General features: G+C 72.6%; 46 protein-coding genes and 1 pseudogene (1 of these 47 running past the window's edge). 23 read left to right on the forward strand and 24 right to left on the reverse strand.

What is annotated here, in order from left to right:
- A partial coding sequence (locus tag ACFXPX_RS14330; RefSeq protein ID WP_380641410.1) for a helix-turn-helix domain-containing protein occupies nt 1-225 on the reverse strand: 225 nt, incomplete at its 3' end.
- Nucleotides 226-342: 117 nt separating this feature from the next.
- On the opposite strand from ACFXPX_RS14330, the gene ACFXPX_RS14335 reads away from it, so the two are divergent.
- Nucleotides 343-1245: an IS5 family transposase gene (locus ACFXPX_RS14335; protein ID WP_380641342.1), complete on the forward strand. Its 903-nt coding sequence runs from the start codon at nt 343-345 to the stop codon at nt 1243-1245.
- Nucleotides 1246-1448: 203 nt separating this feature from the next.
- A complete protein-coding gene (locus tag ACFXPX_RS14340; RefSeq protein WP_380641344.1) occupies nt 1449-1781 on the forward strand; it encodes a hypothetical protein in 333 nt (110 codons plus the stop codon).
- A gap of 712 nt (nt 1782-2493) precedes the next feature.
- On the opposite strand, the gene ACFXPX_RS14345 is transcribed toward ACFXPX_RS14340, so the two are convergent.
- From ACFXPX_RS14345 to ACFXPX_RS14355, 3 genes are all read right to left on the reverse strand, one after another.
- Entirely contained in the window at nt 2494-3264 is a 771-nt protein-coding gene (locus ACFXPX_RS14345; RefSeq protein ID WP_380641346.1) for a transposase, read from the reverse strand.
- 40 nt (nt 3265-3304) lie between these two features.
- A complete protein-coding gene (locus ACFXPX_RS14350) occupies nt 3305-4921 on the reverse strand; it encodes an MFS transporter (RefSeq protein ID WP_380641348.1) in 1617 nt (538 codons plus the stop codon).
- An 80-nt stretch (nt 4922-5001) separates the two neighbouring features.
- Nucleotides 5002-7017 (reverse strand): MMPL family transporter, encoded by a 2016-nt coding sequence (locus ACFXPX_RS14355; protein ID WP_380586443.1) that lies wholly within the window; start codon nt 7015-7017, stop codon nt 5002-5004.
- A gap of 236 nt (nt 7018-7253) precedes the next feature.
- Between ACFXPX_RS14355 and ACFXPX_RS14360 the strand changes: the two genes are divergently transcribed.
- Together ACFXPX_RS14360 and ACFXPX_RS14365 are read left to right on the forward strand one after the other, a co-directional pair.
- Complete coding sequence (locus ACFXPX_RS14360) at nt 7254-7724, forward strand: MarR family winged helix-turn-helix transcriptional regulator (protein WP_380524981.1); 471 nt, start codon at nt 7254-7256, stop codon at nt 7722-7724.
- 765 nt (nt 7725-8489) lie between these two features.
- Nucleotides 8490-8873 carry a TetR/AcrR family transcriptional regulator gene (locus tag ACFXPX_RS14365; protein WP_380524982.1) on the forward strand — a complete coding sequence of 128 codons (384 nt, stop codon included), beginning with the start codon at nt 8490-8492 and terminating at the stop codon, nt 8871-8873.
- A gap of 145 nt (nt 8874-9018) precedes the next feature.
- On the opposite strand, the gene ACFXPX_RS14370 is transcribed toward ACFXPX_RS14365, so the two are convergent.
- From ACFXPX_RS14370 to ACFXPX_RS14380, 3 genes are all read right to left on the reverse strand, one after another.
- A complete protein-coding gene (locus ACFXPX_RS14370; protein WP_380524983.1) occupies nt 9019-9726 on the reverse strand; it encodes a phosphotransferase in 708 nt (235 codons plus the stop codon).
- On the reverse strand, nt 9723-10271 hold the full coding sequence (locus ACFXPX_RS14375; RefSeq protein ID WP_380641350.1) for an AAA family ATPase: 549 nt from the start codon (nt 10269-10271) through the stop codon (nt 9723-9725). Before ACFXPX_RS14375 ends, ACFXPX_RS14370 begins: the two co-directional genes overlap by 4 nt.
- Nucleotides 10272-10333: 62 nt before the next feature.
- Entirely contained in the window at nt 10334-10756 is a 423-nt protein-coding gene (locus ACFXPX_RS14380) for a hypothetical protein (RefSeq protein WP_380641352.1), read from the reverse strand.
- Between the two features lie 284 nt (nt 10757-11040).
- Between ACFXPX_RS14380 and ACFXPX_RS14385 the strand changes: the two genes are divergently transcribed.
- Together ACFXPX_RS14385 and ACFXPX_RS14390 are read left to right on the forward strand one after the other, a co-directional pair.
- Nucleotides 11041-12459, forward strand: coding sequence for a hypothetical protein (locus tag ACFXPX_RS14385; protein WP_380524986.1), 1419 nt, complete (start codon nt 11041-11043; stop codon nt 12457-12459).
- Nucleotides 12460-13353: 894 nt separating this feature from the next.
- Nucleotides 13354-13794 (forward strand): annotated as a pseudogene (locus ACFXPX_RS14390) (flavodoxin family protein); the annotation flags it as partial.
- A 92-nt stretch (nt 13795-13886) separates the two neighbouring features.
- Here ACFXPX_RS14390 and rbsD read toward each other — a convergent pair.
- The 5 genes from rbsD to ACFXPX_RS14415 form a co-directional block, all read right to left on the reverse strand.
- Nucleotides 13887-14276, reverse strand: a complete 390-nt coding sequence (rbsD, locus tag ACFXPX_RS14395; RefSeq protein ID WP_380524987.1) for a D-ribose pyranase — start codon at nt 14274-14276, stop codon at nt 13887-13889.
- Complete coding sequence (locus ACFXPX_RS14400) at nt 14273-15190, reverse strand: ribokinase (protein ID WP_380524988.1); 918 nt, start codon at nt 15188-15190, stop codon at nt 14273-14275. Before ACFXPX_RS14400 ends, rbsD begins: the two co-directional genes overlap by 4 nt.
- 81 nt (nt 15191-15271) lie before the next feature.
- Nucleotides 15272-17218, reverse strand: a complete 1947-nt coding sequence (locus ACFXPX_RS14405; RefSeq protein ID WP_380641354.1) for a substrate-binding domain-containing protein — start codon at nt 17216-17218, stop codon at nt 15272-15274.
- The gene (locus tag ACFXPX_RS14410) at nt 17208-18728 is read right to left on the reverse strand and encodes a sugar ABC transporter ATP-binding protein (RefSeq protein WP_380524990.1); all 1521 of its coding nucleotides are present in this window, start codon (nt 18726-18728) and stop codon (nt 17208-17210) included. The genes ACFXPX_RS14405 and ACFXPX_RS14410 overlap by 11 nt, the downstream gene beginning before the upstream one ends.
- Nucleotides 18725-19771 (reverse strand): LacI family DNA-binding transcriptional regulator, encoded by a 1047-nt coding sequence (locus ACFXPX_RS14415; RefSeq protein ID WP_380524991.1) that lies wholly within the window; start codon nt 19769-19771, stop codon nt 18725-18727. Before ACFXPX_RS14415 ends, ACFXPX_RS14410 begins: the two co-directional genes overlap by 4 nt.
- Nucleotides 19772-20118: 347 nt before the next feature.
- Here ACFXPX_RS14415 and ACFXPX_RS14420 point away from each other — a divergent pair, with 347 nt between their 5' ends.
- A complete protein-coding gene (locus tag ACFXPX_RS14420) occupies nt 20119-21180 on the forward strand; it encodes a PIG-L deacetylase family protein (protein ID WP_380641356.1) in 1062 nt (353 codons plus the stop codon).
- A gap of 328 nt (nt 21181-21508) precedes the next feature.
- Here the strand turns inward: ACFXPX_RS14420 and ACFXPX_RS14425 are convergent, their stop codons facing one another.
- The 10 genes from ACFXPX_RS14425 to ACFXPX_RS14470 all read right to left on the reverse strand — a co-directional run bounded on the left by ACFXPX_RS14425 (nt 21509) and on the right by ACFXPX_RS14470 (nt 33121).
- Complete coding sequence (locus ACFXPX_RS14425; RefSeq protein ID WP_380641358.1) at nt 21509-22723, reverse strand: saccharopine dehydrogenase family protein; 1215 nt, start codon at nt 22721-22723, stop codon at nt 21509-21511.
- 91 nt (nt 22724-22814) lie between these two features.
- Nucleotides 22815-23630 carry an amino acid ABC transporter ATP-binding protein gene (locus tag ACFXPX_RS14430; protein WP_380586482.1) on the reverse strand — a complete coding sequence of 272 codons (816 nt, stop codon included), beginning with the start codon at nt 23628-23630 and terminating at the stop codon, nt 22815-22817.
- Complete coding sequence (locus tag ACFXPX_RS14435) at nt 23623-24408, reverse strand: amino acid ABC transporter permease (RefSeq protein WP_380586485.1); 786 nt, start codon at nt 24406-24408, stop codon at nt 23623-23625. The genes ACFXPX_RS14430 and ACFXPX_RS14435 overlap by 8 nt, the downstream gene beginning before the upstream one ends.
- A 57-nt stretch (nt 24409-24465) precedes the next feature.
- Entirely contained in the window at nt 24466-25350 is an 885-nt protein-coding gene (locus ACFXPX_RS14440) for an ABC transporter substrate-binding protein (RefSeq protein WP_380641360.1), read from the reverse strand.
- A 408-nt stretch (nt 25351-25758) separates the two neighbouring features.
- Nucleotides 25759-27105 (reverse strand): MFS transporter, encoded by a 1347-nt coding sequence (locus ACFXPX_RS14445; protein ID WP_380641362.1) that lies wholly within the window; start codon nt 27103-27105, stop codon nt 25759-25761.
- Nucleotides 27098-28300, reverse strand: a complete 1203-nt coding sequence (locus ACFXPX_RS14450) for a cytochrome P450 (protein WP_380641364.1) — start codon at nt 28298-28300, stop codon at nt 27098-27100. The genes ACFXPX_RS14445 and ACFXPX_RS14450 overlap by 8 nt, the downstream gene beginning before the upstream one ends.
- A gap of 86 nt (nt 28301-28386) precedes the next feature.
- Complete coding sequence (locus ACFXPX_RS14455) at nt 28387-29076, reverse strand: DUF5825 family protein (RefSeq protein WP_380641366.1); 690 nt, start codon at nt 29074-29076, stop codon at nt 28387-28389.
- On the reverse strand, nt 29057-30991 hold the full coding sequence (locus ACFXPX_RS14460; protein ID WP_380641368.1) for a RiPP maturation radical SAM C-methyltransferase: 1935 nt from the start codon (nt 30989-30991) through the stop codon (nt 29057-29059). The genes ACFXPX_RS14455 and ACFXPX_RS14460 overlap by 20 nt, the downstream gene beginning before the upstream one ends.
- A gap of 112 nt (nt 30992-31103) precedes the next feature.
- Nucleotides 31104-31265: a hypothetical protein gene (locus ACFXPX_RS14465; protein WP_380409779.1), complete on the reverse strand. Its 162-nt coding sequence runs from the start codon at nt 31263-31265 to the stop codon at nt 31104-31106.
- Nucleotides 31262-33121 carry an alpha/beta hydrolase family protein gene (locus ACFXPX_RS14470; protein ID WP_380641370.1) on the reverse strand — a complete coding sequence of 620 codons (1860 nt, stop codon included), beginning with the start codon at nt 33119-33121 and terminating at the stop codon, nt 31262-31264. The genes ACFXPX_RS14465 and ACFXPX_RS14470 overlap by 4 nt, the downstream gene beginning before the upstream one ends.
- 301 nt (nt 33122-33422) lie before the next feature.
- Here ACFXPX_RS14470 and ACFXPX_RS14475 point away from each other — a divergent pair, with 301 nt between their 5' ends.
- Nucleotides 33423-34490 carry a polyprenyl synthetase family protein gene (locus ACFXPX_RS14475; RefSeq protein ID WP_380641412.1) on the forward strand — a complete coding sequence of 356 codons (1068 nt, stop codon included), beginning with the start codon at nt 33423-33425 and terminating at the stop codon, nt 34488-34490.
- Nucleotides 34491-34532: 42 nt separating this feature from the next.
- Here the strand turns inward: ACFXPX_RS14475 and ACFXPX_RS14480 are convergent, their stop codons facing one another.
- Complete coding sequence (locus tag ACFXPX_RS14480) at nt 34533-35453, reverse strand: LysR family transcriptional regulator (RefSeq protein ID WP_380641372.1); 921 nt, start codon at nt 35451-35453, stop codon at nt 34533-34535.
- 102 nt (nt 35454-35555) lie between these two features.
- On the opposite strand from ACFXPX_RS14480, the gene ACFXPX_RS14485 reads away from it, so the two are divergent.
- The 4 genes from ACFXPX_RS14485 (at nt 35556) to ACFXPX_RS14500 (ending at nt 39109) form a co-directional block, all read left to right on the forward strand.
- On the forward strand, nt 35556-35918 hold the full coding sequence (locus ACFXPX_RS14485; protein ID WP_380586506.1) for a DUF485 domain-containing protein: 363 nt from the start codon (nt 35556-35558) through the stop codon (nt 35916-35918).
- Nucleotides 35915-37666, forward strand: coding sequence for a cation acetate symporter (locus ACFXPX_RS14490; RefSeq protein ID WP_380641374.1), 1752 nt, complete (start codon nt 35915-35917; stop codon nt 37664-37666). Before ACFXPX_RS14485 ends, ACFXPX_RS14490 begins: the two co-directional genes overlap by 4 nt.
- Before the next feature lie 2 nt (nt 37667-37668).
- Nucleotides 37669-38256 (forward strand): cysteine dioxygenase, encoded by a 588-nt coding sequence (locus ACFXPX_RS14495; protein WP_380641376.1) that lies wholly within the window; start codon nt 37669-37671, stop codon nt 38254-38256.
- A 154-nt stretch (nt 38257-38410) separates the two neighbouring features.
- On the forward strand, nt 38411-39109 hold the full coding sequence (locus ACFXPX_RS14500) for a hypothetical protein (RefSeq protein WP_380641378.1): 699 nt from the start codon (nt 38411-38413) through the stop codon (nt 39107-39109).
- An 80-nt stretch (nt 39110-39189) separates the two neighbouring features.
- Here ACFXPX_RS14500 and ACFXPX_RS14505 read toward each other — a convergent pair whose 3' ends face one another.
- Entirely contained in the window at nt 39190-40884 is a 1695-nt protein-coding gene (locus tag ACFXPX_RS14505) for an FAD-binding oxidoreductase (RefSeq protein ID WP_380641380.1), read from the reverse strand.
- A gap of 781 nt (nt 40885-41665) precedes the next feature.
- On the opposite strand from ACFXPX_RS14505, the gene ACFXPX_RS14510 reads away from it, so the two are divergent.
- The 11 genes from ACFXPX_RS14510 to ACFXPX_RS14560 form a co-directional block, all read left to right on the forward strand.
- Complete coding sequence (locus ACFXPX_RS14510) at nt 41666-43105, forward strand: sugar transferase (RefSeq protein WP_380641382.1); 1440 nt, start codon at nt 41666-41668, stop codon at nt 43103-43105.
- Between the two features lie 79 nt (nt 43106-43184).
- Nucleotides 43185-44501 carry a nucleotide sugar dehydrogenase gene (locus ACFXPX_RS14515; RefSeq protein WP_380525013.1) on the forward strand — a complete coding sequence of 439 codons (1317 nt, stop codon included), beginning with the start codon at nt 43185-43187 and terminating at the stop codon, nt 44499-44501.
- Between the two features lie 4 nt (nt 44502-44505).
- Nucleotides 44506-45765 (forward strand): glycosyltransferase family 4 protein, encoded by a 1260-nt coding sequence (locus ACFXPX_RS14520; protein WP_380641384.1) that lies wholly within the window; start codon nt 44506-44508, stop codon nt 45763-45765.
- On the forward strand, nt 45762-47141 hold the full coding sequence (locus tag ACFXPX_RS14525; protein ID WP_380641386.1) for a Wzz/FepE/Etk N-terminal domain-containing protein: 1380 nt from the start codon (nt 45762-45764) through the stop codon (nt 47139-47141). The genes ACFXPX_RS14520 and ACFXPX_RS14525 overlap by 4 nt, the downstream gene beginning before the upstream one ends.
- A gap of 5 nt (nt 47142-47146) precedes the next feature.
- Nucleotides 47147-48682 (forward strand): Wzz/FepE/Etk N-terminal domain-containing protein, encoded by a 1536-nt coding sequence (locus ACFXPX_RS14530; protein ID WP_380532144.1) that lies wholly within the window; start codon nt 47147-47149, stop codon nt 48680-48682.
- A gap of 3 nt (nt 48683-48685) precedes the next feature.
- Complete coding sequence (gene asnB, locus ACFXPX_RS14535) at nt 48686-50605, forward strand: asparagine synthase (glutamine-hydrolyzing) (protein WP_380532147.1); 1920 nt, start codon at nt 48686-48688, stop codon at nt 50603-50605.
- A gap of 27 nt (nt 50606-50632) precedes the next feature.
- Entirely contained in the window at nt 50633-52834 is a 2202-nt protein-coding gene (locus ACFXPX_RS14540; protein ID WP_380641388.1) for a bi-domain-containing oxidoreductase, read from the forward strand.
- A 2-nt stretch (nt 52835-52836) separates the two neighbouring features.
- Nucleotides 52837-54810 carry an alginate lyase family protein gene (locus ACFXPX_RS14545; protein ID WP_380641414.1) on the forward strand — a complete coding sequence of 658 codons (1974 nt, stop codon included), beginning with the start codon at nt 52837-52839 and terminating at the stop codon, nt 54808-54810.
- Nucleotides 54811-54817: 7 nt separating this feature from the next.
- Entirely contained in the window at nt 54818-56356 is a 1539-nt protein-coding gene (locus ACFXPX_RS14550; RefSeq protein ID WP_380641390.1) for a right-handed parallel beta-helix repeat-containing protein, read from the forward strand.
- A 1-nt stretch (nt 56357) separates the two neighbouring features.
- Nucleotides 56358-57650 (forward strand): O-antigen ligase domain-containing protein, encoded by a 1293-nt coding sequence (locus ACFXPX_RS14555; RefSeq protein WP_380641392.1) that lies wholly within the window; start codon nt 56358-56360, stop codon nt 57648-57650.
- Between the two features lies 1 nt (nt 57651).
- On the forward strand, nt 57652-57671 hold the 5' portion of the coding sequence (locus ACFXPX_RS14560) for a glycosyltransferase (RefSeq protein ID WP_380641394.1). 1255 nt of this gene lie beyond the right edge of the window; the window shows 20 of its 1275 coding nt (coding positions 1-20); the start codon lies at nt 57652-57654; its stop codon lies beyond the right edge, outside the window.

Consider the following 57671-nt stretch of genomic DNA (forward strand, 5'->3'; position numbering starts at 1 on the left):
GCCCGGCCTGGGCATGTCGCCCAGGCCGGCGATCCGGTGCTCGACGAACCGGGCGCGCCACCGGCCGACCGCGTGCGGGGTCGATCCCAGCCGCTGCGCGACGTCCTTGTTCGATGCGCCGCTCGCGCACTCCAGGATGATCCGGCACCGCAAAGCCCAGGCCTGCGGTGTCGACCGGCGACGCACCCACCCCTCCAGGGCCGCCCGCTCGTCGTCCGACAACACCAAGTCGACCTTTGGTCGACCCGTCCGCGCCATAGGATAAGTCTATATTTATGAATGAAATTCCAGACTCAGGACACTAGAGCGTGTCTGGTTGATGGGCTGAGCTGTTGATCGGATGTGTCCGCTCGGTTGATGGTTAGTGATGCGGTGTGGGACCGGATCGAGCCGTTGATGCCGGCCGATCCGGTCCGTGGCCGTCGGTGGGCCGATCACCGCCGTGTCCTTGAGGCCATCGCGTGGAAGTACAGGACTGGCTCGCCTTGGAGGGACCTACCAGAGGAGCTCGGTCCGTTCCAGACCGCGCACAAGAGGCTGCTCCGTTGGGCGCTCGGCGGCACGTGGCAGCGGATCTTTCACACCGTACTGGCCGCTGCGGATGCTGAAGACGAGATCAGCTGGACCGTCTCGGTGGACTCCACCGTCTGCCGGGCCCACCAGCACGCGGCTGGTGCACGCAACGGAGATCACGGCCGTGGCGAGCCAGCCGACCACGCGCTCGGACGTTCACGCGGCGGGCTGAGCACGAAGGTCCATCTGGCCAGCGATGCCCAGGCCCGGCCGCTCGCCATGGTGGTGACGGCGGGGCAGGCCGGCGATGCCCCGGCGTTCACAGCCGTCATGGCCGCGATCCGGGTGCCGCGCCTCGGCGGGGGACGCCCTCGGACCCGGCCCGACACCGTGATCGCGGATCGCGCCTACTCGGCTCGCGCGATCCGCTCCCGCCTGCGTGAACGGCACATTCGGGCGGTTGTCCCGCAGCCGGTGGACCAGGTCCGCCACCGGCTGCGGCGCGGCTCGCAGGGAGGCCGCCCACCAGGTTTCGACCGCGAGGCCTACAGGGGACGGAACACGGTCGAGCGGTGCATCGCCCGCTTGAAGCAGTGGCGCGGCCTGGCGATGCGAAGTGACAAACTCGGCGTTGTCTACCGGGCCGCGTTCCACGTCGCCGCCGTGCTGATTGGCTCCGCAGGTGACCTGGAGCCAGCCTGGTGCTCCTCGCGGCCGGGGTTCGCCTTGTGACTTGTCCAGCGGGTGGGTCTGGGATGCCGTGGCTGAGAGCGGTTGCTGATGTCCGGTCATGCAGATGCGTTGAATCAGATATTCGAGTCATGCCGTTCATTGAGCTGAACGGGTGGCATGCCGATTGGGCGGATACGCCAGGGGAATTGTTTGTTCGCTGCCCGGGCCCGGGCAGCGAACCCCCTTCCGGACAGGACGTTCCCATGCGCCTTCGCAACGCCGGTGTCGCCGCCCTCGGCGCCCTCACCCTCCTCCTCGCCGTCCCCAGCCCGGCTAACGCCGCCGCCGGCGAATTCATCTACAAGACCGGCCTGCTGGGCGGCAAGGAAGCATCGCTGCCCGACCCTCAGAGCAGCATTTGCATCAACCTGGACGGGACCAGCGAACTTGAGCCGGGCTTCTCCCCGAGGAACTACACCGACGCCACCGCCACGGTCTTCGCGGACACCGACTGCAACGGCGACGTCTACTACGTGATGAACCCGGGCAAGAAGCTTGGCCCCCTCGTCAGGATCCGCTCGGTCATCTTCGCGTAGCCTGCCGCCACGCCGCCGAAAGCCACCGTGCGAAGGGCGGCCCCGGGGACCGACACGACCGGGGCCAGCCCCGGGCAGGACTATGACCGCCCGACGGGCTGCCCGCAGCGATCGGGCGCGACGCCCGCGACGGTACCTCGCCCGCAGAGATGATCAGATGTGCGAGCTTTGCGAGTTCTGCGAGCGCCGGATCGTGTCCGGACAGGTTGACCGAGCCGCGACAAAAGGGCGGGGTGGCCGGTTTCCCGGGCTGGCCCAGGGGGGCGTTCGGCCGACCGGCTCCGAGATGGATCAGTCCCGCTGGGCTTCGCGGGTGGCCGGACGGCCGGGTGGACCTGTTGCCGGTCGATCCGCGGGGGCATCTGCCCGAGACGACGTGGGGGGTACTCGGGGACCGGGCCTGTTCGCGTTGTCGCTGGTGTACTCGTTGTTGGAGCACCCTGACCGGGATCGGCCTCTGGAACTGGCGGAGCGCCTGGCCCGGTTCACGGCCGACCTGCCGGTCCGGGCGGCCATTCTCGGTTGAGTGCCTGCGAACGACCGCCTCTCAAGTGCAACCAGCCCGCGCTGATGGCAGGAGTTACCCGTAGCCTCGGCCGGAAGCCGAGGCCAGCAAGCACCCCGTGCCTTCGGAGTATCAAGGAGACACGCCCTAAAGCTTGTTGCAGAAGGTCGGGTCTGGGTAGGCCGGCGTGTGTTCTGACCTGTGGGTTCATGCGGTTCGGGCGAGGTTGTGCATGTGGGCGACGGCCTGCACGGCGTGGTGCAGGCCGTCGCCTTTCTGTCGGCAGTCCCGGAGGATCTTGTAGTTCTTCATGCGGGCGAAGGTGTGCTCGACGCGGGCGCGCACGCGCCGGTGTTCGGCGTTGTCCTCCTCCTGGGCCCGCAGGAGCGGGCGGCCGGCTCGTCGGCGGTGGGGGACGACCAGGCCGGTGTCCAGGTAGGCGCCGTCGGCGAGGACCGTGGCGCCGGCGCACGCGGCGGGCAGGTCGGACGCCCGCCAGACATGGGCGTCGGCCTTGTTGCCCGGCGCCGGACGCGCGGTCGCGACCACGAGCCGGGTGTCCGCGTCGATGACGACCTGCACGTTCGCCGAGAACCGGTAGTTGCGGCTGGACGCGCCCACGGTGCGGTCGCGGACCGGGACCAGGGTGCCGTCCACGATCCACAGCCGCTCCACGCCCGGCCGCGGGCGGTCGGCGGCCTCCAGCGCGAGCAGCGGGCCCAGGCGCCGGACGATGCGGCACACCGTCGCGGGGGAGATCCCGAACAGCGGCGCGAGCTGCCGCATGGTGAGGTTCGTCCGGTAGTACACGGCGACCAGCAGGACCCGGTCCGCCAGCGGCAGACACCACGGCCGCCCACCCCCGGGCCCGTTGCCGCCCCGCTCCCGCACCACCCGCACCAGACCCTCGAACTGCCGCACCCGCAAACCCGTCAACGTCTCCACCCACACCGGCTCAGCCCGCAGCACCCCACCCATACAGGAGAAATGCCCGGCCCAGGACCTTCTGGAACAAGCTTTAGGTCCGCAGGGTTTGTTTGAGTCGCACGGCTGCGGTCAGGCCGAGGGCGAGGGCTCCGGCCGCGGTGTAGGCGGCGGTCGAGGTGGCGGTGGTGAAGGATTCGCGTGCCCGTTGTCCGGCCTGGTGGGTGGTGGGTGTGGCGAGGAGGGAGGGGATCGAGGTTCCGGCGCTGTGCTGGACCGAGGTGGCGATGGACCGGGCCTGGGCGGGTGGCAGGCCGTCGTTGCGCAGGGTGTGGGTGAGGTCGGTGGTCAGGGTGGTGAACAGGACGGTTCCCAGGATGGCGATGCCCAGGGCGGAGCCGATCTGGCGGCTGGTGCTCTGGATGCCGGAGCCCTGGCCGGACCGGGCGACGGGCACGTCGGCGAGGACCACGCCGGTGATCTGGGCGGTGGCCCAGCCCACGCCGACGCCGTAGAGGAGGAGGAACGGTGCCACCTGCCAGCCGTTGCCGTCCGGGGAGAGGACCAGCCCGATGCCCGCGACGCCCGCCATCTCGCAGGTGATGCCCGCGAGGACGAGGTTGAGGGTGCCGATCCGGGGCGCGAGGAGGGCTCCGAGGCCGCTGGCGGCGAAGCTGCCGACCGCGAGCGGCAGCAGGGCGAGTCCGGTCTCGAAAGCCGAGTAGCCGAGCACGTTCTGGAACCACAGCGGCAGGGAGAACAGGATGCCGAACTCGCCCAGGCTGACCACGCCCGCCGCGATGTTGCCGTTGCGGAACGAGGGGATGGCGAACAGCCGCAGATCCAGCAGGGCGGTGCGGTTGCGGCGGTTGCGGTGCCGTTCGACGGCGACGAAGGCTGCGAGTGAGGCGAGGCCGAGGGCGAAGGCGACGGGAACGGGGGAGGGGCCGCTGTCCAGGCGCGTACCGAACGCGGAGAAGGGCTGCTCGAGGTGCCACCAGCCGTAGGTGCGGCCTTCGATGAGGCCGAAGACGATGCCGGTGAACCCGACGACGGACAGCACCGCTCCGGGGAGGTCGAGGCCGCGTTCGGCTCTGTCGTCGCGGCTGTCGGCGACCAGTAGCAGGACGCCTGCGGCCACCAGCGCGCCGAGCGGCAGGTTGATGCCGAATGCCCAGCGCCAGGACAGGTGGGTGGTGAGCCAGCCGCCCAGCAGCGGTCCCAGGGCGGCGGTGCCGCCGATGGTCGATCCCCAGACGGCGAACGCCTGGCCGCGTTCGCGGCCCCGGAAGGTGGCGTTGATCAGCGACAGCGAGGTGGGCAGGATCATCGCGCCGCCGAGCCCTTGGACGAGTCGGCTGCCGATCAGCACCGGCCCGCTGGGGGCGGTGGCCGCGGCGACGCTCGCCGCGACGAAGACGGCGGTGCCGGTCAGGAAGACCCGGCGTCGCCCGACCCGGTCGCCAGTACGCCCGGCCAGGAGTAGGAACGAGGCGAACACCAGGGTGTAGGTCTCCTGGACCCACTGGGCGTCGCTGGAGGTGATGTGCAGGTCATCGATGATGCTGGGGACGGCGACGTTGACGATCGTGGAGTCCACGATGATCAGCGACACGCCGAGGCTGATCGCGACCAGGCCCCACCAGCGCCGACGGCCAGCGGATGAAGCGGCGCCCGCCGGGGTGTCGGGGGCCTTGCCGGTGGTGGTCATGAACGCCTCCTGCGGTCGCGGCGGTGTGGGAGTCGGTCGGTTCTCCGGGGCGCGCCGGATGGGCGCGCCCCGGGCCGGGTTCAGGTGGAGTCGTGGTGGGCCCTCGGTCGGGGGGTTTCGGGGCGGCCGGGCCACCAGAAGTGGCGGCCGGTCAGCAGGACGAGTGCGGGGACGAGGACGGTGCGCACCAGCAGGGTGTCGAGGAGGACGCCGATGCCGACGATGACGCCGATCTGGGTGAGGGTGATCAGGGGCAGGACGCCGAGGACGGCGAACACGGCGGCGAGCAGGATGCCGGCGCTGGTGATGACGCCGCCGGTGGAGGCGAGGGCTCGCAGGACGGCGCGTCGGGTGTCGTGGCCGGCCACGGTGTCCTCGCGGGTGCGGGCGATGAGGAAGATGTTGTAGTCGACGCCGAGGGCGACCAGGAACAGGAAGGACAGCAGGGGGACGTTGGTGTCCAGGGCCGGGAAGTCGTAGACGGTGCGGAAGATCGTCCAGCTCGCGCCGAGGGCGGCGAAGTAGGAGGCGATCACGGTGGCGACCAGCAGCAGCGGGGCGATGAGCGCGCGCAGCAGGGCGATGAGCACGATCAGGACGATCGTGAGGACGAGGGGGACGACGATGCGGGTGTCGTGGGCGTTGGCTCGGGCGGTGTCGTAGGCCTGGGCCGTGGTGCCGCCGAGAAGGGCGTCGGCGCCGCTCACGGTGGCGATGTCGTGGCGTAGCCGCTCGATGGTGCGGTCGGAGGCGGCGGTGCCGGGGGCGTCGTCGAGGATGACGTCGGCGCGGGCCCATCGGTCGGTGCGGCTCGTCGGGGTGACGGAGGCGATGCCGGGCACCTGTCGTGCGGCGGCGGTGACCCGGTCGGCCGCGGTGGTGGTGGACAGGAGGGTGAGGGGGTCGGTGGCGCCGGCGGGCTGGACGGCGGCGAGGGTGCGCTGCCCGAGGACGGATTCGGGGGTCTTGCGGAAGGAATCGGCCTGGGCGAGCCCGGTGTCGATGCCGAGCGCGCCGGAGGCGAGGAGCAGCAGCACCGCCGTTCCGGCGAGCGCGACCCGGGCGGGGCGCTTGGCGACGCAGCGGCCGATGCGCGACCACAGGCCGCGGCGGTCGGCTGTCACCGGGGTGCCGACCTTGGGCACGAGGGGCCAGAAGAGTCGGCGTCCGGGCAGGACCAGGGCGGCGGGCAGGACGACCAGGCCGAAGAGCATCGCGGTGAGGATGCCGACGGCGCCGGCGAAGCCGAGGCCGCGGTTGCCGGTGAGTTCGGCGGCGAGGAGGGTCAGCAGGCTCAGGACGACGGTGGTCCCGCTGGCCAGGACGGCCGGGGCCGTGCCGCGCCAGGCGCGGGCCATGGCGGTGAACCGGTCCTCGGTGAGGTGGAGTTCGTCGCGGTAGCGGGAGACCAGCAGCAGGGCGTAGTCGGTGCCGGCACCGAAGACCAGGACGGACAGGATTCCGGCGGCGGACGCGTCGACCTGGACACCGGCGTGCGGGGCGAGGACACCGACGAGGATCGCGGCCGTGCGGTCCCCGGCGCCGACGACGAGCAGCGGGACCAGCCACAGGACGGGGCTGCGGTAGGTGACGATCAGCAGGACCGCGACGACCGAGGCGGTGGCGATCAGCAGGTTGGTGTCCGCGCCGGCGAAGACCTTTCCGATGTCCGTGCGGACCGCGGGCCCTCCGGTGACCTCGGCGCGCAGGGGTGCGGGCAGGTCCTGCGCGGCGACAGCTCGGATCCGGTCGACGGCGGCGGTGTTCTCCTGGTCGTCGGCTCCGGTGGGCAGGACGACGGCGACGGTCGCGACGGTGGCGTCGACGAACCTGGGGGCCGCGGCGGTGGGCGCCAGGCCCAGGGCACCGAGCGGCGTCGCGCGCCCACCGATGGCGGCCCGCTGGGTATCGGTGAGGGGGCTGTGGTCGGTGTTGCTGTAGACCACGATCGCCGGGGCGGCGGCACCGGACGGGAAGGTCTTGAGAATCTCGGCGACCTGGGCGGACTGGGACGAGGCGGGCAGGCCGGTCCCGGTTGCCTTCGTAGTGGTGGCGTCACCGGGCCCCAGCGCGAACGCCGCTGCCAGCCCGATCACGGTCAGGAGCAGGACCGTCCAGGCGGTGGCCCTCGGTCTCCCGAGGGGACCGCCGCCGGGGGACGAGTGGTCGGTGGACGGTGGCCCGGCGTGCCGGGTCGGGGAAGGGGACACGGAAACGCACCCTCGAAGTCGTTAAGTTACTTAGCGATTCTCACCGTGGCAGACTTCTCCTCATGGCGCAACACCAGTCATTCGGAGCCGGGCCGGATTCGGATTCCGGTCAGCGTGAAGCCGTGCGCCCGCATGGCGCACCGGTCGGCGACGACCTGTCCCGGGCGCTGCGCGACGTGCTCACGCTGACCCAGCTCGCCCGCGCGGTCCTGGCCGAGCGCCTGGGGATGCCGCTCACCAACGTCGAGGCCGTCGAGCACGTGATCATGGCCCGGGGTGCGGGTGAGCCGATCGGCCCGGTCGAGCTCTCGCGGCGCCTCGGTGTCACCAGTGCCGCCGGCACCCAGTCCGTCAACCGGCTGGTCTCCGAGGGCCACATGACCCGGGGCCCTCACCCGAGCGACGGCCGCCGCCAGGTCCTGGACGTCACCGACAGCGGCCTCACCCACGTGATGGGCGAACTCGCCCCACTGCTGGAACTGCTCTACGAGGCTTCCCGCGGCCTGGACGAGAGCGAGCGCGCGGCGGCGAAGCGCTACTTGGAGCAGGTCTCCGAGGCCTACCGCGCCTACCTGGCACAGAACGCCCGATAGACAGGTCAGGGGCCCGGTGTTGTCAGATCGCCCAGGCCTCCGGGGCCAATCGGTGATCCGCATGGTGCTTGCCGATTTGCCCGGGCCGACCGGTGCACCCTGGCCCTCCTCATCACCGCAGTCGGCCTTCGCCTCAGGTACGTTGGCGAGGGCAGGCAGGACGCCGTCGACGGAGTCCTGCTCCTGCGGTTCACCCTCGCCATCGGCCAGGCCCAGGACCGGCTCCACGCCGTCCACACCCTCACCCGGTAGAACGCCGGACGTTACCGCCGGCTCGCCGCTCGGCTGCGACTGGGTCCGCCCCCACCAGTGGGGGTGCCGCCGGCCGACGTGTCCGGCGGTATCGCAACCGCGGCATCAGCGCGGGCGGACACCCCTCGCCCGGCCGAGCAGCCGACACCCCTTCCGACGTAGTGCCTGCGTCGAGCCTGTCCGCCGTCAGCCGCCGAGCGGCCGTTGCGGCGGACAGCGGAGGACATCCCCGAAACGAACCCGACCTTCGCCACGGCATAGGCTTGCAAGTGCCTGCATGCACGTTCTAGGTCCGAGGTGGGCTGGTGGCGGCCCCCTCGTCCGGGTCGGCGCCCGAGCGCTGGCGGGCCACGGCGCGCGTGTTCCCGGGGAAACCGCGGGACGCGGGTCCTCGGCTGACGGGCAGCACGGCCGCTGGGCACCGCTGATGCCCGACGACGGGACTCGTCAGCCGTGGGGCGGGCCCACTACTGTGCCCAGGCGCCTGCCACGACAACGAAAGCGAGCTGAACTTTGGGTGCGGATCAGACCCGGAAGAAGATCCTCACCGCCTTCCTGGCGCTTGCGGGGGAGCAGGGCATGGCCGCGATCACCACAAAGGAGATCGCGACCGCGGCCGGTGTCAACGAGGTCACCCTGTTCCGGCACTTCGGCGACAAGGCCAACCTCGCCCTGGAAGCGGTCAAAGCGTTCAGCCCGGCAGCCCAGATCGACGCCTTCGAACCCAAGATCGACGCCAGCAGCCCCGAAACCACCATCGAGGGGCTACTGGCCTGTGTAGAGGCCCCCCGCGTCGAGGACGAACCGAAGGTCCACGCCGCCTTGAAGGCCGCCCGCGCGAACGCGGTCTGGCTGGAACGAGTGCTCCCGTCCCGCCGGTTCAGGGCCACCGGCTGAGCCAGTCCGCGCGCCGTCAGGAGAGCGATGCCACAGCACCGGCTGTCCAGCCGCCTCCAGTTCGATGAAGCCGCCTTCGGTGACGGCAGGGTAGGTAGGACGAGAACACAACGACAAACCTGGAGCTTCGCGGAACGAGCGAAGGCTACGTGGCGGCCATGGCGGCGCGAAGTGCCGTGTGGCCCTCGCGGGAGAAGTCGTCGTGGCCGTGGGCGGCAGCTGTGACGGCGATGGCGGCGGCGTCCCCGGTCCCGCACCACCGGATGAGGCGTTGTTCGTCCTCCGTGGGCTGTCGGCCGTACCCGTTGTAGAAGGCGACGGAGAGGTCGGACCGGGTACGCAGGGTGCGTTGGGTGATGCGGAGGAAGTCCCGGCCGGCGGCTTCGTAGCGGCTGGTCTCGAAGTCGATCACGGCGATCCGCACTCGGCCGCGTTCGTCGGTGTCGGCGAGGAGGTTGCGGGCGGTGAGGTCCAGGTGGGAGGGCTGGGACTTCTGCGGGGGCAGGGTCTCCAACCGGTCGATGGCGGCCAGGGCGAAGTCGAGTTCGGCGGTGGTGAGGGTGGCGAGGTCGAGACGGATGCCGGGCAGTGCGGTCATGAGCAGCACTCGGGCGTCCTCGTCGGCGTCGACCAGTTGGGGTGCCGCGGTGTCGAGGGCGGGAGTCCAGGTGTGCAGTGCGTGCAGCTCGCGGGTGAAGCAGTCCGGGTGGCTGTTCGCCTTGAGGACGAGGTGCTGGCCTGAGGGGCGGCGCAGGAGGCGGACGGTCGCGGTGGTGCCGGGCCAGCTGAGGTCGGCGACGACCTCGGCCGGCCCGGTGAGGCGCGCTGTCGCCTCGGAGACGGTGGTGGTCACAGGGCGCCGATGGTCTTCAACGCCTGGTCGGCGACCTGGCGGGGGGTGAGGTGGGTGGTGTCGATGACCTCGGTGTCGGCGGCGAGCCAGCCGTCGTACGCCTCGGTGTAGACCGGCTGCTTGCGGCGGCGGAAGGCGCGGACCTTCTCGCTGCGCGCCTGGTCGTCGGGGAACTCGACGCTGGCGTCGATGCGGGCGCTGACGGTGTCCGGGTCGGCGTGGAGCAGGAGGTGCTGGAGCGGGATGCCAGTGGCCCGGATGGCACCGTGGATCTCGGCGGCGTAGTCCTGGCGCAGCAGGGTCATCGGGATGATCACCGGGTGGCCGTCGTTCTCCCGGTGGCAGTGGACGGCGAACTCGGCGATGAGGGGGCGCCAGGCCGGGTTGTCCTGGAAGTCCTTGTACTTGCCGGGGAAGACCTGGCGCAGGAGGAAGCCGACCTCCTCGGCGTCGAAGAGGACGGCGCCGGGCAGTTCTTTCTGCAGGGTGGTGGCGAGGGTGGTCTTGCCGCCGCCGAAGGGGCCGTTGATCCAGATCACGGTCACTGGGGTCTCGCTTTCGTCGCTGGGTGGTGGTGTTCGGGCCAACTGCGGGAGCTGGCCGGGGGTTACGACGTGCGGGTACTGCTGTCAGGGTTGCACCCGGTGGGCAGGACGGGCACGCGCCGCTGGTGGAGGGAGAGGTGGAATCGGTCGGCGTGGACGAGCCAGAGCCGGTCGAGTTCGGGTACCAGGTCGGTGGGGACGTCGAGGTCGACGGTCAGCGGCCCTGGTGCGAGGTCGGTGGTGGTGTGGGCGTAGCTGCCGGAGCGGCTGCTGCGCGGGCGCAAGTGGACGGCGAGCAGGCCGTGTTCGGGGCCGTCGATGGTGAGGGTGAAGGTCTGGCCGGGGTGGACGGCGGTGGGGGCGTGGACGGTCGGCGGGGTCTGGTCGGCGGGGCGGTTGTGGGCGGGCCCGCAGCGCGGGCAGGTGACGGTGATGCGGTCGCAGGGGCCGAGCACGCTGGTGAGGTGTTCTGCGGTCAGCGGCATCGCGCAGTGTGGGCACGGCGAAGCCGGTGCTCGCCGACCGAGGTGTCCAACGCGAGCAGCACCCGCGCCCGCCTGATCATCGACGCGCTGCGGACCCCCGTCGTCGTCACCCGCACCAACGCCCGACGATCTTCGGCACTCAACGCAACCGGATACTTCTTCTGCGAGGACACGGCACCCCTGCCAGCCGAACGGAAGCGACATGGGAGCCAGCCCGACCCCAACTCCACCAAGAAGAACAATACTTAGTCGCGACGAGCTACTAGGAAGGAAGCGTGCTCGGCATGGCACACCAGTACCCGGCGTCGGCCGCGGCGATCGAGGCAGCCGCAGCTCACTTCAGGGCGCTTGAGGAGCTGTTCACGGCGATCGTGGATGACCAGGGTTTGGCCGTGATTCAGTGGAACGGGCTTAGGGGTTACTCGGACCTCAAGTGCGTCGATGGGCATATTTTCACGGTCATAGCCATGAACCTGCTGCTTGACGGAAGCCGCGGGTATCGCACACCCGGCCAACCGTTGTGCTCCGAATGCTGCTACGCAGATGAGATCGCCTCCCGCCGCAGCGCGCTTCTTGCGCTCGCAGAGAAGCAGCACGTGACGCTGAAACCGACCGGCGGGCAGGCCGACGAATCCCACGATGAGCTGTTCGATGCCGTATGCGAGGCCGGACATGCCTCCACCGTGCACGGACGTCATCAAAGCGTTCTTCGCGGGAGCCTCCTGTGCCGTACGTGCTGGGAGGAGGAGGATTACCGGAAGCTCTTGTCTCGTGCGGCGGATCTCTGCGCGGAGACTGAGGCTCGGATCATCCGGAGCAACTTCGGAGAGAAGGCTGACACGGTTCACGTCCAATGCCGCCGGAACCACACTGTGGTGATCTTCAGCAATTACCCCTCGTACGGCAAGACCGAGTTCCGTCCATCCTTCTGCGGGGCGTGTAACAAACTGGACCTGCTTGCCGAGTTCTCGGACAAGGCGAAGGGCTTCGGTATGACCGTGCTTGCCACCGAGTGGAAGTCGGCCAACGCCGCATACCCCGCCATGTGCTTCATGGGGCATGAGTTCGCGCTCCGGCCAACAGGGAAGCGCTGGTCTTGCCCCGAGTGCCCCCCGGGAACGTACGGCCACGCGAATCCGGCTCACGATGTCTACTACGTCGTGAGCGGTCGGGACCTGGTGACGGATGCGTACACCGTTAAGCCTGGTATCAGCTCGGGCACCGGATACAGGCGGCTGGAGCAGCACAAGGAGGATGGCCTGACTGCGCAGCACCTTCGGATGATCGGGCTCCCTGCCGGAGCCGCGAGGGAGCTGGAGCAGCACGTCTTGGCCGGGTTGGACGGGGAGGGGTGGATTTCCATCCGGGGGGTCGAGTACTTCCCGGTGGACGCCCGCGAGATGGTCATGGACCTGGCCGGTGGGTGGTTCGCCGACCAGCCGGGGCTCGGTGCGCGCGACGTGATTGTAGACGTGGACGAGATCCTCGACGCCGGCCCCGAAGCTGCCGACGTCCTCGATCTCGACGCGGGCGCTGCTGTGGTGTCTGACATCGAAGAGGTCGGCCCCAACGCTCTGGACGCAGTCACGCCCGAGCAGAGCGTACCGGTCGATGATGGCGCCGCAGCCTTGGCGAAGCGTGCCGCCTACCTGGCCAAGCTGGAGAAGTTGAACGCGCGGTTCTCGGCGCGGGGCACCGCCTGACTCCACATCACCCAGGCCCGGCTGCGAGGAGCAGCCGGGCCTTCGGCTGTCCGGTGCCGTACCGGGGCTGGACCCCGGGTCCATGGTTCGGCCCCCGCGCACTAGCGAACCCGGGTGCATAATGTGACCAGCCGCTGGCGGTGAGGCCGGGTCTCAAACGGAACCAGCCACGTCGGCGGAACGATCGCTGGCGGTAGGCCGGATCCCAACCTGACGGGAGCAGCCGAGCCGCGCGACAGGTCGCCTGGCGTAGGCCGGACCCCGTGAACACCACCGGGAGTCCGCCGTGTCCAACACCCCAACTGACCTCGCCCGAGCTGCCCGAGCAGCGCATCTAGGCGTAATACCGGTGATTTAGGTTGCTTTCCGGCGGGTCGGGCTGGTCTTGGTCGGCCCGACCAGCGTCACGGTGGGAACGTCCGGGCGAGGCGGGTTGTAGTGGTGTCCGCGTTTCAGGGCCCAGTTGGACATCTTGCGTTTGATGACGCGGGGATTGGCGCGCAACCGCCGTGGCGGCAAGAGCCGTTCAGCGATCTCGCGGAGGCTGTGTGTGACGGCGCGGGCGAGCCGGGAGGGGGGAAAGAGCAGTCTGGGTGGTGACCTGGTGGCGGACGACCCGAAGGGTGCGGACGAAGGAGATTCGGTCGGGATCGTGCCCGGCCCGCTCAAATTCTGTGGTCCCGAAACGTGTGACAGACGGGTCCGCCAGTACGTTCGGTGAATGGTGCACGTGGAGAATGCTGCGGGATCTGGGGTGTCCGCCTTCCTGTACAGCGGCACCGTTCAGGCGGTGCCGCTGTTGTGTGCGGAGTTCTCGTATCCCGTGCGCCCCTGGAAGGCCACGAAGGTCTGGCTGTCTACGCCGCAGGTCAGCTATGGTGCCAGAGTGTTCCGCCCGTCTGGCTGGGCGACAATTCGTCGGTGATGAAGAAGGTCATCGAGCGGTTGTACGCCTGCTCGTCGATCCTCAACTCCGAAGGGCAGTACGCCTACTACGGCCGGGTCGGCGGCTGTCTGATCACCGGCAACGAGGACGGTGCCAAGCACTGCGCGATGAACGTGCTCTACAGCCTCCAGCACCTCGGCTACACCGTCCCCCCGCAGGCCGATGCCGGCTGGGTCGGGGAGGCCGGCCCGGGCCCGTCCTACCTGGACCCGGGCTCCGGCGGCCCGCAGAACGACTTCACCAACCGCAACACCACCTTCATGACCTGGAGCCAGCTCCACCTGGCGAGGATGCTCAAGGACGCCGGCGGCATCCCGGCCCACGGCAACCAGCGTTCCGCGTGGGACGCCGGCTGCCGTTTCGACTTCGAGAACCCCGAGCACCGCTGACCTGTCTGAACCGAGGCACAGCGGCCGGGTCGTCTCCTGCTGATGCCGTTCGTGGCCGATCAAGCCCAGCCCACGAATCACGCACCAGCCCGTCAGAAGAACACTCCGCACCGCAGCAGCACGTTCGCGTACGGCCGGGCCTCCCCGGTGCGCACCACCAGGCGCGCCCCCGTGCTGAGCTCCTTGAGCGTTTCGTGCGGCACGTAGGCCAGTTCGGCGAAGGTGCCGGTCAGCAGTTCGTCCGCGGCGGGGTTCGCTTCCCGTACCTCCTGCGCCGTGAGCGCCCCCTCGACCACCAACTCGTCGAGGAGTCCGGCCAGTACGTCCTCGAACGACGGGATCCCCGCCCGGAACGCGAGGTCGACCACTCGGGGTCCGTCCGGAACCGGCATCCCCGCGTCGCACAGGAGTACCTGGTCACCGTGTCCCAACTCGGCGATGGCTCCTGCGAGATGGCGATTCAGAATCCCGCCCTTCTTCACAGCGCCTCGACCTCCTCGGTGGTGGGGAACGACTCCTGGGCCCCCCGCCGGGTCACGGCGACGGCGCCCACCCGAGCGGCGTACGCGGCGGCCTCCACGAGCGAGGCGCCCGCGCCCAACTTCCAGGCCAGTGCGGCCGTGAAGGAATCACCGGCACCGGTCGTGTCGACGGCGTCGACCTTCACCGGCGCGACCCGCACGGCCTCCTCCTCGGCGGACGCCACCAACGCGCCCTCCGAACCGAGTGTCACCACGACCGATGCGGGTCCGCTCGCGAGCAACTCCCGTGCCCATGCGGCGGGATCGTCGCCGACGGTCCCGCCGCCCAGGATCACCCGGGCCTCGTGCTCGTTGACGATCAGCGGGTCGCAGGCCGCCAGGACCTCGGCCGGCAGCGGCTGCGGTGGCGAAGGGTTCAACACGAACCTCGTGCCGGACGGCAGTTGGCGTACGACCTCCACGACCGACTCCAACGGGATCTCCAACTGTGCCGAGACCACCCGCGAGGCGTGGAGCAGGGGCCCGGCGGCCCGGACGTCCTCCGGCGTGAGCCGCCCGTTCGCGCCGGGCGACACCACGATGCTGTTGTCCCCCGAAGGGTCGACGGTGATCAGCGCGACGCCGGTCGGGGCCCCGCCCACCAGGACGCCCTCCGTATCGACCCCTGCGTTCTGCTGCGACTCCAGCAGCAGCCGCCCGTTGGCATCGTCCCCGACCCGCGCGAGCAGCGCCGTGCGCGCCCCGAGCCGCGCGGCGGCGACCGCCTGGTTGGCCCCCTTGCCGCCGGGATGGACGGCGAGGTCCGACCCGAGCACCGTCTCCCCGGCTGCGGGCCTGCGCTCGACACCGATCACGAGATCGACGTTGGCCGAACCGACGACCAAGACGTCGTAGTCGTAGTCGTAGTCGTACATGAAGCTCCCCAATCAAGTAATCCGGAACGGGGCAGCCGGAGCCCCGCATCCGCGGGCACCCCGGCCACCCCTTTCCCCGTCTCAGCCGCTGAACCCGGCCACGTTCTCCTTCGTGACCACCTTCACCGGCACCTTGATGGTCTGCTCGACCTTCTCACCCCTGATCGCCTTGACCGCGTTGTCCACGGCGATCTTCCCGAGCTGCGACGGCTGCTGGGCCACGGAGGCGTACAGCGTCCCCTGCTCGACCGCCTTGAGCCCGTCGGGAGTTCCGTCGAAGCCGACGACCTGCACGGATCCGCCGGCCTTGGACCCGAGCGCCTTCGCCGCGCCGAGCGCCATCTCGTCGTTCGCGGCGATGACGCCCTGGACGTCCGGGTGCGCCTGGAGCAGGTTCGACATGACGTCGAGACCCTTCGTCCGGTCGAAGTCGGCCGGCTGCTGCGCGACGACCTCGATCCCCGGGTACGCCTCCAGTCCCTTGGCGAAGCCCTCGGCCCGCTCGCGCGCGGCGGAGGTGCCGGCCAGCCCCTGGAGGACCACGATCTTCCCGCTGCCACCGAGCTTCTCGGCGAGGGCCTTCGCGGCCTGCGCACCGCCGGCGACGTTGTCGGAGGCGACCAAGGCGTTCACCTCGGCCTTGTTGACGCCCCGGTCGACGGCGATGACCGGGATCTTCGCCGCGCCGGCGGCCTGCACGGAGTTGCTCGCCGCGTCGGAGTCCACCGGATTGACGACGATCGCCCCGAGCTTCGAACTGGTGAAGTTCTGCAGCTGGTTGGCCTGCTGCGAGGCGTCGTTCTGCGCGTCGGTGACCGTCAGGTCCACGCCCAGGCTCGCAGCCTCGGCCTGCGCACCCGCCCGGATCTGCACGAAGAACGGGTTGTTGAGCGTGGAGAGCGAGAGACCGATCTTCTGGGTGCCGGACTTCGGATCGCCGTGCAGCAACGACGTCGCACCCACGATCGCCACGGCGACGACGGCCGCGAGCCCGTACGTGGCGGCCTGCTTGCCCCGTCCGCCGCCGGGTGCCCCGATCGCCGTGGGCGCGGCCCCGGCCTTGCGCCGCACGGTGTCGAGCAGCACCGCCAGGGCGATGACGACACCGATGACGACCTGCTGCCAGAACGCGGAGACGTTCAGCAGGTTCAGCCCGTTGCGCAGCACCGCGAGGATGAGCGCGCCGATCAGCGTCCCCGACGCCTTGCCGGTACCCCCGGAGAGGGAGGCGCCGCCGATGACGACGGAGGCGATGGCGTCCAGCTCGTACCCGGTGGCGGCCTGCGGCTGCGCGGAGGAGAGCCGGGAGGCCAGGACGACACCGGCGACCGCGGCGAACACACCGGACAGCGCGTAGATCGCGAGCTTCTGCCTGGACACCCGCAGACCCGAGAGCCGGGCCGCCTCCTCGTTGCCGCCGATGGCGTACATGGAGCGGCCGATGTACGTACGGCCGAGGACGAACGCCGCGATGAGTCCCATGGCCACCATGACGAGCACCGGCACCGGCAGCCACCCGCCGAGCGTGTCGCCCAGGTGGGAGACCGAGCCCGGGAACGCGATCGGCGAGCCGTCCGAGATCACCAGTGCCAGACCACGCCCCACCGACAGCATCGCGAGCGTCGCGATGAACGGCGGCAGCTTGCCGTACGAGATCAGGAAACCGTTCACCAGGCCGGCGGCCACACCCGTCGCCAGTGCCAGCAGCACCGCGAGGACCACCGGCACTCCGTGCGCCGTGGCGCTCCACCCCAGCACCGTCGCCGACAGCGCGGCCACCGAACCGACCGACAGGTCGATGCCCGCCGAGACGATCACGAAGGTGACACCGAAGGCGAGGACGGCGGTCACGGCCGCCTGGACACCGACGTTGAGCAGGTTGTCGGTGGTGAGGAAGTCGCCCGACAGCGCCGACATGGCGATGACGAGGACGATCAGCGCGGTCAGTGCGCCGTTGTCGAGCAGCAGACGGCGCAACGCCGCGGCGCCACCGGCGCCCGTACCGCTCTTGAGCGTTTCAGCGGCCACGGGGGGCCTCCAGTTCGGTAGGGGGATTGCTCACGGCCAGCGACATGACCGCGTCCTGCGTGGCCTCGTCGGCGGACAGCTCGCCCGCGATCCGGCCCTGGGCCATCACCAGCACCCGGTCGCTCATCCCGAGCACCTCGGGCAGATCGCTGGAGATCATGAGGACGGCGGCCCCGGCCGCCGTCAGTTCGTTGATGAGCTGGTAGATCTCGACCTTGGCGCCGACGTCGATGCCGCGGGTGGGCTCGTCGAGGATCAGCACCTTGGTGTCGGCCAGGAGCCACTTGCCGATGACGACCTTCTGCTGGTTGCCGCCGGACAGCGTGCGCACCTGCTGACCGAGCCCGGCCATCCGTACGCCGAGCTGCCCGGCGATCCGCGCGGCGGCGAGGTGCTGGGCCTTGAGGTCGACGATCCCGGCTCGGGCGGCGGACCTGAGGGTGACGAGTCCGAGGTTCTCCTCCACCGACTGGTCGAGCACCAGCCCCTGACCCTTGCGGTCCTCCGGTACCAGCCCGAGTCCCGCGGTCATCGCGGCGCCGATGTCGTGCCGCTTCAAGGAGGCCCCGGCGACGCGGACCGAACCGCGGTCGTACGGATCGGCTCCGAAGACCGCCCGGACCACCTCGGTACGACCCGCCCCGACCAGCCCCGCGACGCCGACGACCTCGCCGGCCCGCACCTCGAAGCTGACGTCGTGGAAGACACCGTCCCGGGACAGCCCCTCCACGGACAGCAGAGCGGTGCCCGGGACGGCGCGCTCGCGCGGGTACTGCTGCTCGATGGACCGGCCCACCATCAGCCGGACGAGTTCCTCCTCCGGTGTGGAGGCAGGCACCTGCCCGACCGACCTGCCGTCCCGGATGACCGTGACGCGGTCCCCGAGGGCGGCGATCTCCTCCAGGTGGTGGGTGATGAAGACGATCCCGACGCCGTCCTCGCGCAGCTTGCGCACGATCGCGAACAGCTTCTCGACCTCCTCGGAGGTCAGCACGGCGGTCGGCTCGTCCATGATCAGAACCCGCGCGTCCAGGCTCAGCGCCTTCGCGATCTCGACCATCTGCAGGCGCGCGATGCCGAGTTCGCGCACCCGCGCGCGGGGCGACACGCTGACGCCGACGCGCTCCAGGAGCTCCGAGGCGTCCGCCTCCATCCTCCTCCGGTCGATCATCCCGAACCGGCGCGGCTGGCGCCCGAGGAAGATGTTCTCGGCGACCGTCAGGTCGGGGACGAGGTTGAACTCCTGGTAGATGGTGGCGATCCCGAGTCGCTCGGAGTCCTGCGCACCATGGATGCGGACCTCCTCACCACCGACCAGGACGCGGCCCTCGTCGGGTGTGTGGGCACCGGACAGCGTCTTGATCAGGGTGCTCTTTCCCGCGCCGTTCTCACCGAGCAGCACATGCACCTCGCCCCGCCGCAGGTCGAAGTCGACGCGGTCCAGCGCGACCACCCCGGGGAAGGTCTTCCGAATGCCCTCGATGCGCAGCAACTCGTCCGGGTCGCTCACGACTGGCTCCTGTTCGTCACGGGGGTTTCGGTCATGGGGGTCTCGGTGACGGGGGTCTCGCCGCACGAGCGGCGAACGACGAGCCGGGCAGGGAGCGTCACGGATCGCGGCGTCCGCCCCTCGATGCGGTCCACGAGCGCGCGCACGGCGGCCCGGCCCAGCTCGCCCGTGGGTTGGGCGATCGCGGTGATCGGCGGGTCCGTGTGCACGAACCAGCGGATGTCGTCGAACGCGGCGAGCGCGATGTCGTCCGGCACGCGCAGACCACGGGCGCGTACGGCGTCCAGGGCCCCCAGCGCCATCAGGTTGTCCGCCGCGAACACGACCTGCGGGGGCTCGGCGAGGTCGAGGAACCGCTCGGTCGCCCGCCGGCCGCTGGCGGCCTGGAAGTCACCCTGGCCGATGTACTGGTCCGGCAGGTCGAGGCCGCACTCCGCCAGCGCCTCGCGGAACGCCTCCACACGCTCCTGCCCGGTCGTGGTGGCCGCCGGCCCGGCGATGATCGCCAGCCGCCGGTGCCCCAGCCGGTGCAGGTGCACGACGAGGTCCCGTACGGCACCCCGCCCGTCCGCCCGCACCACCGGCACGTCGACGCCGGGGATCCACCGGTCCACGAACACCATCGGTGTCCCGGCCCGGGCGGCGTCCAGCATGAGCGGCGACCCGCCGTCGGTGGGCGAGACCAGCAGTCCGTCGATACGGCGGTCCAGCAGCGTCCGTACGTGGTGGTCCTGCAGGTCCGGCCGCTCGTCGGCGTTCCCGATGATCACGCTGTACCCCAGTGCCCGCGCCTCCTCCTCCACGGACCGCGCGAGCTCGGTGAAGTACGGGTTCAGTACGTCGCTGATCACGAGGCCGAGGGTGCGGGTCTGGTCGGTGCGCAGCGACCGTGCCACGGCGTTGGGCCGGTACCCGAGCGACGCGACGGCGGCCAGCACCCGCGCCCGCGCGTCCTCGCTGACCGAAGGGTGCTCATTCAGGACACGCGAGACAGTGGCGACGGACACGCCTGCCTCGGCGGCGACGTCCTTGATGCTCGGCACAGCCGCTCCACCTCCTCGTGGAATCGATTACATCGATGTGTTCCCACGATTGGAATCGATTACATGCCCGCAGGGCAAGCCTTGAGCGGATGGCTGAAACCTGATCGTGATGAACGCCGCGACGGGCCCCCTGCTTCGACACCGCCACCGCTGGGCGGGGCTGGGCCCGGGAGTACGGTCCCGGGACGGGGCAGGAGCGGGAGTGCGGTCCCCGTTCCGGTGGGTGACGCCCGGTGACGGGTGCGCTCCGTAGTGTCGGGGGCGTGACCTGGTGGTTCGTCCGCCGTCACCGTCGACTCCCGTTTCCCGTGCCGTTCCCGCGGTGCCGCTGTCCAAGGAGCCTGTCCATGGCCGATCGTCACTTCCTCCACCGCTTCGACTCCTCCGCTCCCACCGGCGACGGCGGGCCGGGGTACGGGCCGGCTCGGTGGGGCCGGCAGGAGGCGGCGATGGCCGGGATCGGCCGTGCGGGCCTGTCCCGGCGGCGGGTGCTGACGGCGGGTGCGCTGGCCGGGGCGACGCTCCTGGGCACCGGCCTGTCGGGGGGCAGGGCCTCGGCCGCGTCCGCGCCGGCGATCTTCTACTCGCCGCACCAGGACGACGAGGTGCTGGGCCTGGCCGGGTCGATCCTGGAGCACAAGGCGGCCGGACGGCCCGTGTACCTGGTGCTGGTGACACTGGGTGAGAACGACGGGCTGGCGAGGCTCATGAACGAGAAGGACCAGAACGGCGACCAGCTGGACTGCGAGCTGCGCGCGATGGACCACTGCATTGCCCGCGGCCCGCACGGGCTGAACTGGCCGACCGGCGCCGCCAGTGACAGCGTGATCGTGCCGGCCCGGACCGCGGAGTTCATGGCCTCGGCCGCCGTCCTCGGCGTCGACAAGGTGATCAACCTGAAGATCTCCGACTCCGCGTGGAACGGGGACGACGCCTTCAAGAAGTTCACCAAGACGGTCAAGTCGAAGATCGCGTCCATCGCGGATCAGTACCCGGGCGCCTCGCACAAGTTCACCGCGGGCTGGCTGGAGGTCAGCGCGACCCACAAGGCGATCTCCGACGCGGCCGTGCAGCTGGCGAGGGAGGGCAAGCTCACCGATGTGCGCTTCAACTTCGTCTACGCCTACGACCACAAGCCGTCCTTGCGCGGCAACGGCGCCGCCTACGTGCTGAACATCCCCGACGCCCACATGAGGACGAAGCGCGACGCCATGGCCTGCTACAACGCCTGGAAGCCGTCCAAGAACTTCTACGCGCTCGGCTACCACAGCGCCTGGCGGAAGCTGGAGCCCGCAGCGGCCGACCCGCGCGAGTACGTCTTCGCCCTCCCCAACGGCGACTACCGGTACGGGGACATCGGCCGCAAGGAGGGCGGCTACGACGGCGAGCCGCGGTGGGAATGGTCCTGACGGACCGCCGGCCGGGCCGTCGAGCGCCGCGGCACGCCTTGACTTCGAGAATCCCGAGCACCGCTGGATCCCGCCGCAGCGCTGCCGGAGACCGTCCGTACGGTCTCCGGCAGCGCTGCGGTCGTGGACCGGTACGGCGGGTCCGCTCCGGCTACGTGGGCGAGGGTTTGAGCGCTTGGTGTCCTTGGCGCCGGGTGCCGTCGCCTACGAGGAGGCCCTGCTGCACACGGCCCACCCGGAGGAGATCCAGCGGCCGCACGCCCCGGTCGGCCGCGCCTGACCGTTCCGACCGGTGGCGCCGACCGCGTGCCGGGGCCGGTGACCGGGTTCAGCCGCCGGGGGCGGTGCGGGGCGGGGCGGGGAGGACGCGGAAGGAGAGGCCCGCCGCGGTGAGGCGGTCGATCAGGGGGCGGCCCATGGCGACCGCCGTGGTGAGTTGGCCGGCCAGCGGGGGCAGGTCGTCGTAGGCGAGGCAGAGGGCGGACTCGGCGAGCATCTTGGCCGTCTCCTGGTAGCCGGGGTCGCCGCCGGTGACCTCGGTGAGGAGGGTGCGGCCGTCCTGGGCCCGGGCGGCGAAGCGGACGGCGAACCAGGAGCGGGCCCGCTGTTCCGGGCCCGGGCCGTCGCCGGGTTTGCGCAGCCGCTCCAGGGCGTGGCGCAGCGCGGGGAGTTGGGCGGCGAGGGCGAGCGCCGCGACGGCGCCGAGGCCGGCGAGGGCGACCGGCAGCCGGCGTACCGCCGCGTAGTGGGCGTAGCCGAAGTCCGGTCCGTACGCGTCCAGTGCGGCGGCCGAGCGGGACACCACCTGGGGGTCGATCGTGGGCAGCGGCACGGCCCAGGCGCGGGCGGCCCGGGAGCGGTGCGGCAGGCCGGCGGGGGTGCGGACCAGCCGCCCCTTCGGTCGGGGCTCGACCGCGCGGCGGGCGCGGGCGGCCCGGGCCATGGCCCGCGGCCGGGAGAGGGCCGTGAGCGCGGAGGCGAAGGTGCCGCCGGAGACGGTGCCGCCGACGCGGACGAAGCCCTCGACGGAGAGCCGGGCCACCGGGCCGCCGCGGCGCACCAGTTCGTCGACGGTGAAGAGCACGCCGAGGTCGTGCGGCACCGAGTCGAAGCCGCAGGCGTGCACCAGCCGGGCGCCGCTGGCCACCGCCCGCTCGTGGTGGCGGAGGTACATCCGGTCGACGAACTCCGGCTCGCCGGTGAGGTCCACGTAGTCGGTGCCGGTGTCCGCGCAGGCCGCCACCAGCGGCTCGCCGTGCCGCAGGTAGGGGCCGACGGTGGACACCACCACCCGGGCCGAGCCGGCCACCTCGCGCAGCGCCCGGTGGTCGGCGGCGTCGGCCACCAGCAGCGGGAGGTCCGCGCAGCGCGGGTCGATCCGGGTCAACCGCGCCCGGACGGCGGCGAGCCTGCGCTCGTCCCGCCCGGCGAGGGCCCAGCGGCAGCCCTCGGGCGCGGCCCGGGCCAGGTACTCGGCGGTGAGCCCGCCGGTGAACCCGGTGGCGCCGAACAGGACGAGGTCGTACGGGCGGGGCTCGGCCATCAGCGTTCCCTACTCACGGGTAATCGACTGCGCCACGTTAGGAGCCCGGCATGGCACTGTCAACGGTCCCGCTCCGAGCACCGGGCCGGAGTCAGAGCACGTCCGCGAGGAACTGCCGCAGGCGCGGGCTGCGCGGGGCGTCGAAGACCGCCCCCGGCGGGCCGGACTCGACCACCACCCCGCCGTCCATGAAGGCGACGGTGTCGGAGACCGAGCGGGCGAAGCCCATCTCGTGGGTGACCACCACCATGGTCATGCCCGCGCGGCCGAGGTCGGCCATCAGGGACAGGACGCCCTTGACGAGTTCCGGGTCCAGGGCCGAGGTCGCCTCGTCGAAGAGCATCACCTGGGGCTCCATGGCCAGCGCGCGGGCGATCGCCACCCGCTGCTGCTGTCCGCCGGACAGCCGGGCGGGCCGGACGTCGGCCTTGTGCCGCAGGCCGACCAGGTCGAGTTGGCGCAGGGCGGTCCCGGTCGCCTCCTCGCGGGAGAGGCCCCGGAGCTTGCGGAGCGGGAGGGTGAGGTTGCGCAGCACGCTCAGGTGCGGGAAGAGGTTGAACTGCTGGAAGACCATGCCGACCTGGCGGCGCAGCAGGTCGGGGTCGCGGTGCAGGACGCTCTCGCCGTCCAGCAGGACGTCGCCGCGGTCGGGCTCCAGCAGGCGGTTGATCGTGCGCAGCAGGGTGGACTTGCCGGAACCGGAGGGACCGATCACGGAGAGGGTGTGTCCCGAGGGGACGTCGAGGTCCACGCCGCGCAGGATCGGGGTGCCGCCCAGGGACAGGTGGAGGTCCCGGGTGGCCAGGCTGACCGGGGAGAACGGCGTGCGGGTGGCGGTGCCGGTGGCCGTCGTGGTGGTGCCAGTGGCCTCGGTGTCGGCGGACTCGGTGGGGCGGTGGTCAGACACGTGCCGCTCCTTCGGGCGCGGGGGCGGGCTCGGGCGAGGGCCGGGCCTCGGAGGGGGAGGGGGCGGCCGGTGCGCCGCGCCCGTGGCGGAGCCGCCGGTCGATCACGTTGACCAGATGCGTCAGCGGCACGGTGAGCAGGAGGTAGAACAGGCCGGCGAGCACCAGCGCGGACTCGTTGCCGGTGGTGGCGGCGGAGTCCTGGCCGATCCGGAAGAGGTCGCGCTGATCGGCCGTCAGGCCGAGGAAGTAGATCAGGCTGGAGTCCTTGATCAGCGAGATGAGCTGGTTCACCCAGGCCGGCAGCACCCGCCGGACGCCGAGCGGGAGGATGATCAGCCGCATCGCCGCCGCGTACGAGAAGCCCAGCGCGCGCGCCGCCTCGAACTGGCCCGCCTCCACGCTCTGGATCCCGGAGCGGAAGATCTCCCCGAAGTAGGCGGCGGCGATCAGGGACAGCGCGAGGACCCCGAGCGGGTACGGGTCCGGCCCCCAGATCTCCATCCCCTGCGGGGCCAGCCCCACGCCGATCAGCAGGATGGTGACCGCGGCCGGAAGACCGCGGAACACGTCGGTGTAGACCCGGGCGGGCCAGCGCAGCCAGCGCGTCCGGGCGATGCCGGCCACTGCCAGCAGCAGCCCCAGGACGGTGCCGATGACGGCCGAAGTCACCGCGAGGATCAGCGTGTTGGGCACGCCGGTGGTGAGCAGGTCGGAGATCGCGGAGCGCATCGATCCCCAGTTGAAGAACGTCTCCGCCAGCGTGCCCAGCTGGTCCACGTCGGCCTCCTAGTCGTCCGGTTCGGGGGTGAGGGGGTGAGGGGGTGAGGGGCGAGGTCAGGGAGTCGGGGACGCGCCGGCCGGTGCACCCGTGGTCGGGGCCGCCTTGACGGGCGGGTAGGCGACCGAGCCGTTGCCGGGCTTGAAGCCGTCCGGCACCGGGCGTCCCGGGTAGTACTGCTCCTGGAGGCGGGTCCAGGTGCCGTCCGTGATCACCTCGTCGAGGGCCTTGTTCAGCGCGGCGAGCAGTTCGGGGCGGTTCTGGGCGACGGCGAAGGCGGTCGGCGCGGAGCTGAGCTGCTTCTGGGCGAGGACCACCTTGCCGCCGCTGTCCTGGGCGCTCTTCTCGCCGATCTCCGCGGGCGAGATCCAGGCCTCGGCCGTCCCGGCCTTGAGCTGGTTCAGCGCGCCGTTGTAGTCGGGCACGCGCACCGGGTTGAGGTTGTTCTTGGTCGCGTAGTCGTCCTGGACGGTCCCCTGGACGACCACGACGCGCTTGCCCGCCAGCTGGTCGAAGGTGGTGATCGGCGAACCGGCGGGGACGTCCAGGCCGAAGTAGCCGAAGTCGTAGCCGTTGGTGAACGCCACCGTCTTCTTGCGGGCCTCGGTGACGGTGATGGACGAACTGCCCACGTCGAACTTGTGGTTGGCGACCTGGGACAGCAGCGACGAGAAGTCCGTCGCCGCGAACTCCACCTTGAGGCCGGCCTTGGCGGCGACGGCGGTGAACAGGTCGTTGTCGAAACCGGTGAACTTGCCGTCCTTGAGGTACACGTTCGGCGGCGCGTCCGAGAGGGTGCCGACGCGTATCGTCCCGGGAACGGACAACTGGTACGGATTGTCGGCGGACTTCGCGCCCGAGGAGCTGCCGCCGCAGGCGGTGAGCGAGGCCAGGGAGGCGAGAACGGCGAGAGTGGTGACGAGAACCCGGCGCGGGCCCATGGAGGCTCCAGAGGTGTGGTGGTGAGGGGAGGCGCCGCCGGCCGGCCCGGCCTGGTTCGGCCCGAGGTCGGTCCGGTCCGATCCGGTCCGGGACGTACGGGGACCGGGGGCCGGGACCGGGACCGGGGAGGACCGGGGCAGGGCGGACGGCAGCGCACGACCGCACGGATCGAGGCGGTCGCGAAAAGGGCGAGCGGAAGGAAGGAAGTGAAGTGAAGAAAGGGAACGGAGGGACGCGGGCGCCCGGCGTCAGAGCCGGAAGAGGGCGTGCGTCAGCAGCTGGGGCGACAGCTCATCGCCGTCACACGGCGCAGGTCGATGTGCCTGCGCGAAACGAGGTATCCAGCCATGCGGGCACTATGCGTGGTGATCGTCGGCGGAGTCAAATCCTCCGCCGACGCCACGGCCTCACAGTTCGCGGATGACGCGCCTGGTCAGCGCGTACCCGAACGCGCCCGTCAGGCACAGTCCGGTCGTCGCGAACACCCCGCGGGCCCCGAAGGCGTCCACGGCCGCGCCGGCCGCGATCACCGAGAGCGGGAAGACCCCCAGCGCGCAGAAGGTGATCGCCGCCATGACCCGGGCCAGCAGCGCGGGCGGGGTGCCGCGCTGCACGCCGGTGACGACCAGGACGTTGGTCACGGTGCTGGCGCCGCCGGCCAGGAAGAGCAGCAGCACGGCGCCGACCAGGCCGGTGAACGGCACCAGGCCGATCGCCGCACCCATCACCAGGCCGGAGAGCATCGCCGTACGGCCGCGCGAGCGCAGTTCGGTGAGGCCGGCCGCGAAGAGGCCGCCGACCAGCGCGCCGCCGGTGAAGGCGGCCAGCAGCAGGCCGAGCCCGACGGCGCCGGCGCCGAAGCCGTGGGTGGCCAGGGTCGGCAGGGCGACCCGGGTGGCGCCGCCCACCGTCAGATTGGCGATCACCGTCACCGTCAGCACCGCGCGCAGCAGCGGCGACTCCCGCAGCAGGGTACGGAAGTTCCTTGGTACGGAGGCGCGTTCGGAGATCGGGCCGGGCGGGGCGACCGGGCTGCCGCGACCGATCAGCAGCAGCGTCGCCGCCGACACGGCGAAGGTCGCCGCGTCCAGGCCCAGCGCGGCGGCCGGGTCCAGCCAGGCGACCAGCGGGCCGGCCAGCGCCGGACCGAGCAGACCGGCGCCGAAGGTGACCGTGCTGTTCAGCGCGTTGCCCGCGTGCAGGTCCGCGGCGGGCAGCAGGGTCGGGGTGATCGCCCAGGCGGCCGGCAGGAACACCCCGGCGCCGAGGCCGACCAGCAGCGCCAGCCCGCCGATCAGCCGGAAGTCCGCCGCCCCGGCGGCCGCGGCCGCGCACAGGCCGGCGGTGGCGAGCAGCCGGCCCAGGTCGGCGGCCAGCATCACCCGCCGGGCGCCGAAGCGGTCGGCGAGCATCCCGCCGAGCGGGGTGGCGGCCAGCCGGCCCGCGCCGTAGGCGGCGACCACCAGGCTCAGTTGGCGGGCGCCGCCGCCGAGGGAGTAGACCAGCAGCGGCAGGGCGACCACCTGGAACGCGTTGCCGAACTCCGAGGTGGCCTGCCCGATCACCAGCAGCCGGAAGCCGCGGGCGCGCAGCGGCGCCAGGCCGAACCGGGGGCGGAACCGCAACGGCCCTGCGGCGCGGGCGGGTTCGGTGCCGCCTGGGCTCGTACGGCCGCCCGGTTTCAGCTGGCTGCCCGCCTCCGCGCCGCCGGGCCCGTCGCTGCCGCTCGTACCGGTGCCGGTGCCGCTAGCCATCGAGCGACACCGGCAGCGACTCCAGGCCGCGCAGCATGATGGTGTTGCGCCAGGGCAGGGTCTCCTCCGCGGCGGCCAGCTCGATCCGGGTGAAGCGCGACAGCAGCCCGGTGAGCGCGACCTCGCTCTCCAGTCGGCCGAGGAAGGAGCCGAGGCAGCGGTGCAGGCCCTGTCCGAAGGCCAGGTGGCCGGGGTCGCCCCGGTCCAGGACCAGCCGGTCGGGGTCGGTGAAGCGGGCCGGGTCCCGGTTGGCCGCGCCGAGGGAGAGCAGCACCAGTTCGTCCGCCGGGATCTCGACGTCGTCGACCGTCACATCGGCGTTGGTGAACCTCAACGTGGCCATGCTGACCGGGGATTCGAAGCGGAGGAACTCGTCGACGGCGACCGGCATCGACGCCGGGTCGGCACGCAGCAGGGCGAGCTGGTCGGGGTGGTGGAGCAGCGCCAGGGTGGCGGTGCCGAGCAGGTTGACGGTGGTCTCGTGGCCGCCGATCAGCAGCAGGAAGACCATCGAGAACACCTCCCGCTCGGTCAGTTCGCCGGCGTCCCGGGCCTGCACCAGGTCGGTGAGGATGTCGGACTTCGGCGACGCCCGCCGGGCCGCCATCAACTCCCGCAGGTAGTCGTTCAGTTCCTCGGTCGCCTGGGCGAAGGACAGGTCGCCGCCCTGGGTGAGGATCGCCGTCGACCAGGTGCGGAAGGCCTGCATGTCCTCCGGGGGGAAGCCGAGCAGCTCGCAGATGACCATGATGGGCAGCGGGAAGGCGAAGTCCGTGATCAGGTCGGCGGTCCCGCGCCCGCGCAGCCCGTCCAGCAGGCCGTCGGCGGTGCGCTCGACCAGCGGCCGCATCTCGTCGACCCGTCGGCGGGTGAAGACGCCCTGGATCAGGCGGCGCAGCCGGGTGTGGTCCGGCGGATCGCTGTTGAGCATGTGGACGACCTCGGAACCGAGCGTCAGCCCGGCGCCGCGTCCGCTCGCGATGGCCTGGCTGCGGCGGACGTCCTGCCCGAAGCGCGGATCCGTCAACGCGGCCCGGACGTCCTGGTAGCGGGTCACCAGGTAGACCGGCAGGCCCTCGCCGAACTCCACGACGGAGACCGCGCCGGCCTCACGGATCCGGGCGAGCGTGGGGTAGGGGTCGCGGATGAAGGCGGCCATCCGGGCTGCGGCGTCGTCGTCGACCGCGGTGGTCATGGGTCTCTCTCCTCGGGCTCGGAACTCGTGCGGGTCGGTCGGTCGGTCGGCCGGGCAGCTGGGCGGCCGTGCCGCGGGGAAGGCCGTCAGACCGTCAGCGACGGGAACGGCCACCGGCGCACCCGCATCGGCAGGAACCAGGCGCGGCCGGCCTGTTCGGCGATCAGACCGGCCTCGGCGAAGTCCCGGCGGACGGCGTCCGGCAGCCGGTCGACCTCGACGCCCTCGGACAGCGCCTCCAGCTGTGCCAGGTGGCCCGGCTCGTCGATGGTGAACAGCTCCAGCGTCCCGAACCGGCGGTCCCGCACCTCGACGAAGCCGGGGCCGCGCCGGAGCACGCACTTGCTCGGGAAGTAGGTGGCGCGCCAGTCGGCGAGCACCTCCGGTGCACCGCCACCGGTCAACTGCTCGGGCGGGTACAGGTGGTGGAACCGGCGCTGCGCCGCGCAGCCGTCCGGGCAGACCGCCTGCCAGAGCACGGCCAGCCCCTGTCCGGTCGCCTCGCGCAGCAGCATCAGCGCCCGGGCGGAGGCCGCCGGCGCGTCCGCGCACAACCGCACCGGCTCGGTCAGCCGCAGGCAGCGGACCCCGGCCCGGTGCAGTCCGGTGACCTCGGCCTGCGCCGGGCCGGTCAGGGTGCGGCGGCCGAGTGCGAAGCCCGGCAACTCCCGTACGGCGGGGTCGTAGTCGAGCCAGAGCTCGACCTCCGGCGCGGCCTCGCGCCAGGCGGCGGCACCGTCGTGCCGCCCGGTCCGTTCAGCCGATCGCGACGGCATCGGGCACCTCCTCGCTGCGGGTACCGGGACGGGCAGGGGTGTCGGGGCCGGCGGCGCCTTCGGCACCGTGCCGGTGCCGCATCCGCATCAGCACCTGGTTGTCGGACTCGACGGCGACCTGGAGGTAGCCGTCGCCGTCGTGGAACAGCAGGCCCAGCGCGGTGAAGCGCTCCAGCACCGGCTCGACCGCCGCCGCGCCGCCGGGGACCTTGGCGGCCAGCGCGGCGGCCGACCGGGGCCGGTCGAGCAGCCGGAAGACGGCGAGCTCCACGGGATCGGTCAGCTCGACCGCCCGCCAGTCGTACCCGGGGCGGGTGTTGACGAGCACGACCCGCGCGCCCGCGTCCCGGTAGCTGAGCCGGCTGTCGGGGAACCGCGCGAGCCAGGTGTCCACCGCCGCGCCCAGCCGCTCCGCGAGGCCGCCGCCGATCCCGCGCGGCGGCGCGCTGAACACGTAGGCCAGCTCGTTGAGTTCGCTCTCCGGGAGGCGGTAGGTCGCGCGGTACTGGAGGGCCGGCCGGGTGATCGCGAAGCCCAGCTCGGGGCGGTCGAAGTACGGGCTGAACCGCTCGATGGCGATCCGGCCCGCCCCGGTCGGCGGGTCGAGGTGGTGCAGCACCGGCAGTTGGCGGATCACCGACTCGTAGTCCTCCGGCTGTTCGCCCGGGAAGCCGTAGAGGTAGTTCCAGGTCACCGAGACCCCGGCGCTCTGCGCGTCCCGCAGCGCGCGGACGTTCTGGCAGCCGGTCACCCCCTTGTCCATGATCCGCAGGACCCGGGTGCTCAGGTTCTCGATGCCGGGCTGCACCTGGGCCGCGCCCGAGTCGCCGAGCAGTTGGAACTGGTGGCGGCGCAGGTTGGCCTTGATCTCGAAGTGCAGCCGCAGGTCGACCGGGAGCTCGGCCAGCGACTTGAGGACGGTGTCGAAGTAGCCCATGTCCAGGATGTTGTCGACCACGTAGACGTCGAGCAGCTGGTGGCGCTCGGCGAGGGTGAGCACCTCGGCGAGGAAGTCGGCCGGCGGCTTGGAGCGGAACGCCATCGAGGACCCGTTGAGCCCGCAGAAGGTGCAGTGGTGCTTCTCGCCCCACCAGCAGCCGCGGGAACCTTCGAGGACCAGCTTGGGGTCGACCCAGCCGGCCGCGACGGAGGTGTCGAGCCGCTCGAAGAAGCCGTCGTAGCGCGGCGTCAGGATCGCGGCGGGCGGCAGCGGCCGCTCGGCCATCGGGTTGGCCGTCGACCTCCCGGCGGCGTCGCGCCAGCACAGGCCGGGGACGGTGGCGGGGTCGTCGCCCGCCAGCAGCGCAGGGAAGGCGGCCTCGCCCTCGCCGCGCACCACGTAGTCCAGGAAGGGGAAGTTGCGGTGCAGCGCGGCGCCCTGCGGACCGTCGCAGTTCGCGCCGCCGAAGACCGTGCGCACCTGCGGGCAGCGCTGCTTGAGCAGTTTCGCGGCGGCGAGGCTGGCCGTGTTCTGCTGGAAGGTGGTGGTGAAGCCGACCAGGTCCGGTGGGTCGGCGGCGAGTTCGTCGACCAGCCTGGTGATGAACGCGGGGGCGAGGGCCCGGACGGACCGGGTCAGGGCGATCTCCTGCGGGCTCGCACCGGCGGCGGCCAGGTACGCGAAGTAGTCGGCGGAGCCGTCGTGGGCGCCGCCGGGATCCTCGTCGTCGTCGCCGTACAGCGCGCCGGCGAAGGCCCAGTCGCCCGCGCCCTGGAAGTACGACTTCTCGGAGAAGTACTGGTAGTCGTCCACGCCGAGGCCGGCGGCCCCGGCGGCCCAGTCCACGAAGTCCAGGTTGGCGTACCGCACTTCGGTCTCGTGCCCGGCCTTGGCGGCGGCCGTGTGCAGGATCCCGAGGGCCAGCGAGGGCACGTCGATCGCACCCCAGGGCATGTGCAGCAGGACGATACGCATGGTGGCCACTTCTGTCGGTCGAGGGCGGTCGCGGGTGGTCGAGGGCGGCCACGGGGACGGTCGGCGGGGTGTCGCTCCGGGGCACCCGCGGGCGCCCCGGAACGACGGTGGGTCACTTGACCTTGGTCTCCGGCTTCGGCTTCGGCTGCCCCTTGAGGGCAGGCGCGACCGCTGCGGCCTTGGTGATGTCGAGCGAGAAGTTCTGGACCACCACGGCGCCCCGGTCACGCTCCGGGGTGCCGATCGGGTCGTTCTGGATGCTGCGTCGCTTCATGGCTGTTCACCTCCTTCCATCGGATCGGTGGGTGCCCCGGGGCGGCCGCCCCGGGGTGTCCGGGGGAGCGGTGCCGGCCAGGCGAGTCCGGCGAAGCGGACCATGGCCTCCAGCACCGATCGGTGGTCGGCGGTCCGGCGGCTGTAGTGGCCGCCGTCCACCCAGAGCAGTTCGTGCGGCACCGCCAGCCGGCGCAGGTCCGCGGCGTACCCGGCGACCTGTTCGGGCGGGCAGCGCTCGTCGGTCCGCGAGGCGACCAGCAGGACGGGCGAGCGGACCCGGTGCACGTACGACCGCGGATCGGCCGCGCGGTAGCGCTCGGGGACCTCGTCCGGGGTCCCGCCGAAGAGCTGGCGGTCGACCTCGCGCAGGGCGGGGGTGGTGGTGCGGTAGGTGGCGGGGTAGTCCGCGATCGGCTGGGCGGCCATGCCGAGCGTCCACAGCTCGGGCTGCGCGCCCAGCGCGAGGAGGGTCAGGTAGCCGCCCCACGAGAATCCGCAGAGGCCGGTGCGGTCCGCGAGCGCCGTGCCGTCGGCGACCAGTTCGGCGCGGACGGCGGCCAGGTCCTCGATCTGGGCCAGGCCGACCCGGTGGCCGTAGTCGTGCTGCCAGCCGGGGCCGTAGCCGGTGGAGCCGCGGTAGTTGGTGCGCACCACCGCGTAGCCGTGGCCCACCAGGGCGTTCACCCGGGGGTCGTAGGAGTCCCGGTCGTGGGTGGCGGGGCCGCCGTGGACCAGGAAGAGGGTCGGCCACGGGCCGGGGCCGGCCGGGGTGGTGACGAAGCTGTGGATCCGCCCGTACGGCCGGGGCGTCCACCGTCTGCTGCGGCGGGTGTCGTCGGCGGGCTCCGGGGCGTGGTCCGGGGCGGGGTGGTGCGGTTCCTCGGCGCTCGGGCGCAGGATCAGGGGGCGGGGCGGGGTCGACTCCCGGCTCCAGACGCAGTGCAGGGTGCCGTCCGGGGCGCAGGACAGGTCGTGGATGGTGCCGCCGGGTGTGCCGATCTCCCGGGCGGGCGCGGGCGGGGCCGGTTCCACCGGCGGGCCGAGGTCGGCGAGGAGCAGTCGGCTCCGCCCGGCCCGCTCGTGCTGGATCAGCACGCCGTGCGGCCCCCCGTACCAGCCGGCCGAGATCTGCGAGTCGAAGGACAGCTCGGGGTGTCTTCGCAGGCCCGAGGCCGCCCGCCAGGTCGCGACGGAGTACCGCTCGTCCTCCTCGATCACCAGGAGGAGCTCCGGTTCGTGGACGGCGAGGGGGTTGAACTCGATCGGCCAGAGCCGCAGTCGGGAGCTCCCGGCGAGCCGCGTGGCACCCTCCGGTGCGCTGTCCGGTGCACCGGGCGGCGTGCTGTCCGTCGGCCACAGGAGTACCGCGTCGTCACCGTCGGGGCGTCCGGCGAGGGCGAGCAGCCGGCCGTCCGGCGACAGGTCGGCCAGGCCCAGGTACCCCGGCGCCGAACCGATCGGCCGGGCCTCGCCCGCGGGCGGGCCGACGTAGCAGTGCGAGGCGTCGCCGGTCCCCACGGCCACCGCCGCGAGGGCGCCGGTCCGGTCGAAGGCCACGCCGTAGGCCCGGCCGGGCGGCACGCCGTGCAGTGCCGGGCCGCGCGCACCGCCCGTGAACGGCTCGCGCCACCACCGGCCCTCCCCGGCGCCGTCGGTGTCGAACCACCAGATGGCCTCGCCGTCCGGTTCGATCTCGCTCAGGTGGACGCCTTCGGGCCGGTCGGTGACCACCCGGCGCCGGTCCGTCCGACGGTCCCAGGCGACCGCCTGCCAGCGCTCCTCGACGAGCCGCGTCTCGACCGCGCGGTCGGCCGCCAGGGCGGCGAAGCCGGGGGACTGGAACGCCTGCGTCACGGACCCGGCCCTTTCGGTTCGACGGTGGGAGCGGTGGGAGCGGTGGGACGGAGCGCGCTGAACGTGCCGGAGCCGGCACGCCGGTGTGAAGGCAAGGTGAACCAGTGTGAAGAAACGGTCACTTGCGGAGGATCGCGGCCACTCTAGGAGGGTGTCGCGGTCACGACCAGACCTTTCGCACAGATGGCCGAAATGCAGCTGAGATGAATCCGTCGGCCGTCCGCATGCCGGTCCGCGTCGACCCCGGCGGTGGGGGCGGGCCCGGGTGGATGCGAAGGTGGGCGGCGTGAACGAGACGATCATGGCAGCCGCCCGCGAACGGGCCGCCGGACACCGGCGCCGCTTCGACCTCCGCTTCGAGGCCTACTTCGACGCCCTGCCGCAGCGCCTCGACACCCCGCCGCTCAGCCGCTTCACCCCGCGCTGCCTGGAGCTGCTGCGCGAGCTCTCGCTGCGCGGCGGCAAGCGCCTGCGGGTCGCCCTGCTGTACGAGGCCGCGCGACTCGTGACCACCGACCCGGTGCCCGGCCTGGCCGAGGCCGCGCTGAGCATCGAACTGCTCCAGACGCACGGACTCGTCCACGACGACATCATCGACGACGCGGCCGTGCGCCGCGGCGGACCCTCCACCTACTACGCCTACCGCCGGGAGTTCCCGGACTCCGAGCGGACCGCGCTTGGCCTGGCCGTCCTGGCCGGGGACCTCGCCGCCTTCCTCGCGATGCGGGTCCTGCTGGAGGCGGACGTACCCGCCGAGCTGCGCCAGGCGCTGCTGGAGGTCCAGTTGAACGCGGGTGCCGAGACGGTCGCCGGCCAGATCGTGGACCTCGAACGCGACTTCCGGCCGCTCCCGGACGAGGAGTTCCTGCACACCGTCTGCGAGTACAAGTCCACCCGGTACTCCGTGCTCGCCCCGCTGCGGCTGGGGCTGCTGGCCGCCGGCGAGGACGTGGCCCGCCACGACGTGCGGCTGCGCCGGTACGCGACCCTGGTCGGCATCGGCGGCCAGCTGCGCGACGACTACCTCGACCTGTTCGGGGAGGAGGACGCCACCGGCAAGTCGACCGGCGCGGACCTCCGTGCGGGGCGCCGCAGTTACGCGGTGACCGCCCTGCTCGCCGCGGCGGACGAGGGGCAGCGGGCCGTGGTGGAGTCCGCGCTCGGCGACCCGCAGTGCCCGGCCGCCACGGTCGAGCGGGTCCGCGAACTGGCCCGGCTCCTGGGCGTGGACGGGAAGCTCCGCGCCGACATGCGCCGCTGCGCGGAGGCGGCCCGTAGGGAAGCCCAGGGTTGGCGGCCGTACTGGCGGGAGGAGGCGGTGGCCTTCTTCGAGGGCCTGCCGCTGTCGAACGTGATCGCGGGAACGTGATCGCGGGAACGTGATCGCGGGAACGTGATCCCGCAGGCGTGATCAGAACACCCCCGGAACCCCCGGGAGCCCGGGCCCACCGGCCTCGCCCGCCGTCCAGTCCCAGTCCGCGACGGCGTCGCGCAGCAGCCGGGCGGCGGTGGGCAGGCGTCCGCCGCGGGGCCAGTGCAGGGTGAGGGCGCGGCGGCAGTCGGGGCTGTCGACGTCGACCCACGCCAGCGGGAGGCGGGTGGCGGTGCGCCGGGCGAGGGCGGGCACCAGGCCGATGCCCAGGCCCGCGCTGATCAGTTCGGCGATGGCGCCGGCCTCGTCGCCCTCGCAGACGATCCGGGGCACCAGGCCCTGTCCGGCGAACAGGCGGTCCAGCAGTCGGCGCTGCCAGTGCCCGGGGCGGGCGGCGATGAAGGGCTGGTCGGCGAGTTCCTCGACGCCCACCGCGGCGCGTCCGGCCAGGGGGTGGCCGAGCGGCACGGCCAGTCCCACCTCCTCGTCGAGGAGCCGGACCGACTCCAGGCCCTCGACGGCGATCGGCTGGGAGGCGACGGCCAGGTCGACGTCCTGGGCCCGCAGCTGCCGGGCCATCTCGACGGCGGTCAGCTGGTGCAGTTCGATCTCCACGCCGGGGTGCGCGCGTTTGAACGCCGCCAGCGGGCCGCTGAAGGCCAGGAAGGTCTCCGAGGCGAGCCGGACCGTGCCCAGCCCCTCCCCGGTCGCCTCGGCCACGGCCCGCCGGCCCGCCTCCAGTTCGCCGAGGGCGCGCTCGACGTAGCCGCGGAACAGGTGGCCGGCCTCGTTCAGCCGCAGCCGCCCGCTCCGTTCGAACAGCGGTGTGCCCAGTTCGGCCTCCAGCCGGGCGACCGAGCGGCTCAACGACGGCTGGGCGACGCGCAGTTCCCGTGCCGCCCGGCTCAGGTGCTCCAGCCGCGCCACCGCCAGGAACTGGGTGAGCGTGTGCAGGTCCACCGGTGGATCCCCCCTGAGCCGGACGCGCGTTGATCGCTCGTCTACCGGGGGATCCTACGGTCGGCGCGTTCGACCCGTTCCGTACCGCTCAGAAGGATTCCCATGATCGACCCGGCCGCGCCGTCGCGCGGTGACACCCCCTGGATCGGCGACGATCCGCGCTTCGCCCTCCTGCGCGCCAGATACCGCAGGTTCGTCTTCCCGGTGACGGCGGCGTTCCTGCTCTGGTTCCTGGCGTACGTGCTCTGCTCGGCCTACGCCCGCGGCTTCATGGCGGCCGAGGTCGTCGGGAACATCAACGTGGCGCTGGTCTTCGGGCTGCTCCAGTTCGCTTCCACCTTCGGCATCGCCCTGGCCTACGGCCGGTTCGCCGCCCGGCGCCTGGACCCGCTGGCCGAGGAGCTGCGCCGGACGGCGGCCGCCCGGGCCGGCGACGAGCACGAGCCGACGGGGAGCCTGGCATGACACAGCACCTTCCCCTCGCCGCTGCCGCCCCCACCGCCGCCACCACCACGGCGCAGGAGGCCTCGCACCAGGGCCTGACCGTCGGCCTGTTCGTCGCCCTGGTGGCGGTGACCCTGGTGATCACCCTCTGGGCGCGGCGGAGCACCCGGGGCACCGGCGGCTTCTACACCGGCGGCGGCCAGTTCTCCGCGCTGCAGAACGGCATCGCGATCTCGGGCGACTACCTGTCCGCGGCGTCCTTCCTCGGCATCGCGGGGATCATCGCGCTCTCCGGGTACGACGGCTTCCTCTACTCCATCGGCTTCCTGGTGGCCTGGCTGGTCGCGCTGCTGATGGTGGCCGAACTGCTGCGCAACACCGGCCGGTTCACCATGGCGGACGTGCTGGCGGCGCGGCTGCGCAGCGGGCCGATGCGGACCGCGGCCGGGGTGTCGACCATCGTGGTGTCGATCTTCTACCTGATCGCGCAGATGGTCGGTGCGGCGACGATCGTCGGCCAGCTGCTCGACGTCAAGGGCGCCTCCGCGCAGATCTGGACCATCGTCGGGGTCGGCGCCCTGATGATCGTCTACGTCGTGGTCGGCGGGATGAAGGGCACCACCTGGGTGCAGATCGTCAAGGCCGGGCTGCTGATCGCCGGCGCGGCCGTGATGACCGTGTGGGTGCTGGCGAAGTACGGCTTCGACCTCGGCCACCTGCTGGGGGACGCCGCCTCGGCGTCGAAGAAGGGCGAGGCGTTCCTGCGGCCCGGCCTCAAGTACGGGGCGACGGACGGCTGGTCGAAGCTCGACCTGGTCAGCCTCGGCGTGGCCCTGGTGCTGGGCACCGCGGCGCTGCCGCACGTGCTGGTGCGCTTCTACACCGTGCCGACCGGCCGCGACGCGCGGAAGTCGGTGAACTGGGCGATCGGCATCATCGGGGTCTTCTACCTGATGACCCTGGTGCTCGGCTTCGGCGCGGCCGCGCGGGTCGGCACGGCGACGATCAAGGCGAAGGACCCGTCCGGCAACACCGCCGCCACCCTGCTGGCCGAGCACCTCGGCGGGGGCGCGGGCACCACCGGGGGCTCCCTGATGCTGGCGTTCATCGCGGCGGTGGCCTTCGCCACCATCCTCGCGGTGGTCGCCGGGCTCACCCTGACCTCCTCGTCCTCCTTCGCCCATGACCTGTACGCCAGCGTGATCCGCAAGGGCCGGGCCACCGAACGGCAGGAACTGGTCACCGCGAAGGTCGCCGCCGTGGTGATCGGCGCGGTCGCGGCCGCCCTGTCGATCGTCGCCAGGGACCTCAACGTGGCGTTCCTGGTGGCCCTGGCCTTCGCCATCGCCGCCTCGGCCAACCTGCCGGCGATCCTGCTGACCCTGTTCTGGAGGCGCTTCACCACCTTCGGCGCCAAGTGCGGCATCTACGCGGGGCTGGTCGCCTCGATCGGTCTGGTGCTGCTCTCGCCGATCTGCTGGGGCGGCGCGAGCAGCACCGTCCCCGCCGTGAAGCTGACGGCCGCCCAGGCGAAGGACTGCGGGGTGGACGCCGGGGACCAGCGGGTCGGCAACGCCACGGCGCTGATCTCCTGCACCGCCGCGGCGCCGGTGCCCCTGCAGAACCCGGGCGTCCTCTCCATCCCGATCGGGTTCGCGGCCGCCGTCCTCGGCTCGCTGGCCGGCGGTCGCCGCCGCCGGGACGAGGACGCGGACGGGCGCGGCTTCGCCGAGCTGGAGGTCCGTGCGCTCACCGGGGTGGGGAGGTAGCCGTGGCCACCGGATCCAACCTCGACGAGTTCCTCGCCGACCTCGCGCGCTACGCCGCCGCCGACGTGCTGACCGCGGAGCTCACCGCGGACACCCTGCGCAAGTACCTGCGCGCCGGGCTGATCGTCCCCGAGGACCTGTGCGCCGGTGACACCGGGGGCTACAGCCAGCGGCTGCTGCACGCCGAACGCACCCACTCCGTGGTCGCCCTGACCTGGCTGCCCGGGCAGTCGACCCCGATCCACGACCACGTCGCCTGGTGCGTGTCGGGCGTGCTGGAGGGCGTCGAGGTGGACGAGGCCTTCCGGCTGTGGCGGCTCCCCAGGTCCGGCCGCAAGGTGCTGGCGCCGTACGCCCGGACGACCTGCTCGCCCGGCCGGGTGCAGTTCCTGGTGCCGCCCGACGAGGACATCCACCGGGTGTCCAACGCCGGTACCGGGCGCGCGGTCTCCCTGCACGTCTACGGCACGGACATCTCGCAGAACATGGGCACCTCGATCAACCGGGTGTTCGGACAGGAGGTCGTGGACCGTCCACCGGACGGGGCCCGGCTGGTGAGTTGGCGGAGCCCGGAGGTCCTCGCCCCCTGATCCCTGAGCCACCCCTGACCCACCCCGTGCCCGTGCCCGTGCGCCGGTGGCCGTCCACTCCGGACGGCCCCGGCGCTCGCCGTTCACCACCCTGGTGCATCATGTCCGTGATCATGCGGGGGGTGTGATGGCGTTGTTCGCGCCGAAGTGTCCGGTGGAGCCGGACGAACGGGTCTGGATCGAGGAGTCGATGGCCTGGCTGGCGGCCGAGTTCGGCCGCGGGGTGCTGGACCGTGCCCCGGTGCTGCCGACGGCGGACTTCTTCCCCGGGCCGTACCGGGGGTCCGCGGAGGACATCCGGGGGGTGATCGCCCAGATCTGCGGCTACCTGGACGTGCCGCCCAACCGGCTGACCATCGAGATCGAGCCGGACGACGGCGAGCAGGCGATGGTCGACCAACTCCGGCTCAACCACAGCTCCCGCTCCGCCGCCGGGCACTACCGGCGGGAGAACGGGCGCCCGGTGATCGCCGTCGATCAGCGCCAGGCCGCCCGTCCCGTCGCCCTGGTCGCCACGGTCGCCCACGAGTTGGGCCACGTCCGGCTCCTGGACGAGCAGCGGATCTCCCGGGACCGGCGCGACCACGAACCGCTCACCGACCTGCTGACGGTGCACTTCGGCCTCGGCGTCTTCACCGCCAACTCCGCCTTCGAGTTCCGCCGGAGCGACCGCGGCTGGTCGTCCTCGCGGCTCGGCTACCTGTCCGAGCGGATGCTCGGCTACGCGCTGGCCTGCTACGCCCACCGGCGCGGCGAGACCGGGCCCGACTGGGCCCGGCACCTGACCACCAACCCGCGGGCCTACCTCAAGCAGGGCCTGCGCTACCTGGCGCGGAACCCGCCCAGCGCGTGACGGCGGCGTGCTCCGGCCGGGCCCGACGACCGCTCCGGGAGTCCGGCCACTTCGCCAGTCCGGCCACTCCGCGAGTCCGGCTACTCCGGGAGTTCCACCGAGAGGGCGTGCCGGAACACGTTGCGCGGGTCCCAGCGGGCCTTGGCCCGTTGCAGGCGCGGGTAGCCGCCCTGGTAGTAGAGGGTGTGCCAGGGGACTCCGGAGGTGTTCCAGGCCGGGTCGGCGAGGTCGGCGTCCGGGTAGTTGATGTACGAGCCGTCGCTCACCGCGCCGGGGACGGGCACGCCGCCGGTGTCCCGGTAGACCTCGCGGTAGAGCGCGCGCACCCAGGACAGGTGGGCGTCGTCGTCCTTCTCCTCGGCCCAGACGCTGTGGTAGACGGCCTTCATCACCACGTCGCGCTGGGCCACCGCGGTGGCGCCCGGCTCCACCGCGCGGACCTGGCCGCCGTAGCCGACCACCAGCATGCCGCACCCGGAAGTGCCGGTGTCATTGGTCAAGTGGCGGTAGACCGTTGAGAGTTGGTCGTCGGTGAAGGAGCGTCTGAGGTAGCCGGCCTTTCCCTTGTAGCGGCGGGTGACGATGTCGCCGGCCTCGCCGTTGCCCGGCCAGGTCATCGGGTAGAGCCAGGGGACGGTCGCGCTGCCGCCGCCGAGGTCCAGGCCGGTGTCGGCGTTCACCTGGCCGACGAAGTCCTTGACCAGGTCGGCCGCGCCGGGGAGCCCGGCGTCGATCTGGACCACCATGGAGAACTTGGCCGCCGAGCGGTGGGTGAGTTCCAGGACGGCGTACAGGCCCGCCTCGGGCGCGCCAGGATCGCTGTGGCGTTCGTGCCAGGTGCAGAAGTTGCGCAGCAGGGTGGTGAACGCCCGCTCGGTGGTGCGCTCCTCGTCCCAGGTCCACTCCACCAGCGCCTCCAGCATCTCGGCGGGCGCCGGTGGCAGCAGGCGGCACGGGTCGGGCGCCGCCGCGCGGGCCTCGGCGTCGGCCCGCGGCGAGCGCAGCCAGTACCGGGTGACCACGCCGAAGTTGCCGCCGCCCCCGCCGGTGTGCGCCCACCACAGTTCGCGGTTCGGGTCGTCCGGCTCGCGGGTGGCCACCACGGCGCGGGCGGTGCCGTCGCGGTCGACGACCACCACCTCGACGCCGTACAGGTGGTCCACCACCGAGCCGTAGCGCCGGGAGAGCGGCCCGTACCCGCCGCCGACCAGGTGCCCGCCGGCGCCGACCTCCGGGCAGCCGCCGGCCGGCACGGTGACGCCCCAGCCCTTGAACAGCGTCCGGTACACCCGGCCCAGGGTGGCCCCCGGCTGCACCTCGAAGGCCCGGTGCACGGGGTCGTAGCCCACCGCGTCCAGGGGTGAGAGGTCCAGCAGCAGCCGGATCGCCGGGTCGGCGGTGAAGTCCTCGAAGCAGTGGCCGCCGCTGCGCACGCCGATCCGCCGGCCGTCGCGGACCGCGTCCTGGACGGCCTGCACCACCTGCTCGGTGCTGCCGACCACCCGGATCTCCTCCGGGCGGCCGACGAAGCGCTGGTTGTCGCCCTTCACCAGGCTCTCGTAGCGCGGGTCGCCGGGGTGCACGGCGGCCGGGCCGAAGGGTGTCGGGCCCCGGCGTGCGGCTGCCTCCGCGGCCGCCTCCGCCGGTTCTGCCGCGGCCTCCGTCGCCCCGGCGCCGGTGGCGGCCGCCCCGGCGAGTCCGGCGGCCAGGCCCCCGGCCGTGGTGAGCAGGGTGCGGCGGGTCGGCCGCGCGGCAGGTTCCTCACTGTGACTCATCGTCAGCCCCCGTACGGTGAAGCCGGATTGCCCCACGGGCAGGTCGTCCCCTCAGCATGCCCGTACCCACCGGCCCGTGCCCAGGGGTGTGGCCGGACGGCCGGAAGTGGCGCCTGCGGGCCCGCCCGGCCCCCGGTCCGGGGCGGCCCGCCGGGGCTCGCCGGGGGTGCGTCGCAGGTACGTCGGCACAGGTCACGGCAGGGGTCCGGGGTGTCCGGCAACCCCCCGCCGGGCACCGGTAGTTGGGGATGATTTCAAATCTCGAGCACCTGTTTCACACATCCCCCTCATCGGGCGCCCCGGATGCTCTACATTGATTTTCGTGCCGCACGATCGGGCGTGAGGGGTGACACGTGATGATCTACGGATCGGTCGTTGCGGACCGCCGGTAGTCGCGTTTTCCGGCGGCGGGCGGGGGGTGTCCCATTCTCGACGCCCGAGCAGAGGTTCTGAGTGTGGAGAGCAACCGTCGACGTTTTCCGCGCACTCCGGGAATTCGGCAGGACGTACCGGTCTGCCGGTGCCCGGTGGGAAGTCCGCGTAGCGCCGCAATGGCGGATCCGCCATTTCCGGCGGCGTTGCCGTGCGCGGCCAGGAACGGCGCGACACGGGAGGCAGGGCCTCCCGGGGGGAGGAATCAGGTGCGGGAGGCAGCCGCCTCCCGGGGGGAGGAACCGTGTGGAGCGAGCACGTCGAACCCACTGACGGCCTGGCGGGGGCGGGAGCAGGAGCGGTCGAGCAGAAGGAGGGGGAATTAGTCGGCCGGTTCGCGCCGACTCGGGTGAGCCATCCGGGGAGCGGGAAATTCGGCCGGCCCGAGCGCGATTGGGAGCATCAGTACCGCCGTACCGTGATCATCAGCGATACGGTGGCCACCGCCTTCGTGGTGGCGGCCATCGGCGGCTTCTTCGGGGTCCGGGACGCGGCCAACTGGCACGAGAAATGGGGAATTCTGGCCTTCGGCACCGAACTGTTGGTGCTGGGGGCGCTCGGGACGACCCGGGCGTGGGCACCGGCGGTTCTCGGCCAGGGGGCGGAGGAATTCCGCCGACTCGGCCGTTCGCTGTTCACGGCCGCCGTCGTCCTGGCGCTCGGCGGGATCGCCCTCTCCTCGCACAACATCAGGCTCTGGATCTTCGTCGCGATCCCGGCGATCACGGTCGTCACCATGACGGAGCGCTACCTGCTGCGGCTGTGGCTGCACGAGCAGCGCAACCGGGGGCGGTGCCTGCGTCCGGTGCTCGCCGCCGGGAGCCCGGCCACCGTGCGCGACCTGATCGCCCGGACCCGCAAGTTCCCGCACCTGGGCTGGCGGGTGGAGGCGGTCTGCACGCCGTACGCGCTGGGCCCCGACGGCGACCGGCTGGACGGCGTGCCGGTGGTCGGCCGGCTGGCGGACGTCGCCAACCACGTCCGGCGGGACGGCTACCGGGTGGTCGCGATCACGCCGGACCCGCACTGGTCGCCGGACCGGCTGCAACGGCTGGCCTGGAACCTGGAGGGCGGCGACGCCGAGATGGTGGTGGCGCCGGTGCTGATGGAGGTGGCGGGACCGCGGCTGCACGTCGACGCGGTGCTCGGCATCCCGATGCTGCGGGTCAGCATGCCCGCCTTCACCGGCGGGCCCCGGGCGGTCAAGGCGGTCGTCGACCGGCTGGGCGCCGCGGTCCTGCTGGTGCTGCTCTCGCCGCTGATGCTGTGCGTCGGACTGCTCGTCGCGCTGGACAGCCGCGGCGGGGTGCTCTACCGGCAGCACCGGGTCGGCAAGGACGGCCGCCAGTTCACCCTGGTCAAGTTCCGCACCATGGTGGCCGGGGCCGACCGGGCCAAGGCCGGGCTGGCCGACCGCAACGAGGGCGCCGGCCTGCTGTTCAAGCTCCGCCGGGACCCCCGGGTGACCAGGGTCGGCGGAGTGCTGCGCCGGTACTCGCTGGACGAGCTGCCGCAGCTGCTCAACGTGCTGGCCGGCTCGATGTCGCTGGTCGGCCCGCGCCCGCCGCTGCCGGAGGAGTCCGCCGCGTACGGCCCGGACATCCGGCGGCGACTGCTCGTCAAGCCCGGGCTCACCGGCCTGTGGCAGATCAGCGGGCGCAGCGACCTGCCCTGGGATGAGGCGGTCCGACTGGACCTGCGGTACGTGGAGGACTGGTCGCTCGCCCTGGACACGGTGATCCTCTGGAAGACGCTGCGTGCGGTGCTCCAGGGGCAGGGGGCGTACTGATGGCCATTGCTGGGGGGCGTCGTCGCGACGACGCGCGGACGGTCGGCCGTGAGGGCCGGCCCGAGGGGAGGAACGGGTCATGAGGGTCAGCGTCCTGGGGCTCGGCTACGTGGGCTGCGTGTCGGCCGCGTGCCTGGCCAGCCTCGGTCACGAGGTCATCGGCGTGGACGTCAACCAGGTGAAGGTCGACCTGGTCAACGAGGGCAGGGCCCCGGTGGTCGAGGAGCGGATCGGCGAGCTGACCGCCGAGATGGTGCGGTCCGGGGCGCTGCGCGCCACCGCGGACGTCCGCGAGGCGGTCCTGGGCAGCGACGTGTCGCTGGTCTGCGTGGGCACGCCCTCGGCGGCCAACGGCAGCCTGTGCACCACCTACCTGGAGCGGGTCACCGAGCAGATCGGTGCGGCGGCGGCCGAGAAGGGCGGGCGGCACACCGTCGTGTTCCGCAGCACCATGCTCCCGGGCACCTGCCTCGACCTGCTGGTGCCGATCCTGGAGAAGCACCTCGGCGGCACCGCCGGGGTGGACGTCGGGGTCGCGGTCAACCCGGAGTTCCTGCGCGAGGGCACCAGCGTGCGGGACTTCTTCGACCCTCCGAAGACGGTGATCGGCGAGCTCGACGCGGCCAGCGGCGACGTGGTCGCGGCGCTCTACGAGGGCCTGCCGGGCGAGGTGTTCCGGGTGCCCGTCCCGGTGGCCGAGGCGATCAAGTACGCGGACAACGCCTTCCACGGCCTCAAGATCGGCTTCGCCAACGAGCTGGGCGCGGTCTGCCAGGCGCTCGGGGTGGACTCGCACCAGGTGGTCGACGTCTTCCTGGCCGACCGCAAGCTCAACATCAGCCCCGCCTACCTGCGGCCCGGCTTCGCCTTCGGCGGCTCCTGCCTGCCCAAGGACCTGCGCAGCCTGGTGCACGCCGCGCACCGGGCCGACGTCTCGGTGCCGATCCTCTCGCACGTGCTGGCCTCCAACGCCGACCACCTCCAGCGCGCGGTGGAGCTGGTCGAGCGCACCGGCAAGCGCCGGGTGGGCCTGTTCGGCCTGTCCTTCAAGCCCGGCACCGACGACCTCCGGGAGAGCCCGCTGGTCGAACTCGCCGAGCGGCTCTTCGGCAAGGGCTACGACCTGCGGATCTACGACCCCAACGTGCACCTCTCCCGGCTGCTCGGGGCGAACCGGGAGTACATCGAGACCCGGCTGCCGCACCTCGCGCAGCTGCTGGTGCCCTCCGTCGCCGAGGTGCTGGAGCACGCCGAGGTGTGCGTGGTCGGCACCAGGGACGAGGCCGTGCTGTCGGCCCTGCCGCAGGGCGACGGAGCGGTGATCGTCGACCTCGTCCGCCTTCCGGACGCCGAGCGGCGCCGGACCGAACCGGGGTACGTGGGCCTTGCCTGGTGACGCGATGTTCGATGACGCGGTCGGCGACGGGCGGGGACGCCGCGCGCTGATCCTGGTGGAGAACCTGTCGGTGCCGTTCGACCGGCGGGTGTGGCAGGAGTGCACCACCCTGCGCGACGCGGGCTGGCGGGTGGACGTCATCTGCCCGCAGGGCAGCAAGCGGGACACCGAGCCGGAGGCCGTGATCGACGGGGTGCGGATCCACCGCTACCCGCTCCGGGCGGCCACCGGCGGCCCGGCCGGCTACCTGCGGGAGTACGGGAGCGCGCTCTGGCACACCGCCCGGCTGGCCCGCAAGGTCGGCCCGGTCGACGTCGTGCACGCCTGCAACCCGCCCGACCTGCTGTTCCTGCCCGCGCTGTGGCTGAAACGGCGCGGCGCGCGGTTCGTCTTCGACCAGCACGACCTGGTGCCGGAGCTGTACCTCTCCCGCTTCGACCGCGGCGAGGACCTGCTCTACCGGGGCGTGTGCGCGCTGGAGCGGATGACCTACCGGGCCGCGGACGTCGTGCTCGCCACCAACGAGAGCTACCGGGACGTCGCGCTGCGCCGCGGCGGCAAGCGGCCGGAGTCCGTCTTCGTGGTGCGCAGCGCGCCCGACACCGCCCGCTTCCGCCCGGTGCCGCCCGAGCCGGAGCTCAAGCGCGGACAGCCCCATCTGCTGTGCTACCTGGGCGTGATGGGGCCGCAGGACGGTGTCGACTACGCCCTGCGGGCGCTGGCGAAGCTGCGCGACGAGCAGGGCCGGACCGACTGGCACGCGGTGTTCGTGGGCGGCGGTGACACCTTCGACGCGATGGTCGAACTGTCCCGGCGGCTCGGACTCGCCGACCGGGTGCAGTTCACCGGCCGGGTGTCCGACGCCGACCTGGCGCGCTACCTGTCCACCGCGGACGTCTGCCTCTCCCCGGACCCGCGCAACCCGCTCAACGACGTGTCGACCATGAACAAGGTCCTGGAGTACATGGTGATGGGCCGGCCGATGGTCTCCTTCGACCTCCGGGAGGCCCGGGTCTCCGCCGGTGACGCCGCCCTCTACGCGTCCGCCAACGACGAGTCCGAGTTCGCCCGGCTGGTCGCGCAGCTGATGGACGACCCGGAGCGGCGGGCCCTGATGGGCAAGGTCGGCCAGGAGCGGATCAACGGGCCGCTCGCCTGGCGGAACTCCCAGCGGGCCCTGCTCGCCGCCTACGCCGCCGCCTGCGGTGACGGCGCCCCGGCGGCGGGCGGCCGGGGCAGGGCGGGGAGAAGGCAGCGCCGTTGAGCGAGGACACGATCCGCCTGGTCACGATCGGCCGGATCCTCCGTCGGCGGTGGCGGCTGCTCGCCGTCCTCACCGTCCTGGGGGCGCTGGTCGGCTACGGCAGCTCACTGCTGTTCCCGCCGAGCTACACCACCTCGTCGTCCGTGCTGCTGCCGGGGGTCTGGCAGGAGCGCGAGCTGATGACCCAGGCGGAGATCGCGACCAGTTCGGTGGTGGTCGACCGGGCGGCCGCCGCGCTCAAGTGGAGCGGGGTCAACGGCGGCAAGCTGCAGAGCCGGGTGAGCGCCACCGCCGCGGACGGGAACATCATCAAGATCTCGGGCACCGCGGAGACCCCGGAACGCGCCCAGCAGCTCGCCGACCAGATGGCCAAGCAGTTCGTCGGCTTCGCCGCGCGGATGGCGGGCGACGGCACCGACCCCGAGGCGGCCCAGCCCGAGCAGCTGCGCCAGCTGGTCGTCCAGACCGGCCAGCGCATCACCGACCTGGCCAACTCGGTCGGGCCGGGGCAGACCGTGGAGAGCGTGCAGGTCCGTACCGAGCTGGAGAAGCTGCGCACCGCGCTGCAGGACGCCGTCAAGAAGCTGGACCAGGTCGACCTGGCCGCCAACAAGGCCAACATGGTCGTCATGGGAACGGCGGCCCGGCCGACCGGCCAGGCACCGCCGACCCGGGTCCAACTCGTCGCCGCCGGCGCGCTGGTGTTCCTCCTGCTCGGGGTGGTCGGGCACCTCACGGCCGCCCGGATGAGCCGTCGGCTGCGCACCGAACCGGAGATCGCCGCCGCGCTGGGCACCGAACTGCTCGGCACCGTCGACGTCCCCGGCGGGCGGGCCGCGCGGCGGTCGGCGGCGCGCGGCCCGCGCGCTCTGCTCCGCCGGGTGCTGGGCACCGACGTCCGGTGGGACCTGCCGACCCCGCACGCCTCCGGCGACGAGGCCGGCCGGCAGCTGCGCTACCGGCGGGTCTGCACCCGGATCCGGGAGCAACTGCCGCCCTCGCGCGGGCTGTTGGTCGTCGTCCCGGAGGGCGACGAGCCGGCCCGCCGGGCCGCCGACCAGCTGGCCGCCGAGGCGGGCGGCGAGCCGCGGCTGCGGGTGGTGGGGGTGCCGGTCACCCGGCCGCTGGTGCCGGACCGCGAGGAGGAGGCCGGCGCCCTGGTCGTGCTCAGCGCGGGCAGCTGGACGGCGGGGGAGCTGGCCGGCCTGGCCGGGGCGTGCGCGGACGCCGAGCACGAGCTGGTCGGCATCGTGGTGGCCGACCTGGTCCAGGGCGGCCCCGAGCGCCCGGCCGGCCGCCGTACGGGCGGCGCCGAGCCGGTGCTCGCGGGCGCCGCCGCGGCGCGGTCCGAAGCCGATGACGAAACGGGGGGATGATCGGGGTGACGACGAGTACGACGGGGGAGTCGTCGACCGCCGCTCCACTGCTGGACCTCCAGTCGCTGGTGGTCGCGGTGCGCAGGCGCCGCCGCCTCTGGTGCGCCCTGGCGCTGCTCGGCCTGCTGGCCGGCGCGGCACTGGCCGTCCTGCGGCCGCCGCCGCCCAGCGCGACGGCCAAGGTGCTGGTCGCCCACGCGGCGGACCAGCCGAACGACCCCGGAACGCTGATCCGCACCGACGCCGCCCTGCTCCAGACCACCGGGATCGCCGGCGCGGCGCTGAAAGCCCTCGGATCCGCCGAGAAGCCCGAGGACTTCATGAAGGAGTACGCGGGGGCGGGCCTGACCAACAACCTGCTGGAGATCACCGTGACCGGGAAGAGCGACGCCGAGGCCCAGGCCCGCGCCAAGGCGCTGGCCGAGGCCTTCGTCGCCGACCACGTGCAGCGGATCCAGGAGGCCGCGGACGCCGAGTCCAAGGCCCTGCTCGACCAGCGCGACCGGATGCGCCAGGAACTCGACCAGGTCAACCAGCAGATCGGCACCGGCACGCAGCCGAACGGCGCCAAGGGGCCGGCCAACCTGGAGTCGCTCTACGCCAGCCGGGCCGAACTCACCGCCCGGATCACCGACTTCGGCCAGCGCGCCGCCGAGGCCAAGGTCGGCGCGCCCCGGCTGGTGGCCGGCACCCAGATCGTGGACGCCCCGCACGCGGTGCGGCAGTCGCTGCCGAAGACGGCCGCCACCGATGCCGGGATCGGAGCCGTCCTCGGGCTGTTCCTCGGGATCGCCGTGGCCGCCGTCGGCGCGGTGGTGGCGGACCGCCCGGTGCTGCGCCGGGAGATCGCGGCCCACCTCGGCGCCTCCGTGATCGCGGAGCTGGCGCGGGTGCCGCGCCGCTCGCGCGGCCGCTGGCAGCTGCGCCGGACCAGGGCCGCCCGGGAGCGGGTCACCGCCACCCTGGCCCGCACCGTGCGCGGCTGTGCCGAGCCGGTGTCGCTGCTCGAACTGGGCTGCGCGCACAGCACCGGCGCGCTCGCCCTGGACCTCGCCGGGGCGCTGACCGAGCAGGACGGCCCCGTGGTCGTCGTCGACGGGCTGCCCGGACCTCAGCTCGCCCGGCGCACCGCGAAGCCGGGGGAGCCGACCGTGGTCCGCGGCGAACAGGCCGGGGCCGTTCCGCAGCCGCAGGAGCGCCGGGTCGGCGTCGGCTCGGTGGCGCCCGGCACGGCCTGGACCGACCTGCGGTACCTCGGCACCCGGACGGTGCTCGTCGTCCGGGCCGGGGCCGGCAGCGCCGCCTGGCTGCACACCGTGGCCCGCCAGCTCGCCGAGCAGCGCGTCCCGGTGCTCGGCGTGGTGCTGATCGACCCCGACCCGCGCGACCGCACCGACGGCACCCGCTGGGACGGGCCGCCCGCCGCGCCGCCCGACCGCGACGAACGGCCCGCCCGGCTGATCCGGCTGGGCCGACGGCGGACCGAACGACTACCGGCCTGGACCGCACGGGTCCCGGACATCGACCAGGAGGCGAGGTAGGACATGTGCGGCATCGCAGGAACGTACCGGTGGCCGGACGGGAAGGTCGTGACCGACCTGCTCACCGACACCCTCGCCCACCGCGGCCCGGACGGCGCCGGCCGGTACAGCCACTCCCTCGGCGACGGCGAGGTGCACCTGGGGCACCGCCGGCTGGCCATCGTCGACCTCTCCGGGACGGGCGCCCAGCCGATGGCCAAGGACGGCCTGGTGCTGACCTACAACGGCGAGCTGTACAACGCCCCCGAGCTGCGCGCCGAACTGGCCGCCACCGGGGTGCGCTTCCGCGGCACCTCCGACACCGAGGTGCTGCTGGAGGCCTGGCGGCGCTGGGGCACCGACTGCCTGCCCCGGCTGCGCGGCATGTTCGCCTTCGGGGTCTTCGACGAGCGGACCGGCGAGCTGGTGCTCGCCCGCGACCAGCTCGGCATCAAGCCGCTGTTCCTGCTCCGGCGCGGCGAGGGCCTGGTGTTCGCCTCCGAGCTCAAGGCGCTGGCCGCCGCCACCGGCGGCTCGCTGGAGGTGGACCACGCGGCGATGGTGGCCTCGCTGCTCTACTACTGGGTGCCGGACTCCCGGTGCGCGTACCGCGAGGCGGAGAAGCTGCCGCCGGGCAGCTGGCTGCGCTGCCGGCCCGACGGCCGGGTGGAGCGCGGCCGGTACTGGCACCTGCGGGAGGTTGCCGCCGAGGGCCGGGAACGGGCCCGGGCCGGCGAACTGCCGGACCTCGCCGCGATCGTCGAGGAGTCGACGCGGCGCCACCTGCTCTCCGACGTCCCGGTGGCGACCTTCCTCTCCGGCGGACTGGACTCCAGCTACCTGACCGCACTGGCGGCCCGCGACCGCCCGGGGATCTCCGCCTACACGATCGGCTTCCGCGCCGAGGACGCCAGGTTCGAGGCGATGCCGGACGACCTGCGCTACGCCCGGCAGGTGGCGGCGCAGTTCGGCGTCGACCTGCACGAGATCGAGATCGCCCCGGACGTGCTGGACCTGCTGCCGCGGATGACGTACCACCTGGACGAGCCGATCGGCGACCCGGCGGCCATCAACACCTTCCTGATCTGCTCGGCCGCCCGGGAGGCCGGGGTCAAGGTGCTGCTCTCCGGGATGGGCGCCGACGAGCTGTTCGCCGGCTACCGCAAGCACCTGGCCAACCAGCTGGCGCTGCGCTACCAGCGCGTGCCGCGGCCGCTGCGGCGCGGCCTGTCCGCCGCGGTGGACCGGCTGCCGGTGGCCACCGCCAACCGGGGGCTGCGCTCGGTGCGGTTCGCCAAGCGCTTCCTCTCCTTCGCCGACCTGCCGGAGGAGACGGCGTTCCGGCGCAGCTACACCATGTACGACCGGGAGGAGCTGCTCGCCCTGGTCGACCCGGACCTCGCCGGGACGGTCCAGGACGTGCTGGACGAGCACGCGGACGTCTACCGGGACAACGAGCTCGACGACTTCGTCAACCGGATGTGCCTGGGCGACGCCCGGATGTTCCTGCCGGGCCTCAACCTCGCCTACACCGACCGCTCCAGCATGGCCGCGTCGACCGAGGTGCGGGTGCCGTACGTGGACGTCGAGGTGGTCAGGGCCGCGTTCACGGTGCCCGGCGACCGCAAGATCGTCGGACGCCAGGGCAAGGCCGTGCTCAAGGAGGCGGCCACCTCCGTGCTGCCCCGGGAGATCGTGTACCGGCCCAAGGGCCTGTTCAGCGCGCCGCTGCGGGCCTGGATGAGCCGGGACCTCGCCCCGCTGGTGCGCGAGGTGATCAACGACGGCGAGCTGGTGCGCTCGGGCTTCCTGCGCCGCGACGCGCTGGCCCGGCTGGCCGCCGAGGACGCCGCCGGGCAGCAGGACTTCTCCAAGCACCTGTGGCACGTGCTGACCCTGGAGTACTGGTACCGCGGCGCGACCTCAGGCTCCGCCGCCCACTGAACTGCGAGAGAAGCAAGGGGACTTCCGGTGAAACAGGTTGTGCAGAACTACAAGAGCGGCGAACTGTCGGTGCTCGACGTGCCGGTGCCGGGGTGCAAGCCGGGCGGGGTGCTGGTGCGCAGCGCCTTCTCGCTGATCTCCACCGGGACCGAGCTGATGAAGGTGTCCGAGGCCGGGATGTCGATGGTGGGCAAGGCCCGCTCGCGCCCCGACCAGGTGGCCAAGGTCATGCAGAGCGTCGCCACCAACGGCCTGCCCGCCACCTATCGCAAGGTGATGGGCAAGCTGGACTCCTACACGCCGCTGGGCTACTCGCTGTGCGGGGTGGTGGAGCAGGTCGGCGCCGGGGTCGACGACGTCAAGGTCGGCGACCTGGTGGCCTGCGCGGGCAACGAGCACGCGCTGCACGCCGAGCTGAACTGGGTGCCGAAGAACCTCTACACCCCGGTCCCGGACGGCCTCGCGCCGCAGCACGCGGCCTTCGGCACCGTCGGGTCCATCGCCCTCCAGGGCGTGCGCCAGGGCGAGCCGCAGCTCGGCGAGGTGGCGCTGGTGATCGGCCTGGGGCTGATCGGCCAGCTGGTGGTGCAGCTGCTCACCGCCGCGGGCGTCCGGGTGGTCGGGGCGGACCCCGACCCGGTGCGCTGCGAACTCGCCGAGCGGCTGGGCGCGGTGGCCTGCGGCGACCCCGGCTCCGCGGTGGTGGAGACCGCCGTCGCCGAGCTGACCGACGGCCACGGCGTGGACCAGGTGTACCTGGCGGCCGGCGGCGGCAGCAACCAACCCGTCGAGCTGGCCGCGCAGTTGAGCCGGGACCGCGGCCGGGTGGTGGACATCGGCAAGTGCCGCCTCGACCTGCCGTGGAACGCGTACTACGAGAAGGAGCTGGACGTCCGGTTCTCCCGCTCCTACGGCCCCGGGCGCTACGACCCGGAGTACGAGCTCGCGGGCCGGGACTACCCGATCGGCTACGTGCGCTGGACCGAGCGCCGCAACCTGGCCTGCTTCCTCGACCTCGCCGCCCGCGGCCGGGTGGACGTGGCGCCGCTGATCTCCCACATCGCCGACTTCGACGACGCGGTGGAGACCTACCAGTGTTTGAAGGAAGGCGAGTTGAAGGCCGTGGCGGTGCTGTTCCGGTACCCGGGCGCCGAGGCCGGGCAGGCGGCGCAGGCCCCGACGCGGGCCGTCCCCGAGGTGCGGCGCCCGGGCCGGGCCACCGCCCCCGCCCGGCCGGCCGGGACGCCGGTGCGGCTGGCATTCGTCGGCGCGGGGAACTACGCGACGTCGATGCTGTTGCCGCACCTGGCCCAGCGCGAGGGCGTCGCGCTGTCCACCGTCGTCACCACCACGGCGCTGTCCGCGGCCAACGCCCAGCGCAAGTTCGGCTTCGACCGGGCGACCACCGACCTGGACGCCGTGCTCGGCGACGACTCGATCGACGCGGTCTTCGTGGTCACCCGGCACAGCTCGCACGCCGCACTGACCGAGCGGGCGCTGCTGGCCGGCAAGCCGGTGTTCGTGGAGAAGCCGCTGGCCCTCACCGAGGACGAACTGGCGCGCGTGCTCGCCGCGGTGGAGGAGTCCGGCAACGACCGCCTCCAGGTGGGCTTCAACCGCCGCTTCGCGCCGCTGCTGCGCGAGGCCAGGAGCCACTTCGGAGCCCGCAGCGGCCCGGCGAGCCTGCGCTACCTGGTCAACGCCGGGCGGCTCCAGCACGGCAGCTGGTACCTCCAGCAGGGCACCGAGGGCTCGCGGTTCGCGGGCGAGGGCGGGCACTTCATCGACACGGCGAGCTGGCTGCTGGGCGCCGACCCGGTCTCGGTGTACGCCGTCGCCCCGGCCGGCAACGAGGACCTGCAGATCGTGCTGGGCTACCCGGACGGCTCCACCGCCACCCTCAGCTACGTCACCACCGGCGCGCCCGGCTTCCCCAAGGAGACGCTGGACCTGGTCGCGGACGGCAAGGTGCTCGAGCTCGACGACTTCGTCCGCGCCTCGGTGCACTTCAGCGGCACGGCCGGACGCAAGCGCTGGGTCAGCTCCCGGCTGCCGAAGGCCCGGGACAAGGGCCAGTCCGCCGAACTGGCCTCGTTCGTCAAGGCGGTGCGGACCGGCGGGCCGATGCCGGTACCGCTGGAGTCGCTGGTCGCCACCACGGCGGCCACCCTCGCCGTCCAGGCCGCCCTGTCCGGCGGCGCGCCGGTGACCCTGGCGGGGCCGAAGTGACCATGAGTCCGGGCTGGTACCTGCGCCGGCTGTCCCGGATGGGACCGCAGGAGGTCGGCGGCCGGGCCGGCGACGTGCTGCGCCGGCGGCGGTGGCGCGCGGCGCCGCCGAGCGCCCCGGCCGTCACCGGCGCCCGGTTCACCGCCGTCCTGCCCGCCGGGGCGCTCGCCGCCGTCCCGGCGGACGCCGCCAAGCGGCTGGTCGCCGCGGCGGACCGGCTGATGGACGGGCACGCCGAGTACTTCGGGGTGGAGCGCGCCGACCTGGCCGCCCCGGACTGGTGGCTCGACCCGAAGACCGGCCGACGCGCCCCGGACGGCTACGCCTTCGCCCTGCCCTACCGGGACGAGGACGCCGTCGGCGACATCAAGCAGATCTGGGAGCCGTCCCGGCACCAGCACCTGACGGTGCTCGCCGCCGCCTACGCGCTGACCCGCAACGAGCGGTACGCCGAGCGGGCGGCCGAGCACCTGCGGTCCTGGTGGCAGGCCAACCCGCCGCTGCGCGGCGTGCACTGGATCAGCGGCATCGAGCTGGGCATCCGGCTGCTGTCCTGGGTGTGGGTCCGCCGGCTGCTCGACGGCTGGCCCGGCGCGGCCGGGCTGTTCGAGGACAACCCGGTGGCACTGGAGCAGATCTGGCACCACCAGCACTGGCTGGCCGCCTTCCCCAGCCGGGGCTCATCGGCGAACAACCACGTGATCGCCGAGGACGCCGGGCAGTTCGCGGCGGCCTGCGCGTTCGACTGGTTCCCCGCCTCGGAGCGCTGGCGCGCCGACGCGCTGCGCTCGCTGGAGCGGCAGCTGCGCGCCAACACCTTCCCCTCCGGGCTCAACCGCGAACTGGCCACCGAGTACCACGGACTGGTCCTGGAACTCGGCCTGGCCGCGGTGGCCGAGGCGGACGCGGCCGCCGTGCCCGTCCCCGGGACCGTCCGGCTGGTGCTGCTGCGGATGACCGACGCCCTCGCGGCCGTGGTGGACGAGCGCCTGCGCCCGCCCCGCCAGGGGGACGCCGACGACGGGCACGGCCTGGTCCTGGACGGCGCGGGCAGCGACCGCTGGGCCTCGCTGCTGGCCACCGGGGAGGCCGTGTTCGGCCGGCTCCCCTGGTGGCCGGCGGTGACCGGCACCGATGTGCGCACCCCGCTGCTGGCCGCGCTGCTGCGGCCGTACGCCCAGGACGGCACGGTGGCCCGCCCGGCGGCGCGGCCGGTGCACCTACCGGACGCGGGCATGACGGTGCTGCGGGCCCCGGCGTGGAGCGACCCCGGGGAGAGTCGTACGGGCGAGATCTGGTGCCGCTGCGACGGCGGCCCGCACGGCTTCCTGTCCATCGCCGCGCACGGCCACGCCGACGCGCTGTCCGTGGAGGTCCGCTACGAGGGCGTCGACGTGCTCGCCGACCCGGGGACGTACTGCTACCACGGGCAGCCCGAGTGGCGGCGCTACTTCCGCTCGACGCTGGGCCACAACACCCTGGAGCTGGCCGGCACCGACCAGTCCGTCCCCGGCGGCCCGTTCCTGTGGACCAGGCACGCCCGCACCCGCGTCCTGGTCGCGGACACCTCCGACCCGGCGGTGGCCCGCTGGTGCGCCGAGCACGACGGCTACCAGGACACGGTGCACCGCCGCCGGGTGGAGCTGACGGCCGCCACCCGGGAGCTGCGGGTGGTCGACCAGGTGCGCGGCCCGGCGCGGGCCGTGCGGCTGGCGTTCCACCTCGGCCCGGCGGTCAGCGCCGAACTGACCGGCCACCGGGCCGTGCTGACCTGGACCAGGGACGGCCAGAACCGCTCCGCGGTGCTCGACCTGCCCGGGCAGCTGGCCTGGCGGGCGCACCGCGGCGAGAGCACGCCGCCACTGGGCTGGTACTCGTCCGGCTTCGGCCGCAAGGAGCCCGCCACCACGCTGATCGGCACCGGAACCGCCGACGGCGAGCGGGAGTTCATCAGCGTCCTCGGGTTCCGGGGCTAGCGGGAGGATGGGGACGGTGGGGATCACCAGGTGGCGCCGGGCGGCGTCGGCCGCGTCGGTGCTGGTGCTCGCGCTGCTGGCGGCGGCGGGCTGCACCAGCACGTCGGACGCCCCGGCGGAGCCGACCGCCCCGCCGTCCCCGGCCACGGCGGTGGCCCGGGTGTGCGACCACACCGAGGCCGGGCCGGCCACCGCGCCCGCCGGCGCGGTGACGGTCGACCCCGCGGTGGTCAACGACCTGGCGGCGAAGACCAAGGCCAGCCCGCCGAACACCACGTTCTGGCTCGGACCGGGGACGCACAGCCTCGAAGCGGACCGCTACGCCCAGGTCGTCCCCAAGGACGGCGACAGCTACCTCGGCGCGCCCGGCGCGGTGCTCGACGGCCACGGGACCAACCAGTACGCCTTCGGCGGCGGCGCCGGGAACGTCACCCTCCGCTACCTGACCGTGCAGGGCTTCGTCGCCCCGCAGAACGAGGGCGTGGTCAACCACGACTCGGCCGACGGCTGGGTGATCGAGCACGCGACGATCCAGCGCAACTCCGGCGCCGGGCTGATGGCGGGCGCCCACCAGAAGGTCCGCGCCAGCTGCCTGCGCGGCAACGGGCAGTACGGCATGAACGCCTACAAGTCCGGCGCGCCGCTGGGCGACCTGCTGGTCGAGGACAACGAGATCACCGGCAACGACACCGACCAGTGGGAGAAGCGTCAGCCCGGCTGCGGCTGCACCGGCGGCGTCAAGTTCTGGGCCGTCAACGGCGCCGACGTGCTCGGCAACTGGGTGCACGACAACCGCGGGACGGGCCTGTGGGCCGACACGAACAACAACGACTTCCGGATCGAGGGCAACCTGCTGGAGTCCAACGACGGCGCCGCGCTGATCTACGAGACCAGCTACAACGCCGTCATCCGCGACAACACGATCCGGCGCAACAACTGGGTGGACGGCCGCCGTTCCGCCGACCGCGGCGACACCTTCCCGTTCGCCACCGTCTACCTGTCCGAGTCCGGCGGCGAACCGCGGATCAAGGCCCGCACCGACACGATCGAGATCGACCGGAACACGCTGGAGGACAACTGGTCCGGCATCACCCTGTGGGAGAACGCCGACCGGTTCTGCAACAGCCCGGCCAACACCTCCTCCGGCGCCTGCACCCTGCTGGTCCAGGACACCGCCCGCTGCGCCCGGCCGGGCATCGCCGCCGCACCGCTGTACGACGACTGCCGCTGGAAGACCCAGCGCGTCGACGTCCACGACAACCGCTTCACGCTGGACCCGTCCGTGGTCGGCTGCACCTCGACCTGCGGCCGGATGGCGGTGCTGGCCAACTACGGCACCTTCCCGGACTGGTCGCCGTACAAGGGCGAACCGGTGGCCGACGCCGTCACCGGCAAGCAGCAGAACCGCTGGCACGACAACACCTACGTCGGGCCGTGGAGCTTCGTCGCCCACGACCCGAGCCGCACCCTCGACTTCGAGCAGTGGCAGGGCACGCCGTACCAGCAGGACCAGGGCAGCACCCTCAAGCCCGGGGCCGGTGGTTGAGGTGGCCGCGACCGCGACCCGCGCCCGGGACCTCACCCGCGAAGGGGGCCCGGCCGGCCCGCCGAGGACCGTCGAGCTGATCTGGGGCCTGCTGATCCTCAACACCCTCGGCTCCGCCGGGGCACAGACGATCATCCCGCTGCCCCGCTCGCTGATCCAGATGGCCACCATGGGCGCCCTGGTCTCCGCCTTCGCGCTGGCCCTGCTGCTCAACCTGCGGCTGCGGATCCGGCCCAGCGCCCTCCTGTTCCTGCTCACCCTGCTGCTGGTGCTGAGCGTGATCTCCAGCGCCAACCTGCACTCCGGTTACGGCGCGCTGTTCCGCTGCTTCCGGCTGACGCTCTTCGTCGCCACCCTGTGGCTGCTCAGCCGCTGGTGGGACGGCAGCCAGAGCTTCGTCCGGTTCCACATCCGGATGTACTTCGTGGTGCTGGTCTCGGTGGCCGCCGGCCTGGTCGCCTCACCTGGCGCGGCCTTCCCCGACGTCTACGGCGGGCGGCTGGTCGGTGCGCTGTGGCCGCTCACCCCGCCGCAGATCGGGCAGTACGCGGCGGTGATCATCGGGCTCACCGTGCTGCTCCTGCTGGACCGCCGCACCACCGGGGCGAGCGCGGCGACGATCATCGTGCCCTCGCTCGTCCTGCTCGCACTGACCCACACCCGCACCGCCACCATCGGACTGATCGCCGGACTGCTGCTGGCGATCGGCTCGCTGCTGCTGACCAGCGCCGCCGCCCGCCGGCTGTTCAGCTGGGCGGTACTGCTCGCCACCGTGGTCGGGGTGGGCCTGAACTCCCTGCTCCAGGCCTGGTTCCTGCGCGGCCAGACCCAGGAGAACATCTCCAACCTCACCGGCCGCGCCAAGGTCTGGGACGCCCTGCTGGCGGCGCCCCGGACCACCGTCGAGCAGGTCTTCGGCATGGGGCTGGGCGACAAGTCCTTCGGCGGGCTGCCGATCGACAACAGCTGGCTGGCCGTCTACAACGAACAGGGCCTGGCCGGGGTCGCCGTGGTGGCCGTGGTCTTCGTGGTGCTGGGCGGCGTCGCGCTGCTGCGGCCGCCCTCGCTCGCCCGGGCCGGTGCGATCTTCCTGATCAGCTACTGCGCGATCGCCTCGTACACCGAGGCCGGGCTGGGCGACGCCTCGCCGTACCTGCTGCACCTGACCGTGGCCGCCTCGCTGCTGGCGGCGCCTGCCGGGCCCGCCGCCCTCGCGCCGCCCGCCCTCCTCCCGACCCCTGCTGCTCCCCGGCGGCGCACCGCGCCCCGGACCCGGCGAACGGAGCTCACCTGACATGCGCGTCCTCGTGGTGCA

The sequence above is a fragment of the Kitasatospora sp. NPDC059146 genome (genome assembly GCF_042786665.1).
GTDB lineage: Bacteria > Actinomycetota > Actinomycetes > Streptomycetales > Streptomycetaceae > Kitasatospora.

Coding starts and splice junctions, on each gene's coding strand:
- ACFXPX_RS14340 (WP_380641344.1), top strand. CDS start 1,449: ATGCGCCTTCGCAACGCCGGTGTCGCCGCCCTCGGCGCCCTCACCCTC.
- ACFXPX_RS14345 (WP_380641346.1), bottom strand. CDS start 3,264: ATGGGTGGGGTGCTGCGGGCTGAGCCGGTGTGGGTGGAGACGTTGACG.
- ACFXPX_RS14350 (WP_380641348.1), bottom strand. CDS start 4,921: ATGACCACCACCGGCAAGGCCCCCGACACCCCGGCGGGCGCCGCTTCA.
- ACFXPX_RS14380 (WP_380641352.1), bottom strand. CDS start 10,756: ATGCCGCTGACCGCAGAACACCTCACCAGCGTGCTCGGCCCCTGCGAC.
- ACFXPX_RS14385 (WP_380524986.1), top strand. CDS start 11,041: ATGGCACACCAGTACCCGGCGTCGGCCGCGGCGATCGAGGCAGCCGCA.
- ACFXPX_RS14400 (WP_380524988.1), bottom strand. CDS start 15,190: ATGTACGACTACGACTACGACTACGACGTCTTGGTCGTCGGTTCGGCC.
- ACFXPX_RS14420 (WP_380641356.1), top strand. CDS start 20,119: ATGGCCGATCGTCACTTCCTCCACCGCTTCGACTCCTCCGCTCCCACC.
- ACFXPX_RS14425 (WP_380641358.1), bottom strand. CDS start 22,723: ATGGCCGAGCCCCGCCCGTACGACCTCGTCCTGTTCGGCGCCACCGGG.
- ACFXPX_RS14440 (WP_380641360.1), bottom strand. CDS start 25,350: ATGGGCCCGCGCCGGGTTCTCGTCACCACTCTCGCCGTTCTCGCCTCC.
- ACFXPX_RS14445 (WP_380641362.1), bottom strand. CDS start 27,105: ATGGCTAGCGGCACCGGCACCGGTACGAGCGGCAGCGACGGGCCCGGC.
- ACFXPX_RS14450 (WP_380641364.1), bottom strand. CDS start 28,300: ATGACCACCGCGGTCGACGACGACGCCGCAGCCCGGATGGCCGCCTTC.
- ACFXPX_RS14455 (WP_380641366.1), bottom strand. CDS start 29,076: ATGCCGTCGCGATCGGCTGAACGGACCGGGCGGCACGACGGTGCCGCC.
- ACFXPX_RS14460 (WP_380641368.1), bottom strand. CDS start 30,991: ATGCGTATCGTCCTGCTGCACATGCCCTGGGGTGCGATCGACGTGCCC.
- ACFXPX_RS14465 (WP_380409779.1), bottom strand. CDS start 31,265: ATGAAGCGACGCAGCATCCAGAACGACCCGATCGGCACCCCGGAGCGT.
- ACFXPX_RS14475 (WP_380641412.1), top strand. CDS start 33,423: ATGGCAGCCGCCCGCGAACGGGCCGCCGGACACCGGCGCCGCTTCGAC.
- ACFXPX_RS14485 (WP_380586506.1), top strand. CDS start 35,556: ATGATCGACCCGGCCGCGCCGTCGCGCGGTGACACCCCCTGGATCGGC.
- ACFXPX_RS14490 (WP_380641374.1), top strand. CDS start 35,915: ATGACACAGCACCTTCCCCTCGCCGCTGCCGCCCCCACCGCCGCCACC.
- ACFXPX_RS14505 (WP_380641380.1), bottom strand. CDS start 40,884: ATGAGTCACAGTGAGGAACCTGCCGCGCGGCCGACCCGCCGCACCCTG.
- ACFXPX_RS14515 (WP_380525013.1), top strand. CDS start 43,185: ATGAGGGTCAGCGTCCTGGGGCTCGGCTACGTGGGCTGCGTGTCGGCC.
- ACFXPX_RS14520 (WP_380641384.1), top strand. CDS start 44,506: ATGTTCGATGACGCGGTCGGCGACGGGCGGGGACGCCGCGCGCTGATC.
- asnB (WP_380532147.1), top strand. CDS start 48,686: ATGTGCGGCATCGCAGGAACGTACCGGTGGCCGGACGGGAAGGTCGTG.
- ACFXPX_RS14545 (WP_380641414.1), top strand. CDS start 52,837: ATGAGTCCGGGCTGGTACCTGCGCCGGCTGTCCCGGATGGGACCGCAG.
- ACFXPX_RS14550 (WP_380641390.1), top strand. CDS start 54,818: ATGGGGACGGTGGGGATCACCAGGTGGCGCCGGGCGGCGTCGGCCGCG.